Here is a 56,223-nt window from a genome sequence, read left to right as displayed (position 1 = left end):
CTGCGCTCGGGCGTCCGCTGCCGGGAGATCCTGCGGGAGCAGGGCGCGCAGGTGGCGGTCGGCATGGGCGGCTACCCGAGCGCGCCGGTGATCGTCGGCGCGCAGCTGGCCGGCCTGCCCAGCGTGGTGCACGAGTCCAACGCGGTGCCCGGGCGGGCCAACCGGTTCGCCGCCCGGCTCACCCCGCACATCGCGCTCGCCTTCGACCGCACCCGGGCCCACCTGCCGTCCGGCCGCTCGGCCGAGACCGTCGGCATGCCGCTGGTCGGCGCGGTGGCCCGGCTGGACCGGGCCGCGCTGCGGGCCGAGGCCCGCCGCCACTTCGGGGTGCCCGACCACGCCCGGCTGCTGGTCTTCAACGGCGGCAGCCTGGGCGCGGCCCGGCTCACCGCGGCCGCCCTGGAGCTGGCGGCGCGCTGGCGCCACCGGGCCGACCGGCTGCTGTTGGTGAAGACGGGCCCGGCCGCCTTCGAGGAGGTGCGGGAGCGGCTGGCCGGCAACCCGGTGGCGCGCGCCGTGCCGTACCTGGACCGGATGGACCTGGCCTACGCGGCCGCCGACCTGATGGTCTGCCGGGCCGGCTCGGCCACCGTCGCGGAGCTGTCCAGCCTGCGGATGCCCGCCGTGCTGGTGCCCTACCCGCACGCGCCGCACGACCACCAGACCCACAACGCCCGGGTGCTCGCCGACCCCGGTGCCGGCCTGCTGCTGCCGGACGGCGAGTGCACCGGCGAGCGGCTCGCCGCCCTCGTCGAGCCGCTGCTCGCCGATCCCGCCCGGCTGGCCGCGATGTCCCGCGCGGCCGAGCCCGGCACCCACGCCCGCGCGGCCGACCTGCTCGCCGCCAAGGTGCTCGACCTGGCGGCCGAGGCGCCGCTGACCAACCTGAACTCCTGGAGGACCGCATGACCACCGATCACCTGACCCCCGCTCAGAGCGACTGGACCGGCCGCACCGTGCTGGTGACCGGCGCCGAGGGCTTCATCGGCAGCACCCTGGTGGACCTGCTGGTCGCCCGGGGCGCCCGGGTGCGCGCCCTGGTGCACTACAAGCCCTACGCCGAGCGCGGCTACCTGGCCCGCTACCTGGCCGACCCGGACGGCCCGGTGGAGATGCTGGCCGGCGACGTGCGGGACGCCGGCCGGGTGCTGGACGCGGTGGCCGGCTGCGACACCGTCTTCCACCTGGCCGCGCTGATCGGCATCCCGTACAGCTACCTGGCGCCCGAGGCGTACGTGCAGACCAATGTGACGGGTACTCAGCACGTCGCGGCGGCCTGCCTGCGGCACGGGGCCCGGCTGGTGCACACCTCCACCAGCGAGGTGTACGGGACGGCGATCACCGCGCCGATCGACGAGCACCACCCGCTGCAGCCGCAGTCCCCGTACTCGGCCTCGAAGATCGGCGCGGACATGCTGGCGCTCTCCTACTGGCACGCCTTCGAGCTGCCGGTCTCGGTGGTGCGCCCGTTCAACACCTACGGGCCGCGCCAGTCGGCCCGCGCCGTGATCCCCACCGTGCTCGCCCAACTTCACTCCGGCGCACGGGAGATCAGGCTCGGCTCGACCTCCCCGACCCGCGACTTCACGTACGCGACCGACACCGCCGAGGGCTTCCTCGCGGTCGCCGCCGCCGACCGCACCCTCGGCGAGGTGGTCAACCTCGGCACCGGGACCGAGATCTCGATCGGCGACCTGGCCCGCGCCCTGATCGCCGCCTCCGGCCGGGAGGCGGAGGTGGTGGTCGACCCGAGCCGCCTGCGGCCCGGCGCCAGCGAGGTGGAGCGCCTGCTCTCCGACAACCGCAAGGCCCGCGAACTGGCGGGCTGGCAGCCCCGGGTGAGCCTGCTGGAGGGGCTGCGCCGCACCTCGGACTGGGTGGCCGAGAACCTGCACCTGCTCGCGCCGGACCGCTACCAGGTCTGATCCGGCGCAGATCACCACGGGTGCACCGATCAGCGCGGGGTGGCCGCCAACCCGGCGGCCGCACCCGGCTGGGCGGCCCGCTGCGGCGCCACCCGGCGGCGCCGGGCGGGCATGCCCATGGTCGGGTGGGTGACGCCCCAGACCGCGCTCTTGCAGACCAACTCCTTGTAGCGGGCGGCGAACCGGCCGGTCAGCGCGGCCCGCACGGAGCGGTCGTCGGCGGTGACGTACTGGATCAGGCCCGCCTTGCGGCCCAGCGAGACGCACTGGTTGAAGTAGCGGATCGGCACCTTCGGCAGCTTCCCGCCGGTCAGCCGGGCCGCGATCGCGTCGGCGGCCTGCCAGGCGGTCGGCACGCCCGAGGCGCAGGACATCCGCAGCGGCTTGCCACCGGGCCCGGCCGCCAGCGCCGCGTCGCCGACGGCGTACACGTCCGGGTGCGAGAGCGAGCGCATCGTCTCGTCGACCACGATCCGGCCGCCGTCGGCGAGTTCGAGGGTGGTGGCCGCCACGATCGGGTTCACGGCGAAGCCGGCGTTCCACACCGTGACCGCGGCCGGGATGCCGGCGCCGTCGGCGGTGGTCACGCGGTCGGCCTCGACGCCGGTCACGCTGGTGCGTTCGAGCGCGGTGATGCCGAGCCCGTCGACCACCTTGCGCAGGTACTGCTGGGCCTTGGGCCCGAGCCAGTCGCCGAGCTCGCCGCGCACGGCGAGGGTGACCCGCAGGTCCGGCCGCGCCTCGGCGATCTCGGTCGCGGCCTCCACCCCGGTCAGGCCGCCGCCGACCACGACCACCGACTCACCGGCCGCCAGCCGGGCCAGCCGCTCGCGCAGCCGCAGTGCACCGGGCCGGCTCGCGATCTCGTGGGCGTGCTCCTTGACGCCGGGCACGCCGTGGTCGTCCCAGCCGCTGCCGAGCGCGTACACCAGGGTGTCGTACGCGAGCTCCTCGACGCCGTCCGCCTCTCCACCCACTCCGACGGCGACGGTCCGGCGGTCCACGTCCACTGCGGTGACCCGGCCGAGCCGGAGCTCGACGCCGGTGCCCGCGAACATCTCGGCGAACGGCCGGGCCGGGAGCTCCTGGCCGACCGCCAGCTGGTGCAGCCGGACCCGCTCGACGAAGTCGGGCTCGGCGTTGACGAGGGTGATCGAGACGTCCTCGCCGTGCACCCGCTTGGCGAGCCGCCCGGCGGCGACCGCTCCGGCGTACCCGGCTCCGAGGACGATCACGCGGTGCTTGTTCATTTCCTGCTCCTGTCTGACGCGGCTTCGCCCTATGAACCGGACAGCCCACCGCTTCCTGACAGAACCCGAGTGTGAAGCAGGTCACACTCGCGTCAGGGGCCTCAGAGGGCCATGAACAGCGGCTCCCCGTGGTCCGACGCCGCCCACTGCACGCTCGCCCGCTCCAGCTTGGCCGGGTCCACCTGGTTGCGGAACGTGGCGATGCCCTCGCCCGTGACCTCCAGGCACATCACGCCGACCACCTGGCCGCCGACCACCGCGACGACGCCGGGCGCGCCGTTCACCTCGCTCACGAACAGCCCGACCGACCCGCCGGTCAGCGCGCGCTTGGCCGCCCCCGGGGTGAACAGGCCCCGCATGAACTTCGCCACCTCGACCGCCCCCTGCACCGCCCGGGCGCGGACCGGGATCTTCCCACCGCCGTCGCCGATCGCGGTGACGTCCGAGGTCAGCAGCTTCACCAGCGGCTCGGTCCGGCCACTGGTGGCGGCCGCGAGGAACTCCTCGACCACCCGCCGGGCGGCCTCCTCCTCGATCTCGGCCCGCACCCTGCCGTCCGTCACGTGCTTCTTCGCCCGGTGGTAGAGCTGCTGGCTGGCGCTCTCGGAGATGTCCAGGATCCCGGCGATCTCCCGGTGCGAGTAGTCGAACGCCTCGCGCAGCACGTACACCGCCCGCTCGTTGGGCGCCAGCCGCTCCAACAGCACCATCACCGCGAAGGACACCGACTCCCGCTGCTCGGCCGTCTCGCTCGGCCCCAGCATCGGGTCCCCCGCGAACAGCGGCTCGGGCAGCCACTCCCCCATCGGCATCTCGCGCCGCGCCCGCGCCGAACCGAGCTGGTTGAGGCACAGGTTGGTCACCACCTTGGTCAACCACGCCTCCGGCACCGCGATCAGCCCGACCTCGGCCGCCTGCCACCGCAGGAACGTCTCCTGCGCCGCGTCCTCCGCCTCGCTCGCGGACCCGAGCATCCGGTAGGCGATCGCCTCCAGGCGCGGCCGGAAGCCCTCGAACCGCTCAACGTCGTCCGCAGTCAGAAGCATGGCCCAGATCGTAGACGACACCCCCGACGGTCCGTCAGCCGCCACGGCCGGACCACGCCCCGGCGGCTGAACCGGATTCAGCTCCGCCGTCTGAACGTGCCGGGGGCCGTCCCGTGGGTGCGCTTGAACGCGGTGGCGAAGGCGAACTCGGAGGCGTAGCCCACCTGGGCGGCGACGGACTTCAACGGTGCGTCCGATGCCCGCAGCAGGCGCGCGGCCGTGGTCATCCGCCACCAGGTCAGGTAGCCGAGGGGTGGTTGGCCGATCAGTGCGGCGAAGCGCCTGGCGAACGGCGCCCGGGACAGCCCCGCTTCCGCGGCGAGCTTCGCCACCGTCCACGGCGCCGCCGGGGCCCGGTGGATGGCGTCGAGGGCGGCGGTGACCGCCGGGTCGTTGAGCGCGGCGGCCCAGCCGGTGGCGTTGCCCCGGGCGGGCTGCTCACTGAACCAGATGCGCAGGATGTACAGCAGCAGCGTGTCCAGCAGAGCGGGGACGGCCGCGTCCGTGCCCAGGCGCGGGTGCTCCAGTTCGGCGGCCAGCAGCCCCACGGCCGAGCGCAGTTCCGGGTACCGGTCCGGGTGCGCGGGGAGGTGGATCCGGTCGGGCAGGCCGCGCAGCAGCGGGTGGGTGCGGGACGGGTCGAGCTGGTAGGTCCCGCACAGCACGACGGTGACCGGACCGCCGGCTCCGGTCCGGTCGACGCTGTCCGACGCGTAGGGCTCGGAAAGTCTCGGGTCGTCGGGGCCGCAGGCAGGAGCCGCAGGCAGGGATCCGGGGCTGTCGGCCAGGGTGTGCCCACTGCCGTGGGGCAGGAACAGCACGTCACCCACGCCCAGCGGGACGGGCTCCCCGTCCGGCGGAAGCAGCCAGCAGGAGCCCCGCAGGACCACCTGGAAGCCCGCCGACCCCGGCACGGAGGCGAACTCCTGCCCCCACGGGGCGTGCCACCGCACGTGCGCCGACCGGGGCCGACCGGTCCGCATCACCGCGATGACGTCACTGAGCACATCCACGCGGTGAGACTACGCGGGCGAGACGCACGCGTATGAACCGGGCACTCTGCCGCATGGATCGTCTCCAAGTGCGGTCGTAGATTCGCGACATGACGATCAAGGCCGCACGAATCCACGACTACGGCGACGCATCCGTGATCCGCCACGACGACGTTCCGCGCCCTGAGCCCGCATCAGGCGAAGTGCTCGTCCGCGTCGCCGCGACCTCGTTCAACCCCACCGAGGCCGCGCTGCGGGGCGGACTGCTCCGCGCCTTCTTCCCCTTGGAGCTTCCGTACACGCTCGGCTGGGACGTCGCCGGCACCGTCACCGAGCTCGGCGCGGGCGCGCAGGGGTTCACCGTCGGCGACCGGGTCATCGGGCGGCTCGACAGCGCGGGCGCGGCCGCCGAGTACGTACGGGCGCCCGTGGCCACGCTGGTCGCGGCTCCCGCCACCATCCCGCTCGCGCACGCTGCGGCCCTCCCCGTGGCCGGTCTGACGGCGTGGCAGGCAGTGTTCGAGCACGGGAAGGTGGCGGCTGGGCAGCAGGTCCTGGTCAACGGTGCGGGCGGAGGCGTCGGCGGCTTCGTGACACAGCTCGCCAAGCACGCGGGGGCCCACGTGATCGCCACGGCCGGCGCCCGCAGCGCCGAGGCGGTCCGGCGGCAGGGCGCGGACCAAGTGATCGACTACACCGCCACCCCGCTGGTTGCCGCACTCGACGGCCCGGTGGACACCCTGCTCAACCTCGTCCAGCTGAGCCCGCCGGACGCCGCGGCCCTGGCGCCGCTGGTGCGGCCGGGCGGGCGGATCGTCTCGATCGCCACCCCCATCGAGCCACCCGAGGATGCCAGGGTCACCGCGATGCACATGGTCGCCCGCAATGACGTGGCGCAGCTGGCGGCGCTGGTGGAGCTCATCGACGCGGGCGTGGTCGCCGTCGACATCAGCGAGTCACGCCCACTCGCCGACCTCGGCGCCGTCCACCGCCTCAGCGAGGCCGGCCGGATCCGGGGCAAGGTCATCATCGTTCCCTGAGCCGCCGACTGCCGGACCCCGCCAGCGGCACCGGCCACAAGGCCCAGGCAGCATGATCCGCCACGGCGACAACGGCCGTCACCACAGGTGCAGGAAGCTCCGGACGTCGTCATGGCCGTCGACGGCCCGACCGTCCACGTCCGTCGGGTCGGCCTCGGCCCGCGCCGCCAACGACTGCACCAGCGCGAGGGCCTCATCGCCGAGGCGCCCGAAGCGTCGAGCAGTGTGTCCCAGGCACAGGCCGGCCAGCCCGAGCAGCGGACTGCCCGACACGGCCCGCGTCCCGACCCGCACGCACCAGTACTCGACGAACTCCGCGTCGTCGTCGTTCAACGCGGTCCCGACCAGCACTTCCGCAGCCTCGCCCGCCGCTGAACGGTCGCGCAGCGCCCGCTCCATCGTCTCGGCCACCACCTCGTGGGGCAGCGCAGGAGGGTTCTCGAAGCTCAGGTGAGAATGCACCCGGCGAGACTACGCCGACCCCGTCCAACAGCTACTGACCGTCAGAGGGCGATGCAGCAGGACTTCTGCCTGCCCTTCGCCCTCGCCATGCTGTATGCGGCAGACGACCCGATCGTTAAGTTCAGGGAGTTCGACGACTCGACCGCGTACGCCGATGCGCTCCGCGAGCGGGCGCCGATCGGGCTGCTGCGCTGGCCGGGCTCCACCACGCCGGACGGGCCGCTAACCTCGGACTGACGCCGAGCGAGAGGATCAGCCGTGCTCGAACCCGACGACGAAACCGTGACCGACTGGTACAGCGCCCGCGCCAACCGGGAACGGCCCCCGGGCGTCCGAGACGCACTGACCCTTGACCCGACCACCCGGCGAGGCGGTGCCCTGTTCCCCGACACACCACGCCTGGTGGTCGAGTGGGATGGGCAGTCGTGGCAGCCAGTTGGGGTGGCGGACACGTACGCCGATGCCTACCCCATGATCGTTCGACGGGGCGAGGACTTCGCCCCGCCGCAGGATGACACCCCTGTTGCCCTGCTCCGGAAGGGAAGCGGTCGGCACCGCAAGAGCTAGGCCGATAAGCTCCGGATACTTGCTTGGCATTGATTACGACCCTTTGCCCTGCACATCCGGGCCCCGTCCCGCTGTGCGGATCACCTGCGGGAGCGGGGCCTACCGCTCTCCGCGCTCGCTCGGATGGGTCACGAAGCTGCCCACGGTCTCTGGCTCCCCGAGTCGCCCCCACGTCGACCACGGCGCGTGGCTCGCCGAGTTGGACACCATGGAAGCCGAATACGCCGCCGAGCAGGAGCGGCAGAGGCAGCAGGAGCGGTGCGCGGCACTTCGGGCCGTCGCCAACGGCGAGCCCGACCCCGGTTACACCTACCCGGGTGCGCACTACCTTGACGCGGTGCTGGTCTGATGGCCCGCCAGTTCTTCAAGACGCTCCCTGACGGCACCCACCGGGGCAACACGCGGGGGCTGCGGCAGTGTGAGCGGGACGGGTGGCAGATCCTCGCTGGAGCCCGCTACGCGGTCCGCTACGCCCCCCGCAGGCCGAACGACTGCCGACCGTGGACCGACGGGGTTACCCGGTTCTGGTCGCGTGACTGCTGGGCGGTTCCGCACCACCGCGCGAACGTCCACCCCGCGAAGTAGAACCCCCTCGCCCCGTCCGGGACCGACCCGGGCGGGGCTCTCTCGGCTCTGCCGTAGAACCCCTAACAACACCTCTCCGGAGACCCGGCGGGCCATCCGTTCTGCCTCTGCGGCGTGCGGAGCTGACTGAACCGGCAGGGCCGACGGCAGCGCAAAGCCCCCTGGAAACCGCCCCGCCGGAACCGGGGGCTTCGTGCTGTCCGCACGAAGGATCAGACGGTGACGCCGTGCGCCCGCAGGCAGGCGAGCGGGTCGATGGGTGGAGCGTGCCGCGCACCTTGGCCGCGGCACGCGATGCTCACGTGGCGTTCCGGCTCCCCCTGGACACGTGCGCGCCGAATGCAGAGGTATCGAGATCCTTGAGGGACTCCAGCGCCAGAGTGGCAATCGCGAAGCGCGGATCGCAGCGATCAGCGGCCTCGGGGACGGCGACGACCGTCATCTGGGCCGACGCGCCGGCAAGGACGCCGTTGAACGAGTCCTCGATCACGATGCATTCGTCGGGTGACGCGCCGAGGGCGGCGGCTGCGCGGAGATAGGCGCCCGGGTGGGGCTTGCCGTGTTCGTCGTCTTCGGCGGAAAACACGGCGTCGAAGGATCGGTCAAGGCCGGTGCTCGCGAGCGCATGCCGGATCACCGACTCCGGCGAAGAGGACACGACGGCCATCGCCCTCGATGCACGCGCGCACGCCGCGACGGCGTGTTCGGCGCCGGGCTTCAGCGCCACTCCCGCCAGCCTGCGGCACACGGCGGCCACGATCTGCCGCTCCACGTCGTCGGGGTCGGCTTGAATGGTGGCCCGATCGAACCAGTAGGCCACCATGTCCCGTTGCCGCAGCCCGCGCGTCGCCGCCTGCATCTCCGTTGTGAGGTGCAGGCCGAGCGGACCGAACACTTCACGCTTTGCCGCGTCCCAGATCGGCTCGGAGTCGATCAGAAGGCCGTCCAGGTCGAACAGGACAATCGGTAGCATCGGTTGCTCTTTCGTTGGCGATCACGCGAGAACGAGACGATTCGCTGCCCCGCCGTGCATGACCAGATGGTGCTGTGGTCCAGTGCGTCCTTGGAAAGCGCGGGACGCCACGCAGGGACGATCGAGCCCCACCGCGCGGCCAACGCTCTTCCAGGAGACGGCTTCTAATAGGCGTGGTGCGAGTATTCGTCCGGGGTGACTGCGGCGGCGTTCGCGTAGGGGCCGGTGCTCGTCGGGGCGGCGATGGCCTGGTTCCCGGGCAGGACGTTGGTGACCGAGAGGTGGCTCTGGCTCTTCGCGACCGGCGCTGCGGCGTAGGCGTGGGCTGCGCCCAGGATCGGCGCAGCGGCGAGGACGGCGAGGACGGCGACAGTGAGGACCTTGACGGCCCCTCCGGTCAGCTCCGGCATGGTGTTCCCCCTGTGTAGGCGAAGGCGCGCTCCCACCGCACGCCCTTGTGGATCAAGCTATGGGCCCACCGGGGAAGGGGTCAACCGATCTGGTGCTCCGTCAAGGACTCACGCGCTCGGCGGACTCGGTTCACGGTCGATCCGCTCGGCGACACGCAGCAGATCGGGGTGCAGTCGGCGTCCGGCACTGAACAGCTCGATGCCTAGCAGTCGTCCGTCCGCGTCGTAGTCGAGTATCGCCGTGTTGTCCTGTGCGGGTACCTGCCGGACAGCCTCTCCAGGCCCGATCCTGCCGAGGAGGTAGATGTACGCCATGTCTGCCAAAGCGTCGTATTCGACCCGCACCGCTGGAGCCCCGGCCACTCGTACCTCGTTCGCTTCGTCATCCATCGGACGGAGCATCTCCGAGGCCGCGCCGTGCCGTCAGTCGTTTTTTCGGCACCGGTGTCAGTGCGGTCTGGTAGCACTGTTCTGGGGCTGACTCCACGTCAGGTCCAGAACTGGGGAGGACATGACAGCGGTGGTTCGACGCTCGATCGCTGCGGCTGCGGCCGTGGTGATCGCGGCCGTCACGGGGCTGGCCACGAATCTGGCGACCGACAGCTCGGGTTGGGGGTGGTGGACGGGGCTGGCCGTGCTGGTGCTGCTCGGTGCGGGGCTCCAGGTGTACCTGACCTGGTCGTCCTCCGACGCCGGAGGCAGCACGGTCACGGCCGCCGGGCCCGGCTCGATCGCGGTCGGCGGCTCCGCGCGCGGCGGCTTGCGGACCAAGGTGGCGGCGGGCGCCGCGTCGGCCGCGCACGCCGTGGCGCCCGCGCCGCAGGGCGGCGTCACCGCGGCCGGCCCCGGCGCCGTCGCGGTGGGCGGTGACGCGGACGGCCCGATCGACACCGAGATCACGGCGTGAGGCGGGACACTTCGGCCCGGGCCACAGGGGCGGCGGCGGTCGCGGTGAACGGCGACGCGCACAAGGCGATCCTGACCAACCCGGTGTTCAACTTCTATCCCGCGCAGGCCTCGGCACCGGCGGTTCCGCGGCTGCTGCCGCCCCGGCTGGCCGACTTCACCGGGCGGGCGGAGGAGGTCGCGCGGATCCTCCTGCCGTCCGACGGAGCCGGTGAACACTACGCGCCCGACCGGATCGTGGTGGTCTCCGGCACCCCGGGCGTCGGCAAGACCGCCCTCGCCACCCACGTCGCCCACCACCCGGACGGCGACTTCCCGCACGGCCGGCTCTACGCCGACCTGCGGGGCATGGGCGAGCGGCCCGCAGAGCCGGAAGAGGTCATGGCCCGGTTCCTGGTGGCCCTCGGCACCCCGCAGGCGGAGCTGCCGGGCGACCCGCACCTGCTGCTCGACGCCTACCGGCTGGCGCTCGCCGGCCGCCGCGTACTGGTGGTCCTCGACAACGCGAAGGGCGAGGAGCAGGTCCGCCCGCTGATCCCGGCGGGCGGCGGCAGCACCGTGCTGATCACCAGCCGCAGCCGTCTCGCCGGACTGGAGGGCGCCCAGCGGCTGGACCTCGACACCTTCTCGCCGGAGGTCGCGCTGGAGTTCCTGCGCGGGGTCTGCGGTGCCGAGCGGGTGGACCGCGGGCTCGCCGACGCGGAACAGGTGGTCGATTTCTGCGGCCGGCTCCCGCTGGCCCTGCGGATCAGCGCCAACCGCCTGAGCACCAACCGGTACCTGCGGATGGCCGACCTGGCCCGCGAACTGCGCCAGGAACGCGACCGCCTCGGGGCCCTGGAGGCCGGTGACCTGACCGTGCGGGCCGCCTTCTCGCTGTCGTACCGCAGGCTCAACAAGGCCGCGATCAAGGTGTTCCGGCGGCTGTCCCAGGTACCGGGCGACCATTTCGGGCCGGGGATCTGCGCGGCGCTCACCGGTTCGAGCGAGCGCGAGGCCGCCAGGGAGCTGCGCAAGCTCGCCGAGATGAGCCTGATCGAGCCCGCACCCGGCCCCGGGTGCTACCGCTTCCACGACCTGCTGCGGGTCTTCGCCAGGGAACAACTCACCGAGGAGGCGGCCGAGTCGGTCGCGGACAACGCCGCTCGGATGAACGACTGGCTGCTGCGGTCGGCGCTGCGGGCGCAGTTCGCGGTCACCGGTCTTCCGATGCCGTCGTTCCTCCAGGACGGGAACGTCGCGCGGGTCGACAGCGCGCAGGACGCCGCCCGCTGGACCGAGGAGAACCTGTCGAGCGCACTGCCGACGGCCCGTCAGCTGATCGGCGCCGGCGCGCCGGAGCGGGCGGCCGTGCTGGCGGGCGCCTTGACCACGGTGTGCGAGGCGACCGGAAACTGGCCCGCCTGGGAGGAGGCGTGCCGGGCCGGTCTGGAGGCCGCCGAGCTCGTCGGCGACCGCCAGATCGGCGCCGGGCTCATGCTCCAGCGCGCGAACCTGGCCCGGGCCCGTCGCGAGTTCGGCACGGCGATGGAGATCGCGGAGGAGGTCCGCGAGCTGACCGAGTCCCTGGGCGACCCGATGCTGACCGCCGACACGCTGAACCTGCTCGGCGGCCTGCACATGGACACCGGGGCGCTGGAACGGGCCCGCCCGCTGCTCGAACAGAGCCTGCACCTGTGGCAGGACCTGGCGAACCCGCGCGAGACCAGCAAGGTGCTGTTCAACCTGGGCACCGTCCACCGTGCGCTGGGCGAGTTCGAGACCGCGATCCGGTACTTCCGCTCCGACCTCGAAACCTGCGAGTCGCTGGGCGACGAGCCCGGTACCGCCGAGACGCTGAACACCCTGGCCCTCACCCTCCTGGATGTCGACGACCCGTCCACGGCAGAGCAGTACCAGCACAGGGCGCTGGAGATCTTCCGCCGGATCGGCAACCCGTACAAGGAGAGCATGGTCACCAACGACCTGGCGCTGACCCTGCGGCACCAGGGCCGGAACGAGGAGGCCCTGGCCGCGCAGCTGGCCGACGCCGAAGCCTGCCGCGCGCTCGGGTACCGGTCGGGCGAGGCGGTGGCCAGGTCGAACGCCTCGGTGACGCTTACCATGCTCGGACGCACCGACGAGGCGCTCGGCCTGAACGACGAGGCGGTCGCCGTGCTCACCGAGCTCGGCGACCGCCAGCGCCTGGCACAGGCGCTGAGCGGCCGGTCGCTCGTGTTGTTCGGCGCCGGACTGGATGACCAGGCCATCGCCACGGCCGACCGGGCGCTGGAGCTGATGGAGGGCGAGGGACAGCTCAAGGACCGCGCCGACCTCCACTTCGCGCTGGCCCTGGAGCACGAGGGCGCGGGCCGCCACCGGGAGGCGCTGCACCACGTCGAGGCGTTCCTCGCCGTCCGCGAACTGCCTCCCGGGTCACCGCGGATCCGTTCGGCGCTGGTGATCGCCCGTCAGGCCGCTCTCGAACTGGCGGATCACGCCAAGGCCCGGCACTACCAGGACCTGCTCACGCCGGCCGACTGAGCCCGGCCGCCCGCCCGGGTCACCGGCGCCGCGGACCCCACCCCCGTGGGGGCCCGCGGCGCCGGTCGGTCAGGAGGCGGCGATCTGCTCGGCCGGACCGCCGAGCTTCGCCCAGGAGGTCATGCCCGGCTTCCAGCCGACCACGGCGCTCTTGTTCGGGGTGAGCGCGACCACCCAGCCGTCGCCGGTCTCGGCGATCTGCGCGGCGGGTCCGCCGATCTTGGTCCACCCGCTGCCGGTGTAGCGCACCAGGTCGCCGCTGCCGGGGGCGGTGGCCACCAGGCCCGCCGTGCCGCCGGTGATGGAGGTGGCGGGGCCGCCGATCGTCTTCCAGCCGGTGCCGCCGGTCCACTCCGTCACGGCGGTGCGGGCGGGGTTGAGGCCGTAGACGTGGCCGGTGCTGTCCTCGGTGAACTCGGCGCCGGGCCCTCCGATCCAGGTCCACCCGCTGCCGGCGTAGCGCACCACGCCGCCGGTGCCCGGTGTGCTGACCAGCAGGCCCGCCGAGCCGCCGGTGATCGAGGTGGCCGGGCCGCCGATCTTGACCCACTTGGTGCCGCTCTGCCACTCCAGCACCGCGTCCCGGTTGGGGGTGAGCGCGAAGAGGTGTCCCTGCCCGTCCACGGCGAGCTGCGCGACCGGGCCGCCGACCGGAACCCACGTGTGCAGGCTCCCGGAGTAGTACGAGACCTCGCCGGTGTGCGGAGCGGCGTCGAACAGGATGCCGTCCTGGGCGAAGATCCCGGTGGCCGGGCCGCCGATCCGCATCCAGGACTGGTTCCCGGCCCACAGGTTGACGTTGTTGCCGCCCGGCGAGAGCTCGGCGAAGGTCGAGAACTTCGCCGCCGAGCCGTCCGCCGCCGAGGCCGCGATCGGCAGCGTCTGCGGCGTGGTCGCGGTGCTGTCCCCCGTGGGCAGGTCCGCCGCGGTGGCCGGGCCGGCCACCAGGACGCCGCCGATCACCAACGCCGCCGCGGTGAACAGTACCTGCCGGAACTTGTAGTGCAGCTTCATGTTTCCCTCGTCTGTCGACGCCCCACCCCGAGGGGGCAGGGCGTTCCTGATGCACGGTCAGCGCGATCCCACTCCGCCGTGGGTGATCGCTCCGTGCCCCCGTTGGCACCGATCCTGCGCTGCCCGGCCCGCCCGGCCAATGCCCACCGCCGCACCGGCGACGCCGTCCCCCGCTCCACCCGCCTGAGCTGCGTGTTGGGACACCGTCCCCAGCGAGTGGGGACACCGCGCGGGGACACTGGGTGCGTGCCGATGCCGATGAACCGTCAGCACCAGGGCCCCGAGTTCCTGCGCGATCCCTACCCCGCCTACGCCGCGCTGCGCGACGCGGCGCCCCTGCAGCGGCTCCCCGGTGAGCGGGGCGGCTTCCTGGTGACGGGGGACGCCGAGGCGCGGGAGGCGTTCACCGACCCCCGGCTGTCGAAGGACACCGGGCGGCCGGGCGGCCCGCCGTGATCGACGCCGCGTCACACGAGCTGGCCGGCTACCTGGGCGAGCTCGTCGCCGTCAAGCACCGCTCGCCCGACGACGGTCTGCTCACCGAGCTGGTCCGGGTCCGCCACGGCGAGCAGCCCCCGGGCGAGGAGCGGCTTACCGGGCACGAGCTCGTCTCGCTCGCGGCGCTCCTGCTCATCGCCGGCCATGAGACCACCACCAACCTGAACTCGGGCAGGCACAGCCACAACCACAAACGCAGATCGACAGACCGAGTGAAGCCCTCGACAGAGGCACCTGATATCAGTGGTGCCATGGACGCCTTCGATGACGAACCCCCTGCTAGGGACCTGGATGTCCTCCAGGCTGCTTTCCCAGTCGAATGGCGCGAACCGCCCCTGGGAGAGGAAGACGTTGCGGTCTGGGAGGACGAGCACGGCGTCCGGTTGCCGGAGCCCTATCGGAGCTTCATCACGCACATCACCAACGGCTCCTCCTACGGCCCGCCCGAGGACGGCGGTCTCCTTCCGCTCGGCTGGCTCCCTCCAGGCTGGCCCGACCAAGGGGACCGCGACCCCGCAACCGCCTTCCCGCTCGAACAGGCCTGGCCCTGGGAGGACGAGGAGGTCACCGCAACCGACTTCGACCAGCGCACAGTCGACGTCTACAACCACGGGTCCATCGTCCTGGGCACAGACGACGAGCTCTCCTACTGGCTCCTGGTGACCACCGGGCCGCAGCGCGGGAAGATCTGGCTTGTCTCGGAGGTCGGCGCCTACCCCTACCCAGGCCCCGAAGCCATCGGCTTCGTCGAATGGGTCCAGCGCTGGCAGGCCGGTAGCGGCTGGTGGGACTGAGCCCAGCCCGGCTCGGTGGTTCATCACGCCGGCGCGCACGAGCCGGGCACGAACTCCGCCACAGGCCGTGTCCCTGTCCATCGTGAACGTCGCAGACAACCTGCTGAAAGCGCTTCAGTTTTCGCGAACTCGCGGGGCTCAGGGGGTCTAACCACCGTGAGCCCAGAAGCCGCCACGAGATGATCTTGGTGGAGCGGCGGTCAGGCGACGCTGCTTGCCGAGGTGGCAGGTCGAGCCGGGAGTGTCCGGCAGGGTCAGACCGTGGTGGTGCAGGCGAAGCCGAGGCCGGTCAGTCCTTCGGCCTGGCAGAGCCGGTCGGAGACGCCGCCGGCGGTGGTCTGCAGGAGTTGGTGGTCGGCGCCGTTGGCGTAGCCCCAGTGCATGGCCGCGCGCCACAGCAGGCGTCCGAGGTCCAGGCCTCGGCACTCGGGCACGACGCCGAAGTACTGCGGCAGCAGGCGGGCCCTGCCGATCGGGTCGGGCATGGTCTCCACGGGTCCGACGGCGCCCACCACCCGGTCGTCACGCACTGCGGTCAGCACAGGGCCGACGCTGCCGATCCGGGACTGCAGGAACGCCAAGCCCTCGCCGGCCGGCTTTTCGGCGAAGACGCCGAAGGTGGGCGCGCACGGGCTGCATGCCTCGGGGCGCCGCTCGCGGGCGCCGTAGAGGTGGACGCGCAGGACGCCACGGCCGGTGAGGGTGGGTAGCAGGGTGGCCCAGCGGGCAGGGCTCAGGCCTCGGCGCGAGGTGCGCCGGGGCCTGGGCGGAAGTGCCTGGGTTGGGTCAGTGGTTTCGAGGACTCCTCGGCCGAACCGCCAGCGCGGGCTGCAGGCGCTGCCGGTGGTGCCCTGAGCCAGCTGGCCAGGGCACCACGTCAGACCAGGTCCAGCGCCGCGGCGACGATGGCGTCCGTGTCGATGCCGTGGTGGCGGTAGACCTCGTCCAGGCCGCCGGACTGGCCGAAGCGGGTGACGCCGAGGGCGGTGGTGGGGACGTTGTTGACGGTGGCCAGGAAGGCGAGGGTGTGCGGGTGGCCGTCCAGGACGGTGACCAGTGGGGCGGCGCGGTCGGCGGGGAAGGCCTGGGCGAGGATCCACTCGGGGTCGGTGGCGAGGCCGCGGCGGGCCTGGAGGGCGCGGAAGAGCAGGTCGGGGCTGGTGACGCAGACGACGTCGGCGCCGTGGCCGAGGGCGGCGAGCCGGTCGGCGGCGGCCAGGGCCTCGGTGACCATGGCGCCCATCGCCGCGAGCGTGACCACGGGCCGGTCGGCGCGCCGGAGCACGTAGGCGCCGGCGACCACCTGTCGGCGGCGGCGTTCGCGGGCGGCCGGGTCGGTCGGGACGGCCGCGAGGGTCTGGTCGACGGGGCGGGTCGACAGCCGCAGGTAGGCCGAACTGCCGTCCGGCTTGCCGAGGTTGCCGAGGGCGGCGAGCAGGCACCACTCGGTGTCCAGGGCGAAGGCGGGCTCGTAGCTGAGGCAGCCGGGCTGCTCGATGCCGAGCGAGGGCGTGGTGATCGACTGGTGCGCCCCGCCCTCCGGTGCCAGGGTGACGCCCGAGGGGGTGCCGACCAGGACGGACTGGCCGCCGGCGTAGATGCCGAACGACCACGGCTCCAACGCCCGGTTGACGAACGGGTCGTAGACCACGCCGATCGGCAGCAGCGGCTGGCCCCAGCGACTCCAGGTGGTGCCGAGCTCGCCGAGCAGGCCGACCAAGTTGGTTTCGGCGATGCCGAGTTCGAGGTGCTGGCCGGTGGGCCGCTCGCGCCAGTGCAGGATGGTCTCGGCGTCGTCGGCGAACCAGTCGGTCTGTTCCGCGGGCGACCACACGCCGACCTTGTTGAGCCAGCCGCCGAGGTTGGTGCTGGAGCTGACGTCGGGGCTGACGGTGACGATCCGGCCGGCCGCTTCGGGTGCCTGCCGGGTGAGGTCGAGCAGGGTCCGGCCCAGGGCCTGCTGGGTGGTGCCGGTGCCGCCGGGGGCGGGGCGGGCGAGGTCGGCGGGGACGGCCGGCGGGCGCTGCGGCTCGTGCCGGGGCCGGCGCAGGCGTTCGGCGGCCGCCGCGGTGAGGGCGCGCTCGGCGGTGCCCTCGCCGAAGCCGGCCCACGGGTGGTCGAGGTCGGCGCCCAGCTCGGCGGCCAGGTCCCGCATCTGACGCTCGGTCAGAAGCGAGGAGTGGTTCTGCGGGTGGCCCTCGGTGGGCAGGCCGTGGCCCTTGACGGTGTAGGCGAAGATGACGGTCGGGCGGGTGTCGTCGATCGCGTCGTAGGCGTCCAGCAGCACGCCGAGGTCGTGGCCGCCGAGGTTGCGCACGGCGGCGAGCAGCGTGGCGTCGTCGAGCCCCGCGATCAGGTCGGCGATCGGGCCGGCCGTGGAGCCCGTGCCGGGCAGGCGCTCGCGCAGCTGCTCGGCGGTGCAGCGCAGCAGGCGCTGGTACTCGGGGTTGCCCATGGCGTCGATGCGGGTGCGCAGGGCGGATCCGCCGGGCCGGGTGAACAGTTCCTCCAGCAGGCGCCCGTACTTGAGGGTGAGCACCTGCCAGCCGGCGGCCGCGAACATGCCCTGCAGGCGGTCGGCGGCGATGCCCGGCACCACCCGGTCCAGGGACTGCCGGTTCAGGTCGACGATCCAGACGAGCTCGCCGAGGCCCGGCACCATCGGATCCTGCACGGCCTCCCAGACCGCGCCCTCGTCGAGTTCCGCGTCGCCGATCAGCGAGTACTGGCGGCCGGTGCCGGCCCCGCCGAACCGGCCGTCCACGTAGCGCCGGGCGATCGCACCCCAGACGGGGGCGGTGGCACCGATGCCGACCGATCCGGTCGAGTAGTCGACCGGGTCGGGGTCCTTGGACCGGCTCGGGTAGCTCTGCAGGCCGCCGAAGGCGCGCAGGGTGGTCAGCTTGGCGGCGTCCAGCTCGCCCAGCAGGTGGTTGATGGCGTGCAGTACCGGCGAGGCGTGGGGCTTGACCGAGACCCGGTCCTCGGCGGAGAGGGTGTGGAACCACAGGGCCGTCATGATCGAGGCCATCGAGGCGCAGGAGGCCTGGTGCCCGCCGACCTTGAGGCCCGTGGGGTTCGGCCGCACCCGGTTGGCGTGGTCGATGATCGCGGTGGACAGCCACAGCACCCGCCGCTCGACGGCGGCGAGCGCGCCGGGCGGCGCGGGCACCGCCGGGCGGTCCGGCCACCCGGCCTCGGTACCGAGCGGTGCGGTGTGCGGAACCATCGAAGTCCACCTCCGTAGCTGACCCTGGATCAAGAGCTTGAGCCAGTGACAATGTGACATAGCACCAGCTCGGAGCACAACATCATCCAGCTGATCACCGGTGGCGGGGGCGGGCAAGGGGGCCTCCGGGTGCGGGCCGGGCCACGGCTGCTCGGCGTCAGCAGCCGTGGCCCGTCCTGATTCGCACTCAGTTCCCGCCCAGGCTCGACTCGCGCTCAGTTCCCGCAGGCCCGACTCGCGCTCAGTTCCCGCGCAGGCCCGCTTCGAGCTGCTCCGCCGGGACCAGGCCCGCCACCGCGGGCGGCTCAGCCGGCTCCAGCAGGCGGCTCGCCGCGCCGTCCACGCCGACCGGCAGGTCGCCGTCCAGGGTGATCCGGCGCACCAGGCGCGGCTGGTCGCCGTAGTCGTTGACCGCGTAGTGCTGGGTGGCCCGGTTGTCCCAGATCGCCACGTCGCCGACCTGCCAGTCCCAGCGCACGGTGTTCTCCAGGCGCTCGACGTAGCGCTGGAACAGGCCGATCAGCGTCCTGCTGTCGGCGCCCGACAGACCGACGATCCGCTGCGCGAACGCGCCGAGCAGCAGGCTCCGTTCGCCGGTCACCGGGTGGACCCGCACCACCGGGTGCTCGGTCTTGAACGCGGTCGACACGAACACCTGCCGGAACAGCTCGGCGACCTCCTGGTTCTCCGCCAGCTCCGGGGTCAGCGCCAGGCTCGCCGCGTAGTCGTAGTCGTTGGTGTGCACCGCCCGCAGGCTGTCGGCCAGCACCTTCAGCGGCGCCGGCAGGTCCTGGTAGGCGGCGGCCGTGTTGGCCCACACCGTGGAGCCGCCGGCCGGCGGCAGCTCCAGCGCGCGCAGGATCGACGCCTTCGGGTAGGAGGGCACAAAGGTCACGTCGGTGTGCCAGTTGTTGGCCCGCACGCCCTTGGTGGCGTCGAGCTCGAAGACGTAGCGGCCGTCGGCGCTGGGCACGGTCGGGTGGCCCACCGGGTGGCCGAGCAGGCGGGCGAAGGCCTCGTGCCCGGCGTCGTCCAGGTGCTGCTGGCCGCGGAAGAAGAGCACCTTGTGCCGGTGCAGGGCGTCCTCGATCGCGGTCACGGTGCCGGCCGGCAGGTCGCCGCCGAGGCGCACCTCGTCGACGATCGCGCCGATCCGGCCGGCGACCGGGGTGAGCCGCAGCTCGGTGAGGGCGGTGGTCATGATGGTCTCCTTGAACTGGTAACGGGTAGGGGCGGGCTGGTTCAGGCAGCGGCCGCGACGGCGGGGCGACCGGCCGGGCGCGGCAGGCCGTAGTGCTCGCGCAGCGTGCTGCCGGTGTACTCGGTGCGGAACAGGCCGCGCTCGCGCAGGATCGGGACCACCTGCTGGGCGAACACCTCCAGGCCGGAGGGCAGGACGGCCGGCATGATGTTGAACCCGTCGGCCGCGCCGTGGTGGAACCACTCCTCGATCGTGTCGGCCACCTGTTCGGCGGTCCCGGCGAAGGTGCGGTGGCCGCGCCCGCCGCCGAGCCGGGCGATCAGCTGACGGACCGTCAACCGCTCGCGCCGGGCCAGCTCGACGATCAGCGTGTAGCGGCTCTTGGCGCCCTCGATCACGTCCTCGTCCGGCAGGTCGGCCGGCAGCTGCTCGTCCAGCGGCAGCCGCTCCGGCTCCAGGCCGAGCAGGCCGGCGAGCTGTCGCTGGGCGAACTCGGGACGGATCAGCCGGTCCAGCTCGGCCTCCAACTCCCGTGCCTCGGCCTCGGTCTCGCCGATCACCGGGACGATCCCGGGCAGGACCTTGACCAGCTCCGGATCGCGGCCGAAGCCGGCCGCGCGCCGCTTCACGTCGGCGTAGAAGGCCTGCCCCTCGGCCAGCGTGGGCTGTGCGGTGAAGACCGCCTCCGCCCAGCGGGCGGCGAAGTCCTTGCCGTCCTCGCTGGAGCCCGCCTGCACCAGCAGCGGGTGGCCCTGCGGCGAGCGCGGCACGTTCAGCGCGCCCTCGACCCGGAAGAAGCGGCCGGCGTGGCCGATCGGGTGCACCCGCTCGTTCAGCGCGTGCACGCCGCTCTCCTTGTCGGCCACCACGGCGTCGTCCTGCCAGCTGTCCCAGAGCAGGGTCGACACCTCCAGGAACTCGGCGGCGCGCTCGTACCGTTCGGCGTGCGCGGGCTGGGTGTCCAGGCCGAAGTTGCGGGCGGCGACGTCACCGGCGGTGGTGACGATGTTCCAACCGGCGCGCCCGCCCGAGACGTGGTCCAGCGAGTTGAACCGGCGGGCCAGGTTGTACGGGTCGTTGTAGCTGGTGGAGGCGGTGGCGATCAGGCCGATCCGGCTGGTCGCGCCGGCCAGCGCCGCCAGCAGCAGGGTCGGCTCCAGCCGGCCGCTCGGCCGCTGGCCCACGTCGCCCCACAGCGCCGGGGCGTCGGCCAGGAAGACGGAGTCGAAGGTGGCCTCCTCGGCGATCCGGGCGAGGTTGCGGTGGTAGTCGAGGTCGATGTGGGCCAGCGGGTCGGACTGCGGCAGCCGCCAGGACGCCTCGTGGTGGCCGGTGTCGAGGATGAACAGGTTGAGGTGGAGTTGGCGCTCGGCGGTGGTCATGGTGCGTGTTCCGTTCGTTCACAGGGTTGTTCGGGGGTGGGAGGGGGTGGGAGGGGGCGGGAGGGGGTGGACCGGGGCCCGGTCAGCCGGGCTCGCCCGGCTCCGCCGGTTCCTCGCGCACTCCGAGCTCGGCCAGCAGGGCGCTCCGCAGCCGGGCGAACTCCGGGTGGCTGCGCGGTCGTTCCTTCGGCACCCGGGCCTCGTGGGCCGTGCCCAGCCGGCCCTCGGTCAGGACCACGATCCGGTCGGCGAGCAGCACCGCCTCGTCCACGTCGTGGGTGACCAGCAGCACGGCCGGCCGGTGCCGCCGGCACAGCTCGCGCAGCAGGCCGTGCATCCGGACCCGGGTGAGCGCGTCGAGTGCGCCGAACGGCTCGTCCAGCAGCAGGAGTTCGGGCTCCCGGACCAGGGCGCGGGCGAGCGCCGCGCGCTGCGCCTCGCCGCCCGAGAGGGTGACCGGCCAGGCCTTGGCGTGCTGCTCCAGGCCAACCTCGGTCAGGGCCGCCAGGCCGCGGGCCCGGTTCTCGGCGCGCGGGCCGGGCAGGCCCAGCACCACGTTGTCCAGCACGCGCTTCCAGGGTTGCAGGCGCGGGTCCTGGAAGACCACCGAGCGCCGCCGCGGCACCAGCAACTGCCCCTGGAAGTCCGAGTCGAGGCCGGCGATGGCGCGCAGCAGGGTGCTCTTGCCGGAGCCGCTGCGGCCGAGCATCGCCACGAACTCGCCGCGCCCCAGCCGCAGATCGAGGCCTGCCAGCACCTCGCGGCCCTCGAAGGAGCGGCGCACGCCGCGGGCGAGCACCGCGGTCTCCGGCGTGGGATCCGTACCCACGATGTCCTGCACCGGCTGGGCGTCAGCGGTGTCGACCGGTCCGGTCGTGGTAGCCGTCGTCATGGTCCAACTCCTCTCAGTTTCCGTCGAATCCGCGCCGCCAGCGGAGCAGTCGGCGCTCCAGCAGGCGGACCACGGCGTCGGCGCCCAGGCCCAGCAGCCCGTAGATCAGTAGGCCGAGCACGATGATGTCGGTGCGGTACCAGGCCTGGGCCTGGTTCATCAGGTAGCCGATGCCGCTGGTGGCGTTGAGCTGTTCCGCGATGATGATCACCAGCCAGGAGCTGGTGAGCGCGAAGCGCAGGCCGACCAGGAACCCGGGGACGGCGCCGGGCAGCACCACGTGGCGGATCAGGGCCAGCCGGCCGAGCCCCAACACCTTGGCCGACTCGACCAGTCGGCCGTCGACCCCGCGGATCCCGGCGTAGGTGTTCAGGTACACCGGGAAGACGGTGGCGAACACCACCAGCGCGACCTTGGGTTCCTCGCCGACGCCGAACCAGATGATGACCAGCGGCAGCAGCCCGAGGACCGGCAGCGAGCGCAGCACCTGCATGGTGGAGTCGACTAGGTCCTCGCCCAGCCGGAACAGGCCGGCGGCCACCGCCAGCACCACCCCGAGGGTCACCCCGATCGCCAGGCCCTGCGCGACCCGCACCAGCGAGGCGAGCAGGTTGCTCGCGAGCTCCCCGGTGCGGGCCAGGTCCCAGGCGGCGGCGAGCACCTGGCCCGGGGTGGCGAGCACCCGCGGGTCGATCTCGCCGAGGCTGCCCAGCAGCTGCCACAGGGCCACCAGGAGCAGCGGTCCGGCGAGGCGGCGCAGGGGCCGCGGCACCGGCAGCCGGGCACGGCGGGGCCGGCTCAGTCCGGCGGCGTCGACCAGTGGGGCGGGCGGCTGCGCGAGTGCGGCGGTGGTCGCCATGGTTCGTCCTCCTCTCTGCGGGCGGGTCCGGCTCAGGCCGCGCCGACGGCGCCGGCCACGCGGTCGGCGGTGAACGGCCGCCCGTGCACCAGCTCGGACTCCCGCCCGTCCGGGCCCACCGGCACCTCGCCGATCAGGGTCACCCGGTGCAGGGTGCGGGCCACGTCCAGGTGCTCCAGGTCGCGCGGCGCCAGGTGGGCGGTGGCCCGGTTGTCCCAGAAGGCCACGTGCCCGGGCTCCCAGCGGAACCGCACGGTGTACTCAGGGCGGGTGAGTTCGGCGTAGAGCAGGTCGAGCAGGCGCCGGCTCTCGGCGGCCGAGACGCCCACCAGGTGGCTGGTGAAGCCGGGGTTGACGAACAGCGCCCGCTCCCCCGTCTCCGGGTGCACCCGCACCACCGGGTGCACGGCGACCAGCAGGTTGCTGTCGATCCGCTTGGCGTACTCGCTGCCCGCGGCGAACTCCCGTGCCCCGCCGTAGCGGTGCTCGGCCCGCAGGGTGTCGACGAAGGCGCGCAGCGGCGCGGACAGGCCCTGGTAGGCGGCCACCAGGTTGGTCCACTGGGTGTCGCCGCCGACCTCGGGCGCCACTTCGGCGCGCAGGATCGAGGCGGCCGGCGGGTTGACCGCGGCGGTGACGTCGGTGTGCCAGCCGTCGAAGTAGCTGTACTGGCGGCGGCGGTACTCATCGCGGAACCCGGCCCCGTAGCGCTCCTCGAAGCGGCGCGGGTCGATGGTGAAGATCTGCGGGTGGTCGACCGGCGGCGCGTCGTCGTGCGGGTGCGCGTAGGTCAACTCGCCGAACTGGCGGGCGAAGGCGATCTGGTCGGCGTGGTCGAGCCGCTGGCCGCGGAAGAACAGCACCTTGTGGCGGTGCAGCGCCTGCTTGATCTGCCGCACCGACTCGGGCGGCAGCGGCTGCGAGAGGTCGACGCCGTCGACGTCGGCACCGATGTGGCCGGCGACCTGGCGCACCGAAAGGTCACTCATGGGGGGCTCCTCTACAGGGATGTGACGGCCGGGATGTGACGGTCCGTCAGTTCTGGCCGGCCGCGACGGCCGGGTTGAAGTCGCGCTGGACGTCGGCGGGGAACTCGCCGGAGACGTCCACCTTCTTGGGCAGCTGGCCGTTGGCCAGGAAGAGGTCGGCCTGGCGCTGCTGGGCGGCCACCACCTGGCCGTCGAGCGGGACGAACTTCGTCTCTCCCGACGCCTGCCAGACGAGCTTGCCGACCTGCGGGGTCTGCTTGTTGACCTTGACGTAGTAGGCGTCGATCCAGGGGTCCGGGTTGCTCCGGGTCCAGCTGTTCGCCTTGACGATCCGGCCCAGCAGGTCGACCAGTGCCTTGCGGCGGGCCGGGTCGCCGAGCGCCTTCTGCGAGGCCAGCCAGAAGGTGTAGCCGGAGGACACCTGCTGACCGTTGATCAGCGAGACCGCGTCGGAGTGCGCCCGGTCGTAGGTGATCAGGTCCTGCGGCGCGGCCGTGGCGGCGTCGACCGTGCCGGATTCCAGCACCCCGCCGACGTTCTGCAGCGGCACGTCCACGGCCGTGACGTCCTGCTGCTTGAGGCCGACCGTGTTCAGTGCCTGGATCAGGAAGCCCTGGTTGGCGGTGCCCTTGGAGTAGGCGACCTTGTGGCCCTTGAGGTCGGCCAGGGTGTGGATGCCGCTGCCGGCCCGCGCCACCAGGGTGTAGCCGGGGCCGACCGTGTGGCTGACCCCGACGACGTCGACCGGCACGCCCGCGGCGGCGGCGTAGATGGCGGGGGTGTCGCCCATCACGCCGAGGTCGATCGCACCGGCGGCGAACGCCTGGTTGACCAGCGGGCCACTGTTGAACTGGTCGAAGACGACCCGGTAGCCGAGCCCCTGGGACTGGCCGGAGGTGTCGAGCAGGGTCTGCAGGTACTTGCCCTGGTCGCCGATGTGCAGGGTCAGCTGCCCGGACCCGCCGCCGGTGGCGCTGTCGGCGCTCGCGCTGGTGCCGCAGGCGGCGACCAGCGACAGCAGCGCGACCAGCGCGAGCGGGCGGGCACGGCGGACGGCACGGGGGGTCATGGTGCTCCTAGGGAGGTGGGCGCGACGCGGCGGGGCGCGCGTCGGCACGGGGGGACGCGTCAGCGAAGGGTGGAAGAGGTGAAGAGGTGAAGGGGTGCCAGATGACGGTGCGAAGGCGTGACGGTGCGAAGGCGTGACGGATGAGCGTGTCGACCGGGTCTCCCGGAAGATTCACGGGAGGACGGCGACGGCGATCGCGCCTGGCTGGCCTGGCTGAACGGCCTGCCTGAACGGCCTAGCGGCTCAACAGCCCAGACCGGCGAAGTGGTGCAGGCGGAAGGCGTTCACGGGCTGCCGGTCGGCGGCTGCCCTGATCGTCGCCCTGCGCTGTGCGTCCATGAGTGAAGTCTCCCGGCTGGTCCCCGCGCCGACAAGGTTTTCTGACGGCGTGGAAGTAATGGTGCTCACCTCGCGCTCCGCGCGGTGCGCAGCCCGAGCGGGTCCTGGTGGACGGCCGCCAGCACGGGCGCGGCCGCCGCCACGGCCAGCGTGTCGGTGCCGAAGGAGCCCACGCGGACCACGTCCTCCCCCGCCCGGGTGCCGCGGGCCGCGACGGCGGCGTGCAGCTCCGGCAGCAGTTCGGGCAGGTAGACGGTCACGGCCTCGGTGAGCACCAGGGCCTGCGGGTTGATCAGGTCGAGCAGCAGGCTCACCGCGCCCGCCAGCAGACGCAGGCGGGTCCGGCAGAGGTCCAGCGCGCGGGCGTCGCCGTCCCGGGCCGCGGCGAGCAGGAGCAGGACGTCGGGCCGGTCGATCACCCCGTCCGCCACCGCCCGCGCGGCCACGGCCCGGTCGGAGACGGTGGCCTGCAGGCAGCCGACCGCGCCGCACGGGCAGCGCTCGGTCGACCCCGGCACGGGCAGGTGGGCGATCCCGCCGGCCCCGTTGCGCCGGCCGCGCAGCGGGGTGGCTCCGGCCACGATGGCGGCGTCCACCACGTTGCCGACGAACAGGTGCACCAGGTCGGTGCCGCGCGCCGCGCCGAACAGGCACTCCGCCTGCGCGAGCGCGTGCGCGTGCCCCTCCACGTGCACGGGCAGCCAGGTGGTCCGCTCCAGTTCCTGACGCAGCGCCACCCCGCGCCAGCCGATCGCCGCGTTCTCCACGACGGTCCCGAGCACCGGGTCCACCCAGCCCCCGGTGACCGCGCCGACCCCGAGCACCGAGCGCCCGCCGGCGTGGCGGCGCAGGAAGCCGGGCAGTCGGGCGGCCACCCACGGCGCGTCGGCGCCCGCCGGTTTGGCGATCCGCTCGTGGGCCACCACCCGGCCGCACAGGTCGGTGAGCGCGAAGGTCAGCCACGGGCCGGCGATGTGCACCCCGGCGGCCAGGTGCCGCGCGGTGTCGATCTCCAGCGGGATGCGCGGGCGCCCCGGCCGGGCGGGTTCCCGGTCGGCGGCGGCTTCGCGCACCAGACCCAGCGTCACCAGGTCGGCGCTGTAGCGGGAGACGGCCGCCGGGCTGAGCCCGGTGCGGCGGCTGAGTTCGCCGCGCCCGACCGGCCCGTGGTCGAGCACGGTGCGCAGCACGGCGGTGGCGCCCTCCGGCCGGTCGGCCACGGGCGGCGGGGTGGGATCGGCGACGAGTGCGAGCGGCATGGCGAGCGGCATGGTGGGTCCTCGGTCCGGTCGAGGCTCGGCAACGGCCTGCGCGGTGGCCACCGGGGGTGGCTACCGGGGAGGGCAACAGCTCGCGAAGGTCATGCCCCGATGGTGGCAAGCCCGTTCCAGCAGGTCAATGGACATCCGTTACAGGCGGATTGCCATCGTGCGAACCCGCGAGCCGTCGGCGCCGGGCCCGCTGGCGGCAGGTGGCGCCGCAGTAGCGCACCGGCCGGCCGGTGGGGCGGAGCGTGAGCCGGGCACCGCACTCCTCGCAGCCCGCGGCGCCCCCGCTTCCGGCACCGGTGTCACGGAACGGCCGGTGTTCCGTGACGGCACCGGACGTTCGCAGCCCGTCCAGGGTTAGCCGGACGAGCCGTCGGCCGGCCCGCCGGTCGTGGTGGGCGTCGAGCATCGCGGCGCAGCCGACCGTGAGCGCGAGCACGTCGCCGAGGCCGAGGTCGGGGCGCACGCCGCCGGCCCGCTGGGCCGCGTGCAGCAGCGCGGTCAGCACCCGGCGGAACCGCAGGGAGGCGGCCGCGAGCAGCGGGCGCGGCCAACTCGCGTCCGCCGCCAGCACATCGCAGAGGTGACCGCGCAGGTGGGACTTCTCGATCACCTCCAGCAGCAGCCCGAAGAACGCATCGGCGGGCGGCACGGTCCCGGCCATCCGCCGCTCCCCGGAGGCGGCCAGGCCGCTCAGGTGACCGACGAACACCGCCTCCAACAGCGCCTGTTTGCTGGGGAAGTGCCGGTACACGGTGCCGGCGCCCACCCCCGCCCGGCGGGCGATCTCACTGAGCGGCACGTCGAGCCCCCGCTCCGCGAACGCCTCCCCGGCGGCCGACAGCACGGTGGCCCGGTTGCGCCGGGCAGCGGCCCGGTCCCCGCCGCCGGTGGCAGTCGTCATGTCACGAAACCCCTTGTCCGACCGGCCAATCGGGTTGGAGTCTTCCAGATGTCCCGGACCGTCGCACCCCCGCACCTCCGCACCCATCCCGTCCGGGACCAGGGAGGACGACATGACCACCACACGCACTGCCCTTGTGGCCGTCACCGGTGCCACCGGCAAGCAGGGCGGCGCGACGGCGCGGCGCCTGCTGGCCGCCGGACATCCGGTCCGGGCACTGGTCCGCAACCCGGCCGCACCTGCCGCACTTGAACTCGACTCCTTGGGAGCAGAATTGGCGGTCGCCGACTTTGACGATCCGTCAACTCTGCTGCCCGCCCTGGCCGGCGCGAGCGCACTCTTCGTCGTCCCGCCGACGACCTACCGCCCGGACGGCGGCGGCCCGGACCTGGAGCTCGCCCGTGGCCGGGCCCTGGCCGACGCGGCAGCGGCCGCCGGGGTACGCCAGGCGGTGTTCACCGGCGTCGCCTCGACCGGCGGTGAGGCCTTCGCGGCGCCGGGCAAGCGGCGCGTCGAGCAGTACCTGCGCGAGCGGATCGAGCTGGTGACGGTGCTGCGCCCGGTGCGGTTCATGACGAACTACCTCGGGCTCCCGGGCCTCGGCCTCGACGGCTTCGACCAGGGCGTCCACCGGCACATCTTCCCGCCCGACGAGCCGCTCCAGATCATCGCCCCGGCGGACATCGCCGAGTTCGCCGCCCTGGCCTTCGAACACCCCGACCGCTTCGCCGGCCGCACCCTGGAGCTCGCCGGCGACGCCCCGACCCCGGCCGAAGCCGTCGCCGCGATCGTCGCCGCCACCGGAACCCCCCTGCACTACCACCAGTTGACGCACACCGAAGCCACCGCCCTGAGCCCCCAGATCGCCGCCACCCGCCAACACTGGCTGGCCGGCCACCGCTGGCACGCCGACATCGAGGCCCTGCGCGTCATCCACCCCGGCCTGCGCACCTTGTCGGACTGGCTCGCCGAGGGCGGCGCCGCCGCCCTGCGTACTCGGTTGCTCGATCAGCCGGTGCCGCGGCCCAGTTGACTGGTGATCGTCGGGTCGGTGATCTCGCTGTCCCTGGCAAGCATCAGGGCCTTGCTCAGCACGATCGCGAGCATCCCGTCGCCCTCGTAGGGCAGCGCCAGTCCGGGGTCGGCCGCGCTGCGGGGGACGATGCACAGGTACTGGTCGCCCGGCGACATCAGGATGTTCCCCGACCCCAGGTGGATCCGGTACTCGCGCAGGTCGCCGCGGACGTGCAGGAACCGGCCCTCGACCCGGCAGCGATCGCCCACCGCCAACCGGGGCAGCAGACGGGCCAGCAGCTCACCGCGCCCCCGCGCCGACTCGGAGAGCTCGCCGAAGCCGTACGAGGCCCAGTACTCGCGGAACCGGCCCTGCGGTCCGCCGTCGCTCCAGGTCGGGTCGTTGCCGACGCTGGCCACTCCGACGAACAGGTCGATGTCGCGCAGCACCTCGCTGAGCACCAGCGCGGGGACCTCCGCAAGCGGGAGCGGGTCCACGGCGCCACCGCGCGCCACCCGCTGCCGGTAGCCCTGGTTGCTGATCGCGTGCGTGGAGTTGGCCGGCGCATCGATCGGGTAGAACCGCACCTGGTCGGTCAGCAGGTAGAGGTAGCTGCCGGCGGTGCTCTGGTCCTCGTGGCCGGAGCCGCCCACCCAGTACTCGGCCCGCAGCCCCCAGGCGGGCAGCTCGCGGACGGCCGGCGGGTACTCGGCGTCCACCACCAGCCGCAACTGGTTGCGCCAGCCGCGCTGCGCGGCCAGGGCGTTGAACTGGTGCTGGCGCAGCACGTGGGCGGCGAACCGGTTGGAGTAGAGCCGGGTCGCCTCCTCGGCGGCCGTGAGCAGGTAGACCTCGCGGTGGGCCTGCTTGAACGGCTGCACCACACCGTGCCGCTCCAGGCGGTCCCGCCAGGCGAGCACCTGTGCGGGGTCGGCACCGACCGGGTGCCACGGCTCGACGGTGCCGGGCCCGGCCGTGCTGACCGGCGTGCCGTCGAGGTCGCGCAGCGCGCCGTCCAGCCAGCAGCACGCCGTGCCGTCCACGGTCCAGATCAGTCGGCGGGCCAGGGTGGCGACCAGCGGATGGTCCAGGAACTGCTCGCGCCAGGCGGGCAGGTCCCAGCTCCGGCGGGCGAGGAACTGCCGGTCCAGCCGGTCGGACTGGGCGGCCACCATCTTCTCGATGTCCTTCGCGGTGGCCTTGAGCCCCTTCAGCCGATCGGCGTGCGCACTCCGTACCGCCTGGGGGGCCGACTTCACCACCCGTCCGGCCCCGGTGCGCCAGCTCCAGCGCACGGCGGTGCCTTCGACGGTCAGCTCGGCCTGCGCGTCGGTGCCGAACTGCTCGACCAGGCTGCCGACTTCGGTCAGCCCGTAGCTCGGGACGGCCAACTCCTCGACCTGCTCGCGGCTCTGTCCCAGTACGGTGGCCCGGGCCTCCAGCGCCGCGGCGATCTGCTTCATGGTCCCCTTGGCGGTCACCTTCGCGGACAGCCGGGCGAGTTGGGCCAAGCCGTCCGTCCCGGACACCTGCGCCAGCGCGTACACGGCCGCGTTGGCGACCCGGGGGCTGCGCGGACCGACACCGGGCAGTTTGCGCAGCGCCGTCTCCACCACTGCGGCCAGGGTGCGGGCGCTGTCGGCGTCGGCGGGCAGCAGCGAGAGCAGCCAACACAGGCCGCGCAGGGCATCGACGTTGTACGGGTCCCATTGCAGCGGGTCGGTGGCACCACCGTAGCTGTGTCGCAGCGGCACCGGGCGCGGCAGCCGGGCCAGCTCCAGCCACTCCACGATCGCCGCCCGAACCGCCAACGGCTCCATCGCGTCGATGAGTTGACTTCCAGTCTGCAGCCACTTGCGGCTCGGCTTGGTTGCCACGGCGGTGGCCGCGTGCGCGCACAGGGCGCGCCAGGCCGGGGTGGCCGCCGCGAGGTGGGCCAGGGCGCGGTCGGCCCAGGGCTCGCCCGGGTTGAACGCGGGCTCGGGGTGCGCGGCCCGCAGGTCGGCCAACTCGGCCGGATCGCTCCAGCCCTCCAGGTAACTGCGCCGGATCGTGGCGATCACCGCCGGACTCAGGGGTCGCCCCGAGGCGATCTCCAGCCTGGCGAAGGTGCCCAACTGCTCGGTCTCGGCGGCAGTGTGGCTCTGCTCGAACTCGGTCAGCCGTGGTTCGCGCCACCGGGCCAGTTCTTCGGTCGGCAGGTCGCGCGTGGCCAGGGCGGCCAGCGGGATCACCGTCTCGCGCACGTCCCGGCTGCGCCAGCCCATCATGTCCAGGCGGCCCAGCAGGACCTCCACGATCAGGCTGCGCTCGGACCCGGTCAGTGCCCGGACGAACTCCACCACCTCCGGCGCCCGTCCGTGCCAGTCGCCTTCGCACAGCTCGGCGATCCCCAGCAGCTGCGTCGCAGCCCCCGACCGGTCCTTGTCCGCCCAGCGGGAGCGCAGGGCGGCGACCCGCCCGCGGTAGTCGCCGTCGGTCACAGCGCGCGCTCCTGCGCCGCGTCGTGACGCTCGGTGGCCACGGCCGGCTCCCAGGGCGTGCCACGACCGCCCGCTGTCATCCCGTCAAGGACGATCATGTTCTCCATGCCGTGCATGCTAGGGCGCTGCCCCGACACTCCGGCCCGGACGCTGCAGCTCAGCCGTGCACCCGAGCACCGTGGACGCCCCAGCTCCTCCCGCAACCGCGACCGGTTAGGGTGGTCCTCCGGCCGATCGCCGTGAGCTGCTGGAGGTACCGCACCGTGTCCATCGTCGTCCGAAGCGCCGACCTCGCCACCGAGGCCGATGAGATCGCGAAGCTGCTGGTCGATTACCTGACGGCGGCCCTCGAAGAGCTGCGGGTGACCTTCGGCATCGAGGACTCCCCCACCGACGTCTCGGCGACGCGCGCCTCGCTGCGCACGTACGAGGATCCGTCGACCGTGCTGCTGGTGGCCGAGGACGAGGCGCACGGGTTGGTGGGGGTGGCCGGGCTGCGGACCATCGCGCCCGGCGTCGTCGAGGTGAAGCGGATGTACGTGGTGCCGGACTTCCGCGGGCTGCGGGTCGGGGCACAGCTGCTCGACCGGCTGCTCGACGAGGCCGAGTGGCTGGGGGCGTCGACGGTCCGGCTGGACACCGCCCGGTTCATGGCGGATGCCCAGGGCCTGTACCGCTCGCGCGGCTTCGCCGAGCGGGCGGCCTACCCGGGGTCGGAGATCCCGCCGCACCTCCAGCAGTACTGGATCTTCTTCGAGCGCAGCATCGAGCCCACCCCGTGACGGTCAATCCCGGCTGCTGCGACCGGCGTTGAGCAGCAGGTAGAGGAGCAGTGCCGAGGCCAGGCCGACCGCCCAGCCGTAGTCGGCGAGCGGCTTGAGGAACGGGATCAGGCCGTGGGCGGGGAACGGGCCGCCGTAGGAGCCGCCGACGGCGAGGAGGCCGCCCACCAGCAGGGCGGTGACGGCGCGCCAGTTCCAGCCGGCCGCGTACCAGTAGTCGCCGTCCTGCCGGTAGAGGCCGGCCAGGCGCAGGCTGGTGCGGCGCAGCAGCCAGTAGTCGGCGATCAGGATGCCCGCGACGGTGCCGAGCAGGCCGCCGACCACGCCGAGCCAGGTGTAGATGTACAGGTGCGGGTTGGAGATCAGCTTCCAGGGGAAGATCACGATCCCGAGCACGCCGGTGATCAGCGCCCCGCGGCGGAAGTTGATCCGGCGCGGCCACAGGTGCGCCAGGTCGTAGGCGGGCGAGACGACGTTGGCGGCGATGTTCACCGAGACCGTCGCCACCAGGACCGTCAGCAGCGCGATCAGGGTCCCGGCCGTGCTGCCGATCTTGGCGGCCAGCTGGATCGGGTCCCAGATCGGCGCGCCGTAGACGGCCTGGGAGCCGGAGGTGACCAGCACCGAGAGCAGCGCGAACAGGGTCATGGTGGTCGGCAGTCCGAGCGCCTGGCCCCGGACCTGGGCCCGCTGGCTGCCGCCGAACCTCGTGAAGTCGGGGATGTTGAGCGAGAGCGTGGACCAGAACCCGATCATCCCCATCAGCGAGGGGAAGAAGACCTTCCAGAACTGGTGGCCCCAGCCCAGTTTGGACGGCTGGTCGAGCAGCGGCCCGAACCCGCCCGCCTTGTTGGTGATCCACCCCAGCAGTGCGAAGGCCCCCAGCAGCACCGCGGGCGCCGCCCACCCCTCGAACCGCCGCAGGGTCTCCATGCCCCGCACGATGATCAGCAGTTGCAGCACCCAGAACGCCAGGAACGAGGCCCACTGCGTCCACGGGTACCCGCCCACCGAGGCCGCGTCCTGCCAGCCGTGCCCGATCACCTTGCCGGCCAGCAGGAAGATCGCCTCCCCGCCCAGCCAGGTCTGGATCCCGAACCACGCGCAGGCCACCGCCGCCCGCACCAGGGCCGGCAGGTTGGCGCCGCGCAGGCCGAAGGCGGAGCGGGCGACCACCGGGAACGGGATGCCGTACTTGGTGCCAGCGTGGCCGATCAGCAGCATCGGCACCAGCACGATCAGGTTGCCGAGCGCGATGGTGAGGACGGCCTGCTTCCAGTCCATGCCGAGCGCGACCAGCCCCGAGGCGAGCGTCCAGGACGGGATGTTGTGGGCCATCCCGACCCACAGGCTCAGGTAGTTGTAGACGCCCCAGGTGCGCCGCTCCAGCGGCACGGGCGCGAGGTCGGGATTGGCGAACCGGGGATCGGTGAGCCGGACCCCGGCGGCGAGCGCGACCCGCCCGTCGGGCTGGACCACCTGCTCCCCGGCCGGACCGGATCCTGACGGTGCGTCGGAGGACAACGGGAACCACCTCACCTCGGGGGCGGACAACCTGTTCCCGCTGTTGTACGCGCCGCGCCCGCCGCCGTCCACCATGCTCACACGTTCGCGTCGGGCGGCGGGGCGGGATTGACGGCCCGTCGGTCGCGGCCGGCATCGAACTCGTGCACACACAGGGGCTGACCACCGGCGTCGTCGGCTTCGCCGACGAGCTGCGGGCGGCCGGGCACACCGTGCACACGCCCGACCTGTTCGACGGGCGCACGTTCGGCTTCTCGCTCGGGGTGCTCCCCGCCCAACAGCTCGCTGCCGTCGCACGACCCGGTGGTCTCCGCGCTCCTGACGCGCCGTGTGACCGGGTTCCTGGACGCGCGCTGAGGGCTCGCGGGAACTACGGGCCCACTGAACTACTGGTCGGCCTGGAGCACGAAGAACAGGAAGCACAGGAAGCGCGGCCCCGCCGCGACGGCTTCCGGGAACAGCTCGCGGACGGCCGGATCGGGTGCCGGCTCGTCGATGACCGTGATCCGGAAGCCCGCGGCGGTGAAGGCCTCGACCATCGCGTGCAGCGGCCGGTGCCAGAAGCTCATCCGGGCGGTCCGGCCGCCCATGGCCCACTCCGCGGTCCAGTTGGTGGTGGCGAAGTAGTTGTACTCGGCCGCACGGTCGGCCTGGCGGTGCATCAGGTTGACGGCGAAGGGGTGGTCGACCGAGGCGATCAGTCGGCCGCCGGGCTTGAGCACCCGGCGCAGCTCGGCCAGTGCGGGCCCCCAGTCCTCCAGGTAGTGCAGCACCAGGGACGCGACCACGTCGTCGAACGCGCCGTCAGGGTAAGGCAGCGGGCCACCGAGCTCGGCCACCGTCAGGTCCGCGCCCTCGCCGAGCCGCCGCCGGGCCAGCTCCAGCATCCCGGCACTCGCGTCGAACCCGCTCAGGACGGCACCGCGCTCGCGCAGCGCCGCGGAGAGCGGCCCGGAGCCGCACCCGGCGTCGAGGATCCGCCGCCCGGCCACCTCCCCGGCCAGGGCCAGCATCGCGGGGCGTTCGTAGTGGGCGTTGATCAGGTTGGTCTCGTTCTCGCCCGTGTACGCCTCGGCGAAGCTGTCGTAGTCGTTCACCTTCGACTGATCGTCAGAAGTCATGGTGCGGAGGACGTGGGCCGGGGCCGGTGCGGTTCCTGACCACGAACCCCTCAGCGCGGTCTGAGGCCGTCCATGAGCAGGTCGAGCAGGCGCCGGGCCTGAGCAGGCTCTCCGGACTTGGCGGCGACGGCGAGCATGCCGAGGCTGCCGGCGGCGACGTCGTCGGCGCGGGCGTCGGCGCGGATGTCCCCGGCGGTGGCGCCGGCGTCGAGGATCGTGGTGATGGCCGACAGGAGCTCCTGCCGGGTGTGGGCGAGGGAGATCTCGCCGGAATCGATCATGGCGAGCAGGGTGTCGGTCATGCCGTGCTTGGTGGCCTGCCAGTCCGCGAACAGGTCCATCCACAGCCGTAGCGCCTGCGCGGGCGGGTGACCGGCGAGCAACTCGCGTGCCCCGGCCGTCAGTCGGACGACCTGGTCCTGGTAGACGGCGTCGACGAGCGCTTCCCGGGTCGGGAAGTGGCGGAAGAGGGTGGCGACGCCGACGCCCGCCTGTCGAGCGATCTCGCGCATCGACGGCTCGGTGTCGGAGGCGGCGAAGGCGCGGGTGGCCGCCGCGAGCACGGTCTCGCGGTTGCGCGCGGCGTCGGCGCGCAGCGGCTGCTGGGCTGCCGGGGACGGTTCGGTGGCCATGTCTAAGCGGATCGCGTTCCATTTGAGTCGGTCATCGGGTTAGTCTAGGCCCAACGCCAAACGGAACGCGTTCCGATTAGCTTGGAGGAGACCTCATGGCCGAACCCACTTCCGCGCCGGGCACCATGCGCACGGTGCGCTTCCACGAGAACGGCGAGCCCGTCGACGTCCTGCGCCTGGAGACCGTTCCCGTGCCCGAGCCGGGCCCCGGCCGCATCCGTGTCGCCGTGCACGCGTGCGGACTGGCCCCGGCCGACTGGGCGCTGTGCCGCGGGCTCTTCCCCGGGAGCCTGCCGCGCGGCATCGGCTGCGACGTCTCGGGCATCGTCGAGGCCGTCGGCGCGGGCGTCACGGACGTGGCCGTCGGCGACCGCGTGTTCGGCACCGCCGACTTCGGCGGCCAGCCGAGCGCCGGCGCGGCGGACCGCGCCGTGCTGGACCACTGGTTCCCCGTGCCCGAGGGCCTGGACCTCACCCGGGCCGCCGCGCTCCCGATGGCACTGAGCACCGCGTCCTGGCACCTCGCGCGACTCGGCCTGGCCGCGGACCTCACGATCCTGGTCAACGGCGCCGGAACCACCGTCGGCTACGCGGCCGTTCAGATCGCCCTCGTCCGCGGGGCGCGGGTGATCGCGACCGCCGGTCGGACCTACGCCGAGCAGTTGCGCGACCTCGGGGCCACGGTGGTCGGCTACGGCGAGGGCCTGGCCGAGCGGCTCAAGGCCCTCGGCGTTGGCCAGGTCGACCTCGTCTTCGACACCGCGCCGCCCAGCGGCGCCCTGCCCGAACTCGTCGAGGTCGTCGGTGGCGATCCCCACCGCGTGCTGACCTGCTCCGACCTGGCCGCGGCGCCGGAGATCGGGGTGCGCGACACCTTCCACGAAGACCCGGCGAAGCGGACCGACGACGAACTCTTCGGCGTCTTCCCCGAGTTCGCCCAGCTGGCCGCCGAAGGAAGGTTCACCGTGCCGGTCGCCGGAACCTTCCCCCTCGCGGACTGGCGCACCGCCCTGGAGATCAGCCTGACCGGGCACGCCCGCGGGAAGCTCCTGCTCCTGCCCGCCGTCGGCGCCGATCAACCACAACCGCGGACGGGAGACCGGTGACCGCTACTACGCGGCTCTCCTGGAAACAGCCGCCAGCAGGCGGGTCAGGGCGAGCCGGCCCCGCTCGATGAGCACGGTGTCGTTCTTGACCAGGCCGGTGTTCAGGTAGGAGACGGCGAGGCGGGTCGTCAGCAGGTGCAGGAGGCGGTCCTCGCCGTCCGACAGCGAGCGGCCGTACCCGTCGAAGAACGCCCTCCCGAGGTCAGGGCGCAGCACCCACACCGCGCCGTACAGCCAGGTGTACTCCTCGGCGGCGAGCCCGTGGGCGGCCGTCTCGAAGTCGATCAGCCCGAGGACACCGCTCGGGCCGTCCCACAGCCAGTTGCGGGTGGCGAAGTCGCCGTGCCGGTAGACCACGGGCAGCTGGCGGGCCAGCTGCGGCAGTTCCTCGGCCGCGCACCGCACCAGCGCGCGCTGGGCGGCATCGATCTGGTCGCCGATGCTGTCCAGGCACCCGGCGGCCTCGTCGGCCTGCTGCGCCATGGACGCTGCGATGGCTTCCCGGTCCTGGTCGGTGGCCGGGGCGGAGGCGTCGTGCCAGCGGCGCAACGCGCGGCCGGCGAGCTCGTACACCCGCTGCTCGTCCTGAGGGGCCAGGGGCAGGTCGCGGACGACGCGCCCGGGCTGCGGCGAGCTCATGACGGCCCGTAGACCGGGGTCGGCGGCCAGCAGGCGGGGCGCACCGTCGGGGTCCAAGGCGCGTTCGGCGTGCCGGTAGCCGGCGATCTCGCGCTGGTGGTGCAGGGTGCTCGGGCTGATCTTCACGTACGCGGCCCGGTCGCCGGCGCTCACGCGCCACACCTGGGACTGCGCCTTGGGCCAGGACACGTCCACGACCTGGTCCACGCCCGGCAGGTTGGCGGTGACCCATCGCCACAGGTCGGCGGGGACGGGGGTGTTCTGGGCCATGTGGGGTGCTCCGATCCTGATGGCACATCAACGACTGCGAGCGGGACGCGGACACGCTCGGGGGGGGGCGAAACCTGGTGGATCGTCAGCCGTGCGAGTCGCTGGCGTTGCCCGCCGTGACCACCCGACGCGCCGATGACCGCGACCGTGACGGTCGAATGGCGTCACGGCGTCGGCGACGTGGTCACCGCCCTGGCCGCCGCCGGACTGCGGGTGGAGTTCCTGCACGAGCACGACCGGGGACACTTCCGCCTGCCCGCCGGGCCGCGCGTGCCGGTGGTCTACTCGCTGCGGGCCGCGAAGGCCGGGTGAGGCAGGTCGCGTCGTTGGTCACCCTGGAATCTCAGTAGGCGGCGGAACCCGATCTCAGCAGCTCCACGTACTGTCGAACACGCAGCACGTCGTCGGGGAAGCAACTGTCCCAGCCCTGGTCCAGCCGGGTCCAGGCCGCAGGCTGCCCGTCCTCCGCGATCAGCGGGTGTGCCGGGTCGCCGATCGCGGCGTAGGAGAGGGACAGCGTCTGCGGCAGACCCGGGCCGAACGACCGCACCGCCACCGCGGCGGGCCGCTCCAACAACCGTGGCCGCAGCCCGGTTTCCTCGGCGAGTTCCCGGGCCGCGCCGTCACGCGGACACTCTCCGGGCTCGACCTTGCCGCCTGGCGGGACCAGCCCGCGCCACGGATGGCGGACCAGCACGATCTGCTCCAGGGCCGCGTCCAGGACCCACACCTCGGCGCCCAGCGGCTCCACGGCGCCGACCAGCGCAGAGCGCAGCCAGGCCCTGGCCCGGTCGAACTCCAGCGTCGCACTCCCTGCGTCAGCAACGGCGGCGTCAAGCGGACGCTGGTCGAACACGCTACGGATCATTGCGACAGGCTACGACCCGCCACCGACACCACCGGGCTGCATCGGCGGACCGGAACGACGCACCCGACGACCGATCCGGTCGGCCCGGATCCGCCACAGGCAGGTCGCCACCACCGCCAGCAGCAACAGCAGTTGCGACCACGGCACCAGCCGGTACGCGATCTGCAGCACCAGCGAGTAGAGCCAGGCCGGGTGGAGCAGGTGGGCCAGGCCGGGGTCGTACACCAGGGTGAGCAGGGTGGTGTGGGCGATCAGCACCCAGTCGGCCCAGGAGCGGGCCAGCAGGGCGACCAGGACCCAGGCGATCGCGTCGTACCAGGGGCGCACGTAGGCGGTGCCGAGCAGGTAGGCGAGGACGACGGCGAGCGCGGGGCGGGCGATGAGGCGGGGCAGGTCCTGTTCCTCGGGGACGGGGAGCGCGGCGAGCAGCAGCACGGCGAGCAGGGCGACCGCGAGGAGTTGCAGCACCGTCATGGCGGACTGGGCGCCGGAGGTGCCGAGGACGGGCACCAGCAGGGTGCGTTCGAGCAGTTGCCAGGCGGTGCCGTCGGCGGCGGCGCCGCTGCTGACGTCGCGGGCGTTGCCGATCGCCTTCGGGGTGAGTCCGTAGCCGAGTGCCAGGGACACCGCGCCGGCGGCGACGGCTGCGGCGAGCCGGCGCCGGTGGTGGCGCAGGCCCCAGGCGAACGGGAGCGCGAAGATCCCCATGGTGAGTTTGACGGCGGTGGCCGCCGCGACGGCCAGCCCGGCGCCGAGGCCCGAGCGACGCACCGCCCAGAACGCGGCGACCAGCAGGAACGCGCCGATGGTGTCCACGTGCGGCCCGGCGACCAGGTTCCACAGCAGCACCGGGTTGAGCGTCCAGAGCAGTTGGGAGCGCACCCGGCGGGCCGGGTCGGGGCCGGCCAGCCGGAGCAGCAGGGCGCCGGTGGCGAGGAAGGCGGCGCCACTGAGCACGGAGAGCACCCAGACGGTGCGCAGCATCGAGGTGCCGCCGAGCAGCGAGGCGAACCACTGGGTGGCGGTGGCCACCGGGCCGTAGACGGAGGGGGTGTGCAGCCAGGGTTCGGCGAGCGCGAGGCGGCCGATCGGGTCGCCGTGCTGGGCCAGGTCGGCGGGGGTCTGCACGTACGGGTTCAGGCCGAGGGCGGCGGCGCGGCCGTAGGCGGCGTAGTTGAGCGGGTCGGTGGTGCCGAGCGGCGGCACGCAGAGCAGGCCGCCGACCGCCGCCGCGCCGGCCAGCAGCAGGCGCCCGGGTCGCGGCGCCCAGCCGCGCCGCAGGGCGGCCAGGCCGGCTGCCACGGCGGCCGTGCCGAGCAGCAGCACCACGGCGACCGCGGCCCACACCAGCAGGTCCGACGGGTGGCCGGCGACGAACCACGGCGGCAGCGTGGCGGTGGGCCCGAAGTCCGGTTCCACGGCGGAGGGTCCGAGCAGGCCGAGCAGCACCATCAGCGCCGCGCAGGCGCCGACGGCCAGCAGTGCCCCGGTGCCGAGCGCGCGTCCGCCGCGCGTCGCACCGCGCCGGTGCTTGCCCCGCCCCGCCGGGGCGGGCGCAGGAGCGGCCGCCCAGGCCGGCGCGGACCGTCCGGAGCGTCCGGAGCGCCTGGACAGCGATCCTGCGGACACGTGTAACCCCCGTTGCTCGTGTGTGTGACCGACCGTCAACCGACGAAAAGGTCAGCGCAGATGATCACACAAGTCCACCGGGCCGGTCACGCCGGGGTCACCGGTGAGCACGTGAGGGAGGAAGTCGGAGAGGTCGACTTCCTGCTTCCGGTCCCGCAGGGTCCGGCCGCGATGGGCGCGGGTTCGTCCGGTCGGAGGCGGGTTCTTCCGGTGGTCCGTCCCGTGCTATTTCCTGGTACCCCGACCGGTTCGGTGATCTGCTGTGTGCCGGCGGAACCGGCCGAACCCGCCTCGCCGTCTACCGGGGCCAACCGGTGCGCCGCACCGAGGGCTTCCGCAGATCGGTGATCCGGGAGCTGGACCCGGCACCGCCGGAGGAGCGCCCATCGGCGAGGACGGAGCAAGGGCCGGGCGGGCACCCGCCCGGCCCTACCGGTGCCTGCCAGGGCGCCGGCCAACGACGGGTCCGCCGGCCGGGCGTACCCGGACATCGACGAAGGAGTCCTTGTGCCAGTTCCTCGAATGACTCGACCGACTCGAACGACTCGAACGAGCAGAGTCCTCGGCGCACTCGTCGCCGCGGCCCTGACCCTGACCACCGGAGCCCTCGCAACCACCGCCTCGGCCCAGCCGCCCAGTTACACGCCTCCGTCCGGAACCCACACCCTGGTCACCGGCGGGCTGGCCCTCGACGTCCCCGGCAGCAGCTCCAACGACGGCACCCAGCTCGACACCGCAACCGTGAACGGTGGCACCAGTCAGAACTGGCAGTTCGACCAGCAGCCCGACGGCTCCTACCACCTCGTCAACGGCTCCTCGGGCCGGTGCGCCGAGGTCAACGGCGGGTCGCTCAACGCGGGCGCCGTGGTGGACCAGTGGAAGTGCGACTCCACCAGCACCAACGAGTTCTGGACCCTCACATCGCTGTCGAACGGCTCCTACGTCGTCTCGTCGGTGCGCAGCGGGCTGGTGCTGACCGCTGCTTCGAGCGCCGACGGCGCCACGCTCACCCAGCAGGTGAACACCAATTCGCCGCAGCAGCAGTGGACGATCGGCTCGACCCTGCCCCTCCTGAGCGGAACCCACAGCCTGGTCACCGGCGGCCAGGCCCTCTTGAACGACGGACAGCCCATCACGCGCTCTGTGAACGACCCGCTGCCGCCTGACAGCGGTGCCGTCGAAAGCTGGCAGTTCGTCAGGACGGCCGCCTACACCTACAAAATCGTCAGCGTCCCCACCGATTCTTGCGTCATCCTCGACAGTACCCATGAGATTGTGGAACAAGGTGACTGTGCCGGCCCCGGCTCCGCCTGGGCCATCACGACGCTGTCGAACGGCTCCTTCACCATCGCCTCGGAGCCCACCGGTCAGCTGCTCACCTCGAACGGTGAAGGCGCCCTGGTGACGCTCCAGCCGAACAGCAACTCGCCGCAGCAGCAGTGGACGATCGGCCCGGACACCCCCGTCCCGAGCGGAGTCCACACCCTGGTCACCGGCGGGCTGGCCCTCGATGTCCCCGGCGGCAGCTCCAACGACGGCACCCAGCTCGACACCGCAACCGTGAACGGTGGCACCAGTCAGAACTGGCAGTTCGACCAGCAGCCCGACGGCTCCTACCACCTCGTCAACAGCTCCTCGGGCCGGTGCGCCGAGGTCAACGGCGGGTCGCTCAACGCGGGCGCCGTGGTGGACCAGTGGAAGTGCGACTCCACCAGCACCAACGAGTTCTGGACCCTCACACCGCTGTCGAACGGCTCCTACCTCGTCTCCTCGGTGCGCAGCGGACTGGTGCTGACCGCTGCTTCGACCGCCGACGGCGCCACGCTCACCCAGCAGGTGAACACCAACTCGCCGCAGCAGCAGTGGACGATCAGCTGATCCGCATCCGCACGCGGGTGTGGACCTGACCGGGCCACGCCCGCAGTGCACCCAAGCCAAAGAGCTGATGTTCAAATGTCTGATGTTTGGCTATGGTGTCTCCATGAAACCGATCAGCGCACCGCGGCGGACGGCCAGCCTGTCCGCCCAGCTCGTGGCCAGCCTCCGCTCGCACATCGAGACGGGGGGCTGGCCGGTCGGGACGCGGATCCCGCCGGAGCAGGCCCTCATCGAGGAGCTCGGGGTCGGGCGCAGCACGCTGCGGGAGGCGATCGGGGCACTGGTGCACCTCGGCCTGCTGGAAGCCAGGGCCGGTGACGGCACGTACGTCCGCTCCTCCAGCGAGCTCCAGTCGGTCATGGTGCGCCGGGCAGGGTCCGCGAAGCGGGACGACGTGCTGGAGCTGCGGACCGTCCTGGAGGAGTACGCCTCGGGCGCCGCGGCGCTGCGCCGCAGTGACGAGCAGGTGCGCCGGCTGCGGGAGTTGCTGGCCGACGCCGACGCCGCCATCGCCGGGGAGGACGCCTCCGCGGCGACCGGCGTCGACGCGCTCTTCCACCGGTCCGTCGTCCGGGCGAGCGGGAACGACCTGCTGATCGAGGTGTACGACCACCTCGGCACGGCGCTCTCCTCGCACCTGGGGGGCCTGTCCTGGGACGCCGCCCACGCCGAGGAGCACGCCGGCCTGCACCGGCGGCTCGTCGACGCGATCGAGGCCCAGGACGCGGGCGGCGCCCGCGGCGCCGCGGCCGCGATCGTCCGGCTCACCCACGACCACGGAACCGCCGACGCGCCCGAGGCCGAGGACCTGTGAACCGAACGACAGCACCGCGCGCCTGAACAGGCTTTCCCGGCCGCAAAGGAGATCGCCCGTGTCCCGCTCCCACCTCCCCGCCGACGAGCTCGACGCACGCACCGACCGACGAAGCACCCACCTGTACGCGACCGACGCCCAGTTCCGCGACGCCGCGCCCCTGGACACCATCGCCGAGGCGATCCGGCGCCCCGGCCTCCCACTCGCCGAGCTGGTGGCCACCGTGATGGAGGCGTACGCCGACCGCCCCGCCCTGGGCGAGCGCGCCACCGAGCAGGTCACCGACCCGCAGACGGGCCGCACCACGCTGCGCCTGCTGCGGCGGTTAGACACCCTCACCTACGGCGAAGTCTGGGAGCGGGTCGGCGCGGTGGCCGCCGAGTGGCGGCACCACCCCGAACAGGCGCTGGGCCCGGGCGACTTCGTCGCCCTGCTCGGGCCCACGAGCGCCGAGTACACCGTGGCGGACCTGGCGTGCGTCCGCTCCGGCGCGGTGTCCGTCCCCCTGCAGTCGGGTGCTCCGGCGGCGCAGCTCGCCCCCATCGTGAAGCAGACCGGACCGCGCCTGCTCGTGGTGGACGTCGACCAGCTGGACGTCGCGCTCACCGTGGCGGCGAACGCCCCCTCGCTGGGCCGGATCGTCGTCATCGGCCACCGGGCCGAGGCCACCGCCCACCAGGAGAAGCTGGAGTCCGCGCGCGCCCGGCTCGCGGCGCAGGGCCGGCCGGTGGCCCTGGACACGCTGGCGGCGGTCGTCGAGCGGGGAGGGGCGCTGCCGCCGCTCCCCCGGGTGCCCGACGGGTCGTCAGCCGACGCGCTGAGCGCGCTGATCTACACCTCGGGTAGTACCGGCACCCCCAAGGGGGCGATGTACACCGAGCGGGTGGTCCGGCAGTTCTGGGTCGACTTCGTGCCCGGCCAGCCGGTGCGGCCCGCCATCACGCTCAACTACCTGCCGTTGAGTCACATGATGGGCAGGGGCGTGCTGTTCGGGACGCTCGCCAAGGGGGGCCTCGCCTGTTTCGCGGCGTCCGGCGACCTGTCGACGCTCTTCGAGGACCTCTCCCTGGTCCGTCCCACCGAACTCGTCATGGTCCCCCGCATCTGCGACATGCTCTTCCATCACTACCGGGCGGTCTTGTCCAGCCGGGCCGGATCCGGCGGCGACGCGGCCGAGCAGCTGATGGCGGAGCTGCGGGAGGAGCTCATGGGCGGGCGCCTCCTGTGGGCCGTCAGCGCCTCGGCCCCGCCGAGCGCCGAGACGACGGCGTTCGTCGAGGACTGCTTCCACGTCAGGCTGCTCGACGGCTACGGGTCGACGGAGGGCGGGGTCGTCTCCCTCGACGGCCGGATGCTGCGCCCGCCGGTGACCGACCACAAGCTGGCCGACGTGCCCGAGTTGGGATACCTCGCCACCGACTCGCCGTACCCCAGGGGCGAGTTGCTGCTCAGGTCCGACCGGCTCGTCCCCGGGTACTTCCTGCGCCCGGACGCCACCCGCGAGGTCTTCGACGAGGAAGGCTTCTACCGCACGGGCGACATCATGGCGCGCGTCGGCCCCGACGAACTGAGGTACGTCGACCGCCGCTCCAACGTCCTCAAGCTGTCGCAGGGCGAGTTCGTCGCCCTCTCCCGCCTGGAGGCGCTCTTCAACGACAGCCCGGTCGTCCGGCAGATCTTCCTGTACGGCAGCAGCACCCGCGCCCACCTGCTCGCGGTGGTCGTGCCGACGCAGGACGCCCTCGACCGCGTCGACGGGGATGCCCGACGCCTGCGGCCGCTCCTGCGGGAGTCGCTGCGGGAGCTCGCCGCCGAGGCGGGGCTGAGCTCGTACGAGGTCCCACGGGACCTGCTCGTCGAGACCGAGCCGTTCACCCAGGAGAACGGGCTGCTCTCCGGGGTGCGCAAGCCGTTGCGGCCGGCCCTGACGAAGCGTTACGGCGAGCGGCTCGAAGCGCTGTACACCGAGTTGTCCGACCGGGAGGCCGAGGAACTCCGGACGCTGCGTCAGAGCGGCACCGGCCGGCCGGTGGCGGCGACCGTGCTGCGGGCCGCGCAGGCGCTGCTGGGGTTGGAGGAGGGTGCCGTGGACCTCGGCACGCGCTTCCTCGCACTCGGCGGCGACAGCCTCACGGCGCTGTCGTTCTCCCGGCTGATGAAGGAGACCTTGCACGTCGACGTCCCGGTCGATGTGATCATCAACCCGGTCAACTCGCTGCGGCAGGTGGCCGATCACATCGAGCGGGCGCTCGCGGCGGAACACCGCCGCCCCACCGCCGACAGCGTCCACGGCCCGGACGCGAAGCGGCTCGACGCGGCCCAGCTGCGGCTGGACGCGTTCCTCGACCCGAGAACCATCGAGCGAGCCGTCGAGCAGGTCGAGAGGCCGGCCGGTCCGCTGCCCGAGGCCCGGACCGTCCTGCTGACCGGCGCCAACGGCTACCTGGGCCGCTTCCTGTGCCTTGAGTGGCTGGAGCGCGCGGCGCAGCGCGGCGGCACGCTGGTGTGCGTGGTCCGCGGCTCCTCCGTCGAGGACGCCCGGGCACGGCTCGACGCGGCCTTCGACAGCGGCGACCCGGAACTCGTGGAGCGCTACCGCAAGTCCGCGGCCCGGCACCTCCGGGTGGTCGCCGGCGACATCGGGGAACCGCGTCTGGGGCTCGACGAGGAGACCTGGCAGCGGCTGGCCGACACCGTGGACCTGATCGTCCACCCGGCGGCCCTGGTCAACCACGTGCTGCCCTACGGCCAGCTGTTCGGCCCCAACGTGCTGGGGACGGCCGAACTGATCAGGCTCGCGCTCACCTCCCGGCCCAAGCAGTTCAGCTACCTGTCGACGGTCGCCGTCGTCTTCGGGAACCCGGCGGCCGCCGACGAGTCGGCGGACATCCGCACCGCCTGCGGGGCGCGCGACCTCGACGGTGACTACGCCGACGGTTACGCGGCCAGCAAGTGGGCGGGCGAGGTGCTGCTGCGCGAGGCGCACGAGGCGTTCGGCCTGCCGGTCGCCGTCTTCCGCTCGAACATGATCCTCGCGCACCCGCGCTACCGCGGTCAGCTCAACGTCCCGGACGTCTTCACCCGCCTGGTGCTGAGCCTGCTGGCGACGGGCCTCGCACCCGGCAGCTTCTACGCCCGGGACGGCGGCGAGGGCCGCGGGCACTTCGACGCGCTCCCGGTGGACTTCACCGCGCGGGCCATCACCGCGCTCGGTGACGAGGCACGAGAGGGCTACCGGACCTACAACGTGGTCAACCCGCACGACGACGGCATCTCGCTCGACACCGTCGTCGACTGGCTGCTCGCAGCAGGACACCCCCTGACGCGCGTTCAGGACCACGCCGAGTGGATCGACCGCTTCGAGACGGCCCTGCGCGGCCTGCCCGACCGCCGGCGGCAGCACTCGGTGCTCCCGCTGCTGCACGCCTTCTCCGAGCCGGACCAGGCACTCGCCGGATCCGCCCTGCCGGCGGACCGGTTCCGCGCGGCGGTACGGGCCGCGGCCCTCGACGAGGACCACGACATCCCCCACCTGTCGCCGGACCTGATCACCAAGTACGTGGCCGACCTCCGGGCGCACCGCCTGATCTGACCCGACGACATGCGACCGCCGAGGGGTACTGGTACCCCTCGGCGGTCGGGCGTCCGGGGCTCAGCCGGTGACGCGACCGACGTGGTCGGCGCCCGTGCCCGGGACGTAGCGGGGGACGGATTCCGGGTGGAGCCGCCCGTCCGCCGTGAAGACGCTCTCCTCGTACGCCCGGAGCCCCGCCAGCTCCTCGGGGGTGAGCCCGCCCTTCGCCAACCCCGGCACCAGGTGCCGGAACTGGTAGTCGGTGTGGTCGTGGCCGGGGACCAGGACCAGTTCGGGCATGCGCCGGCGCAGTTCGGCGATCCGGCGGATCGAGGCGTTCTGGTTGGGCACCCAGTCGCCCGCGCCGAAGGCCTGGACGTCGTCGTTGGCCAGGTGGCGCAGGGTGTAGAGGGTGTCGCCGGTGATCAGCAGCTGGTAGTCGCCGAGCTGGACCAGCACGCACAGGTGGCCCGGGGTGTGGCCGGGGGTCGGCAGCAGCTTGACCGTGCCGTCGGCGGTGAGGTCGTGGCTGGCGTCGAAGTTCTGGAAGGCGCCGGAGCCGTAGTCGATGGTGGTGATCTTCCGGGCCGCCGTCAGGGAGGGCTGGTAGATCACGGGGAGGATGCCGAAGAGCTTCCAGTCGCGGTTGTCGTACTCGGCCTTGCTGATCACCAGTTCCGCGTTGGGGAGGTAGGAGAGGCCGCCGATGTGGTCCTCGTGCAGGTGGGTCGCCACGACCTTGCGGACGTCCTCGGCGCGGTAGCCGAGCCTCGCCAGCGCGGCGGGGAGTTCCTCGTCGCGGGTGAGCTGGTACTCGTCCTCGTCGAACAGGTAGTGGGCGATGCCCCGGTAGTAGTCGCCGTGCTCGTGCGTCTGACGCCAGTTGATGCCGGCGTCGACCAGGATCAGCCCTTCGTCGGGGTGATCGATCAGGTAGGCGTGGATGGGCACGATGATGAAGTGCTTCTTGTCGGTCGCGAACCGGACGATCGCCCGCGCCCCGCGCCAACCGTCCAGACCACCGTAGAACTGCCCGAACGGGACTTTCGTGGACCCCAGCCTCAGTGAGAACACCTTGATCATGCGATCAGCTTTCCGTCACCAGGGGCGCCCCACAAGTGGGGAGTTGGAAAAATGACGGAGCGTCAGGCGATCGGGCGGGTCGGCGGGGGTCCGGGCCGCCTCAGTCGACGCAGGGCACCCCGTCCGTCGCCTTCACCCCGCCCGCCGACGGTGCACCCGCCGATGGTGACGCCGCCCCGGCCCCGGCCGACGGCGACCCGGCCGACGCCGATGCCGCCGATGCCGACGCCGCGTCGGACAGCTCCGCCTGCGCGACCTGACGCACCTTCGCCGGATCCATCGTCCACACGCTCGCGGACATCCCCCCGTTGTGGTCCACGGCGGGACCGACGATCGGCGCGGTGATGATCTCGGCTCGCCCGTCGGTCAGCCCGGGGGCCTGCCGCAGCAGGTCCAGCGGGTTGAAGGTCGAATCCACCACCAGGTCGCTGCCGACCAACCGGAAGAGCTGCTCCGCCTTGCTCAGATCACTGAGCACGCCCTGCTGCTTCAGCGTGTGCAGCGCGGAGGCGATGAAGGCCTGCTGCCGGCGGATCCGGCCGAGGTCGTCCACGGGCGCGCCGTGCCGCTGGCGGACGAAGGCGAGCGCCTGCTCGGCGTCGACCGTGTTGATCCCGGCCTTCAGGTCGGCGCCCGAGTAGCGGTCCTGCACCGCCTCATTGAGGCAGACCTGGATCGGGCCGATCGCCTTGGCGACGTCGTAGAAGGTCGCCAGGTCGAACTCGGCGAGGTGGTCGATCGGTACACCGAGCAGCTGCTGGACGGTCGCGACGACGGCCGCCCGGCCGGCGTCCCGACTGCGGGCCCGCACGTCGGCGGCGGACTGGCCGCTGCCCTTCAGCTTCGCGGCGGCGGCCGCCGCCGCCTCCGCGTAGATCGCGTTCATCTTCTCCATCCGGCCGCCCGGCCCCGCGCTCTGCACCAAGGCGTCGCGCGGCACCGAGACGCCGGTGGCCGGCCCGCCGTTCGCGGGCAGGTGCAGCACCACCACGGTGTCCGTGACGTCGTAGCCCGCCGTGCTGCCGTCACCGGCGTGCAGCTGGTCGCGGACGAAGTCGGCGGGCAGGCTGCCGTCGGGCCCGGTCACGTCGTCCATGCCGAGCAGCAGGATGTTCACGCCCTTGTCCAGGTGCGGGGGCGGGGGCGAGGTGCGGTCCGCCTCGTCGATCGCGTGCGAGGTGCTGACGGGGACGGGGTCGGCGAGGCGGCTCACCAGGAACCCGCCGGTGGTCACCGCGCCGAGCACCACGCAGCTCGCCGTCACGGCCGCGATCCGGCGGCGCCGGCGGCGGGTCCGACCGCGGGTCAGGCCGCCGGTGACCAGCGGGTCGTTGGTCACCGGGACCTCGTCGGCGACCCGGTCGAAGGCCCGGGTGAGTCCGGCCTCGAACTCCTCGTCGGGCTGGGGATCGGCTGGCATGGGTTTCACCTTTCGAAATGCCGTAGTGCCGGAATGGGTGGGACGGTCAGCGGGCCGCGAGCTCGGCCAGCGAGTCGCCGAGCAGCGCGCGCAGCTTGACCAGCGCCCGGGAACTGCGGGCGCGCACCGCGCCGGCGTTGGCCCGCATCATGGTGGCGGTCTCCTCGACGCTGCGGTCCTCCCAGTACCGCAGCACCAGCACCGCCCGGTCCTTGGCGCCCAGCTGGGCAAGCGCATCCGTCAACGCGATCCGCAGGCTCGGATCGGCGTCCGGCGCCGTCCGGTCCGGCAGCTGGGCCGAGGGCCGCTCCTTGTTGCTGCGCCGCCGCTGGTGCGAGAGGAACTGACGGACCAGCACCGTCTGTGCGTACGCGGCCGGGTCGGCGATCCGCCCGGGCCGGCCGGGGCGGTCGACCTTCCCCCAGAGCGCGTACATCCGTCCGAGCGTCTCCTGCACCAGGTCCTCCGCCAGGTGGGTGTCCCCACCGGTGAGGAAATACGCGGACCGGTACAACTGCCCGGAACGCGCACCCGCGAATTCGAGGAACTCCTCCTCCATCGCCTCGCGCGCACTGCCGTTGCTCTTGGTCATCACCACTCCCGTCCAGACCGTCCGCCCTATGACGAGGTGGGGAGTCCGATGCGTTACATCTGCCGAAACATCTTTTCGATGCATCTTTCGGTCAGACTTTTTCATGACGGGGTGTGCGAACGGGAATCCCCCCGGCTCACGTCAGCTCGCGTCAGCTCGCGCCGGCTCACGGGCCCGGGGAGCGACCCCCACCCGGCCTGACCAGGCCCGAGTCGTACGCCAGCACCGCCGCCTGGAGCCGGTCGCGCACCCCGAGCTTGGCCAGCACGCCCTGCACGTGGCTCTTCACCGTGGTCTGGGCAAGGTACAGCCGGGCCGCGATCTCGGCGTTCGACAGCCCCCGGGCGACCAGCAGCAGCACCTCCACCTCGCGGGCCGAGAGCAGGCCCCTGATCCGCTCCCCGCCGTCCGCGAGCCCGGCCGACTGCTGCGCCATCCGCTCCAGCAGCCGCCGGGTGACGGTGGGCGCGAGCATCGCCTCGCCGGCGGCGACCACCCGGACCGCCTCCACCAGCTGGTCGCCGGTGGCGTCCTTCAGCAGGTAGCCGGAGGCCCCGGCCTGCAACGCGTCGGTGACGTACTCGTCCAGGTGGAAGGTGGTCAGGATGAGGATCCGGGTCGGCGGCGGCGCGGCGGCGCGCAGCAGCGCCCGGGTGGCGGCGACCCCGTCGAGGCGGGGCATCCGGACGTCCATCAGCGCCACGTCCGGGCGCAGCCGCCGCACCGCTTCGACCGCCTCGGCGCCGTCGGCCGCCTCGCCGACCACGGTGAGGCCCGGCTCGGAGTCGATGATCGCGCGCAGGCCCTGGCGCACCAGGGCCTGGTCGTCGGCGACCAGCACACTGATCGTCGCCGCGTCTCCTCGGCCGGTCGCCGGCTCTCCTCGGGTCGTCACCGGGCCTCCTCCGGCAGTGGGATGACGGCCTCGACCTCGAAGCCGCCGCCGGGTCGGGCGCCGGTGCGCAGGGTGCCGCCGTAGGCGGCCACCCGCTCGCGCATCCCGAGCAGGCCGTGCGCACCGGAGCCCGCCGCCCGGCCCGGCGGTCCCGCGCCGTCGTCGAGCACCGACACCCGCACCGCATCGCCGCTGCGCGCGACGGTGACCCCGGCTCCGGCGGCGGGGCCGGCGTGCTTGAGCACGTTGGTGAGCGCCTCCTGCACGATCCGGTACACCGTCAGGCCCAGCCCCGGCGGCACGTCCAGCGGCTCCAGGTCGAGCCGGGTGCGCAGCCCGCCGGCCGTCAGCCGCTCCGCCAGCCCGGCAAGTTCGGCGAGGCCGGGCTGCGGGCTCAGCCCGTCCCCGGCGTCCGGCCCCGCGCCCGGCTCCGCGTCCGCCTGCGGATCCGCCTCGGGGCGGAGCACGGCCAGCACGTGCCGCATCTCGGCGAGCGCCTGCCGGCTGGCCGTCGAGATCCGGGCCAGGTACTCGGGCACGACCTGCGGGTCGGTGCGCGCCGAGCGGGCCGCGGCCTCGGCCTGAATGCCGATCAGGCTGATCGAGTGGCCGATCACGTCGTGCAGCTCCCGGGCGATCCGCAGCCGCTCCTCGGCCACCGCGCGCGCCGCCCGGGCGCCCTGCTCGGCCTCCAGGCGGGCCGCCCGCTCCTCCAGCCCGGCGATGTAGGCTCGCCGGGTGCGCACGGCGTAGCCGAGCACCCAGCAGGCGCCGATCAGCACGGCCACGGTGAGCCGGCTCCAGAATCCGGCCAGCGGGCGGGCGTCCGGCGCCAGCGCGGCGAGGGTGAGCGCCAGCGCCGCGGCCGGCACCGCCGCCGCCCGCCGGACCAGCTCTCCCGGCTCGTGCGGGTCGCCGCCCGGCCGGTGGGCGGCGAAGGCGTAGGCCGCGCAGCAGGTCGCGACGCAGGCCGCACCGGCCGGGTAGCCGGCGGCGGTCAGGAGTACCCCGACCACCGTGGTCACGGCGAGCACGGCCGTCGGGGCCCGCCGCCGCCCGAGCAGCGCGAGCCCCTGCACGGCGGCGAGCGGGACGACCGCCCCGTTCGGCAGCCAGGCCGCCATCCGGTCCGTCGAGCCGGCGGCCGAGACGGCTCCCGCGAGCAGGCACACGCTCCAGTCGACGGCCCGGGCCCGGCGCCCGCTCGGCCACACTCCCATGCCCGGCATCCTTCCCCTGCCCAAACCCTGACGGTCCATCAGATCACGGGCTGGTCAGGCGTCCCGGCTGCGCAGCGCCAGCGCCGCCAGCGCGCCGAGCAGCAGCGGGTAGAGCGGGAGCACCAGCGCCGCGGTGGACTGGCTCACCAGGCCGCCGGTGTGCGAGTGCCAGAGCGCGTTGCCCAGGTTCGACGGCAGGTACGGCACGGTGTGCCGCCAGACCGCGTTGCGCGGCAGGTTGTTGACCATGGTCGGCAGCACCAGCAGGAGGCCGAACACCCCGGACATCGCCACCCCCGTGCTGCGCGCCAGCACCCCGATGAACAGCCCGATCAGGCCGGCCGCCGTCAAGTACCCGACGGCGCCCACGAGGTGCCCGAGCACTCCCGGCTCGCCGAGGGTGGTGGACGGGGTGTAGCCGAAGAGCTCGCCCTGACCTACCAGGAAGGCGGTCAGGCAGATCACCGTGGCGGTGACCAGCGCGATCGCGGTGAGCAGCACGGTCTTCGCGGCCAACACCAGGCCGCGCTGCGGGGTGGCCGCGAAGGTGGTGCGGATCAGCCCGTTGCCGTACTCGCTGGTCACCACCAGTGCGCCCAGCACCCCGAAGAACAGGATCCCGATCTGCACGAACCCGAGGTTGACGTCGAGCGGCTGGAAGGCGGCCTTGCGCGCGGCGTCCAGGTGCGGCCAGTTCACCACGTAGCTGTCGCAGACCAGCCCGGCCAGGCCGACGCAGCACAGCAGGGCGAGCAGGGGCGTGGCGACCATGGAGCGCAGCGAGCGCAGCTTGATCCACTCCGCGGCCAGCGCGGCCCGCGCGCGGGGTGCGGCGGTGGGGCGTGCGGGTACGGGGTGTGTGAGGTGGCTCATCAGGCGTCCTTCCTGCGGATCAGCACGATCGCGGCCGCGGCCACGGCCGCCACGCACCCGGCCAGCACGGCGAAGCCCGGCCAGGCGCCGAGCGCGTAGGGCCCGTCGTGGTTCAGCATCCAGATCTCCTCACCCGCGTTGCTCGGCAGGTACTCGCCGATCCGGTCACCGAGGCTGCCCGGGAGCATCGAGGCGGCGACCGGCAGGATCAGCAGCACCCCGAAGAGCGCGGCCAACGCGGCCGAGGTGCGCCGCAGCAGGACGCCGAGGAAGAGGCCGAGCAGTCCGGTGGCGGCCAGGTACAGGCCCGCACCGAAGACGGCCGTCGGCACGCCCGCGTCGCCGAGCGCGGCGTGCGTCGCCGGTGCCGACAGCCGCCCCTGCCCGAGGAAGAAGGCGGCGAAGGCCAGCACCGTGCTCCAACTCCACACCACCGCGCCGAAGACCAGCGCCTTCAGGGCCACCACCTGGACCCGCTGCGGCGTCGCGGCGAAGGTGGTGCGGATCTGCCCGCTGGTGTACTCCCCCGTCACGGTCAGCACGCCGAGCGCCCCGGTGAACAGCTGGGCCAGCTCGATGCCGCGCAGGCTCGCGTACACGGGGTCGAAGGAGGCCCGGTCGGCCGCCGACATGCCCGCCCAGCCGCTGCGGTAGCCGGCGCAGACCAGCCAGGCGCCGAGCAGCAGGGTCGCGCCGGTGGCCAGCAGCACGGCCGGTGCGGAGCGCACCGAGCGGAACTTGATCCACTCGCTCTGCGCGGTGGCGCCCAGCCGCATCCCCCACGGGATTCCGGCGCGCGGGGCCGTGCGTCGGGCCTCCGCCCGCGCGCTCACGCCGCCACCGCCGCGGGCGCCCGGTACTCCACGCTCTCCCCGGTCAGCCGGAAGTACGCCTCCTCCAACGAGGCGCTCACGTCGTGCAGTTGGTGCAGCACGTGGCCGTGCTCGGCGGCCAGCTCGCCGATCCGCCGCGACCGCAGGCCGAGCACCACCAGCGTGCCGTCCGGCTCCAGGGTGACCTGGGCCCGGGCGGCCCGCAGGTCCCCCGCCATCCGCTGCGGCTCAGCTGCCCGGACCTCGACCCGGCCGGCCGAGAAGCGCTCGATCAGGTCGGGCAGCGCGGTGTCCGCGAGCAGCCGGCCCCGGCCGATCACCAGCAGGTGATCCGCCGTCAGCGCCATCTCGCTCATCAGGTGACTGGACACCAGCACCGTGCGCCCCTCGGCGGCCAGCGAGCGCATCAGGCTCCTGATCCAGTGGATGCCGTCCGGGTCCAGCCCGTTCACCGGCTCGTCGAACAGCAGCGTGCCCGGGTCCCCGAGCAGCGCGCCCGCGATGCCGAGCCGCTGCGACATGCCCAGCGAGAAGCCGCCGGCCCGCCGGCGCGCCACCGACGCCAGGCCGACCTCCTCCAGCACCTCGTCGACCCGCCGGCGCCCGATCCCGTTGGCCGCCGCCAGGCTGTGCAGGTGGTCGTAGGCGGACCGGCCCGGGTGCACGGCCCGTGCGTCCAGCAGCGCGCCGACCTCGTGCAGCGGCCACACCTTGCCCTGGTAGCGGCGCCCGTCGACGGTGACCGTCCCGGAGGTCGGCAGGTCGAGCCCGAGGATCATCCGCATCGTGGTGGACTTGCCCGCGCCGTTCGGCCCGAGGAACCCGGTGACCTGCCCGGGCCGGACCTGGAAGTCGATGCCGTTGACGGCGGCGAAGGTGCCGTACGTCTTGGTGAGTTCCCTTGCCTCGATCATGAGTTGCCCTCTCTCCCCATACCGACGACGCTACGAGCGGTGGGGCCCCCGGCTCCTCGGTCGAGGGGAGGAACGGCGGTGCCCGGGGGCGGGAAACCTCCTCCTCAAGGAGGAACGGGCACTCTCGCGCGGTAGTCGGGAGAGCGGCGCTCAGGAAAGCGGCGCTCAGGAAAGCGGCGCTCAGGAAAGCGGCGCTCAGGAGAGCGGCTGCCCGCCGCGCCCGGTGCGCCGCACGCCCCGGGGCGAGAAGGTGATCGGCCCGATCCACCCCGTGCGGACCAGGGCGACCTGGGAGGGCAGCGGCACCACCGGGTCCAGGGCCCGCCCGAGCGCCCAGTTCCGGAACAGGCCCTCGGTGGTCTCGACGGCCGTCACCACCATGGTCACCGCCCGGCGGTCCTCGTCCCAGGTGTTCCACAACGCCCAGCCCTGCGGCCGGGCCTCGACGCCGATCCGCGCGCACGCCTCCTCGTAGCTCTCGTCCACGCCGGCCGGCATCACCCCGGGCTTGAACAGGCCGGCCCCCGCCAGCCTGACCAGCGGGCGCTCCTCCTCCAGGCAGCCGTCGCCCTCGAAGTGGTAGTGCCGGGTCGCCCGCGCCAGCGCGTTGACGCTGCGCTGCAGCGCGGTGGCGTCCGCCGGATCGGGGGCGAAGGAGAGCCAGCCCTCGTTGGAGGCCTCCACCCCGATCCGGTAGGCGAGGCGCTCGATCTCCCGCAGGTAGTCCAGTTCACTGAGCTCGGGTTCGGTTGTCGTCACGGCGCGGAGTGTCGCACTGTCAGCCGCGCGCGGACACGCGGTTTTCCGTGCTTGCTTGCGCTCCCCGCCCCGACAGCGGCATCATCGTGGGCGAAGGCGTGGCCTACGCCGAACCTCCCACGACCGTCCCCGGCACGGTCTCCCGGTGGAGGCAAAGGGACCAGGGTCTCAGGTCGCTGTCGCAGCCCGATCGCCTCGGGCGGGGTTGCCGGGGAGCCATCGCCCAGGGGCGTGGAAGGCAGCCATGACAGCCCATCGCAACTTCAAGCGCCAGGTGCGCGCCCGCGCCGCCAAGACCGGCGAGTCCTACACCGCCGCCCTGCGGCACTTCCGCCCGACGCCCTCCCCCGCGGCCGGCGCCGGCCGCCCCGCGGCGCTGCGGCTCGCCGTCGCGCAGACCCCCGTGACCGAGGACCCCCGCGACGTCGACGCGCTGCGGGCGAGCGGCCGTCAGGTCCGCGCCCTGATGCGGGAGGCGAGCGAGCGGGGCGCGCGGCTCGTGCAGTTCCCGGAGGGCGCGATCTGCTTCCCCGGCAAGCACGTCATGTCCGCCACCGGCCCCGAGACGATCGGCGCGGCCGACTGGGACCGCTACCAGTGGACCGCCGCCCGCGCCGAGTTGGCCGCCATCGCCGACCTGGCCCGCGAGCTGCGCCTGTGGACCGTCATCCCCTCCGTCCACCGCCTGACCGGGCCGAGCCGCCCGCACAACAGCATGTACGTGGTCTCCGACGAGGGCGCGGTGGCCACCCGCTACGACGAGCGCCGACTGTCGAAGACGAAGGCCTCGTTCCTGTACTCCCCGGGCCGGTCGCCGGTGGTCTTCGAGGTCGACGGCGTCCGGTTCGGCTGCCTGCTCGGCATGGAGATCCACTACCCGGAACTGTTCGCCGAGTACGAGACCCTGGGCGTGGACTGCGTGCTGCTCTCCACCACCGGCGTCTCCCCCGGCAACCCCGCCGCCCAGACCCTGGGCCACGCCGCCAACAACAGCCTCTGGGTCAGCCTCTCGGTCCCCGCCGAGCACAGCCCCACCGCACCGTCGGGCGTCGCCGCCCCGGGCGGCGACTGGCTCGACCGCTGCCCCGCCGACGGCTCCCCGGCCGTCACGGTGGTCGACCTCGACGACGCCTGCGAGGCCGCCGCCATCGCCGTCACCCTCGCCCGCCCGTGGCGCCGCGAGTCGCGCTCCACCGTCCCCGACGGGCCCGGGCCCGCCGACCCGCGCAGCGAGGACCGCACGGCGGGCTTCTGACACACGGGTGGTTGACGGCCCGTCGGCGAAAGCCGGCGGGCTGTCAATGCCCACGGGCATCGCCCGCCAGGTGAACCCGCCTGTGACCGGGTACCGCACCGCTTCAGCGACAGGTTTGTGCGCGGTGGCCTACCATCACGCCCAGTCCTCCGGTTCCCAGGCGTAGAGCTGGTCGAGCAGCTCCGGATCCCCGTCGAGTTGCAGGGAGTCCAGCGAAATGCGGTCGTACCGCCAGAGGACCAGATCACTGGCCGTGCCGCGAATGGAGAAGCCCGCCGCTTCCGGGGCTTCCCCGGTGGCGGGCAGCCGGGTGGTCCGTGCACCGTCGCCGTCCACCGTGAGGCGCCAGGATCGGCCCTCGGTGGCGTGAAGGTCGAAGGCGGTGGGCTTGTGCGGCCAGGCACTCCTCGTGAAGCTGGCGATGAACAGGCTGTCCTCGACACCGTCGAGCGCCAGCTCGACAGGCAGTGCGACCGACTCGCCCACGGCGCGTTGGGCATCATAGGTGTGCACCGCGATCTCCTGGACCTGGTGCCGGGCGACGCCACCGGCAGTGTGCGGCGTCTGCGTGACACCCCAGCCGGTGAAGCAGCCCTGGTCCGGACCGGCCTCCCGCAAGGCCGCCAGCATGAGCTCGGTCGAGCCGGCCAGCCAGGCCAACACGCCCTCGCGCTCCCGCGGCGCGACCGCGTCACCCTGGGCCGGGGTCCTGGACGTGGCGTCCGGCCCGGCAGCGACGGTGGCGGCCCAGCGACGGCGGCCCTCGCCGATGTGCTGCACCAGGTCGAACAGCGTCCACTCGGGGCAGGTCGGCACGGGCAGGTCGAGGCTGGGCGCGACAGCGATCGCAGCACGGAAGGCGGTTGAACGGTCGTCGATCAGCCGCAGCAGATCGGGAAACTCCAGGGTCTTGTGCACGGCGGTACT

At 73.1% G+C, this 56,223-nt stretch carries 52 protein-coding genes and 2 pseudogenes (1 of these 54 cut by a window edge); 19 read left to right on the top strand and 35 right to left on the bottom strand.

The annotated features are described in order from the left end of the window. Positions 1–909, top strand: the 3' portion of a protein-coding gene (locus FHX73_RS30565) for a UDP-N-acetylglucosamine--N-acetylmuramyl-(pentapeptide) pyrophosphoryl-undecaprenol N-acetylglucosamine transferase (protein ID WP_145909118.1). It extends 291 nt beyond the left edge of the window; the window shows 909 of its 1,200 coding nt (coding positions 292–1,200); the start codon falls outside the window, past its left edge; its stop codon occupies positions 907–909. Then, the gene (locus FHX73_RS30560) at positions 906–1,925 is read left to right on the top strand and encodes an SDR family NAD(P)-dependent oxidoreductase (protein ID WP_145909117.1); all 1,020 of its coding nucleotides are present in this window, start codon (positions 906–908) and stop codon (positions 1,923–1,925) included. Before FHX73_RS30565 ends, FHX73_RS30560 begins: the two co-directional genes overlap by 4 nt. A 29-nt stretch (positions 1,926–1,954) precedes the next feature. On the opposite strand, the gene FHX73_RS30555 is transcribed toward FHX73_RS30560, so the two are convergent. From FHX73_RS30555 to FHX73_RS30545, 3 genes are all read right to left on the bottom strand, one after another. Beyond that, positions 1,955–3,175, bottom strand: a complete 1,221-nt coding sequence (locus FHX73_RS30555; protein ID WP_145909116.1) for an NAD(P)/FAD-dependent oxidoreductase — start codon at positions 3,173–3,175, stop codon at positions 1,955–1,957. Positions 3,176–3,276: 101 nt separating this feature from the next. Then, entirely contained in the window at positions 3,277–4,221 is a 945-nt protein-coding gene (sigJ, locus tag FHX73_RS30550; RefSeq protein WP_145909115.1) for an RNA polymerase sigma factor SigJ, read from the bottom strand. A 77-nt stretch (positions 4,222–4,298) separates the two neighbouring features. After that, a complete protein-coding gene (locus FHX73_RS30545) occupies positions 4,299–5,234 on the bottom strand; it encodes an AraC family transcriptional regulator (RefSeq protein WP_145909114.1) in 936 nt (311 codons plus the stop codon). 89 nt (positions 5,235–5,323) lie between these two features. Here FHX73_RS30545 and FHX73_RS30540 point away from each other — a divergent pair, with 89 nt between their 5' ends. Continuing rightward, the gene (locus tag FHX73_RS30540; protein ID WP_211786375.1) at positions 5,324–6,253 is read left to right on the top strand and encodes an NADP-dependent oxidoreductase; all 930 of its coding nucleotides are present in this window, start codon (positions 5,324–5,326) and stop codon (positions 6,251–6,253) included. Positions 6,254–6,331: 78 nt separating this feature from the next. Here FHX73_RS30540 and FHX73_RS30535 read toward each other — a convergent pair whose 3' ends face one another. Then, the gene (locus FHX73_RS30535) at positions 6,332–6,715 is read right to left on the bottom strand and encodes a hypothetical protein (RefSeq protein ID WP_246213962.1); all 384 of its coding nucleotides are present in this window, start codon (positions 6,713–6,715) and stop codon (positions 6,332–6,334) included. Positions 6,716–6,766: 51 nt separating this feature from the next. Between FHX73_RS30535 and FHX73_RS30530 the strand changes: the two genes are divergently transcribed. The 3 genes from FHX73_RS30530 (at position 6,767) to FHX73_RS45055 (ending at position 7,631) form a co-directional block, all read left to right on the top strand. Then, positions 6,767–6,952 (top strand): hypothetical protein, encoded by a 186-nt coding sequence (locus FHX73_RS30530; RefSeq protein WP_145909113.1) that lies wholly within the window; start codon positions 6,767–6,769, stop codon positions 6,950–6,952. 21 nt (positions 6,953–6,973) lie between these two features. Then, positions 6,974–7,282, top strand: coding sequence for a DUF6087 family protein (locus FHX73_RS30525; protein WP_145909112.1), 309 nt, complete (start codon positions 6,974–6,976; stop codon positions 7,280–7,282). Between the two features lie 208 nt (positions 7,283–7,490). Next, the gene (locus FHX73_RS45055) at positions 7,491–7,631 is read left to right on the top strand and encodes a hypothetical protein (RefSeq protein WP_170305146.1); all 141 of its coding nucleotides are present in this window, start codon (positions 7,491–7,493) and stop codon (positions 7,629–7,631) included. 534 nt (positions 7,632–8,165) lie between these two features. Here the strand turns inward: FHX73_RS45055 and FHX73_RS30520 are convergent. From FHX73_RS30520 to FHX73_RS30510, 3 genes are all read right to left on the bottom strand, one after another. After that, the gene (locus tag FHX73_RS30520) at positions 8,166–8,840 is read right to left on the bottom strand and encodes an HAD family hydrolase (RefSeq protein ID WP_145909111.1); all 675 of its coding nucleotides are present in this window, start codon (positions 8,838–8,840) and stop codon (positions 8,166–8,168) included. Between the two features lie 164 nt (positions 8,841–9,004). Further along, on the bottom strand, positions 9,005–9,250 hold the full coding sequence (locus tag FHX73_RS30515) for a hypothetical protein (protein ID WP_145909110.1): 246 nt from the start codon (positions 9,248–9,250) through the stop codon (positions 9,005–9,007). A gap of 108 nt (positions 9,251–9,358) precedes the next feature. Continuing rightward, complete coding sequence (locus FHX73_RS30510) at positions 9,359–9,640, bottom strand: DUF2283 domain-containing protein (RefSeq protein ID WP_246213961.1); 282 nt, start codon at positions 9,638–9,640, stop codon at positions 9,359–9,361. A gap of 121 nt (positions 9,641–9,761) precedes the next feature. Between FHX73_RS30510 and FHX73_RS30505 the strand changes: the two genes are divergently transcribed. Continuing rightward, positions 9,762–10,157 carry a hypothetical protein gene (locus FHX73_RS30505; protein WP_145909109.1) on the top strand — a complete coding sequence of 132 codons (396 nt, stop codon included), beginning with the start codon at positions 9,762–9,764 and terminating at the stop codon, positions 10,155–10,157. Then, positions 10,154–12,679: an ATP-binding protein gene (locus FHX73_RS30500; protein ID WP_145909108.1), complete on the top strand. Its 2,526-nt coding sequence runs from the start codon at positions 10,154–10,156 to the stop codon at positions 12,677–12,679. The genes FHX73_RS30505 and FHX73_RS30500 overlap by 4 nt, the downstream gene beginning before the upstream one ends. Before the next feature lie 69 nt (positions 12,680–12,748). Here FHX73_RS30500 and FHX73_RS30495 read toward each other — a convergent pair whose 3' ends face one another. Beyond that, positions 12,749–13,693, bottom strand: a complete 945-nt coding sequence (locus FHX73_RS30495) for a hypothetical protein (protein ID WP_145909107.1) — start codon at positions 13,691–13,693, stop codon at positions 12,749–12,751. Between the two features lie 246 nt (positions 13,694–13,939). Here FHX73_RS30495 and FHX73_RS47550 point away from each other — a divergent pair, with 246 nt between their 5' ends. Next, positions 13,940–14,149 carry a hypothetical protein gene (locus tag FHX73_RS47550; protein WP_211786374.1) on the top strand — a complete coding sequence of 70 codons (210 nt, stop codon included), beginning with the start codon at positions 13,940–13,942 and terminating at the stop codon, positions 14,147–14,149. Beyond that, positions 14,146–14,985, top strand: a complete 840-nt coding sequence (locus tag FHX73_RS47545) for an SMI1/KNR4 family protein (protein ID WP_145909106.1) — start codon at positions 14,146–14,148, stop codon at positions 14,983–14,985. The genes FHX73_RS47550 and FHX73_RS47545 overlap by 4 nt, the downstream gene beginning before the upstream one ends. Positions 14,986–15,239: 254 nt before the next feature. Here the strand turns inward: FHX73_RS47545 and FHX73_RS47540 are convergent, their stop codons facing one another. The 10 genes from FHX73_RS47540 to FHX73_RS30435 form a co-directional block, all read right to left on the bottom strand. Next, positions 15,240–15,527, bottom strand: a complete 288-nt coding sequence (locus FHX73_RS47540; protein WP_145909105.1) for a GNAT family protein — start codon at positions 15,525–15,527, stop codon at positions 15,240–15,242. 335 nt (positions 15,528–15,862) lie between these two features. Next, entirely contained in the window at positions 15,863–18,214 is a 2,352-nt protein-coding gene (locus FHX73_RS30475; protein WP_145909104.1) for a transketolase-like TK C-terminal-containing protein, read from the bottom strand. A gap of 241 nt (positions 18,215–18,455) precedes the next feature. Beyond that, complete coding sequence (locus FHX73_RS30470; RefSeq protein ID WP_145909103.1) at positions 18,456–19,415, bottom strand: TauD/TfdA dioxygenase family protein; 960 nt, start codon at positions 19,413–19,415, stop codon at positions 18,456–18,458. Between the two features lie 41 nt (positions 19,416–19,456). Beyond that, positions 19,457–20,797, bottom strand: coding sequence for an LLM class flavin-dependent oxidoreductase (locus FHX73_RS30465; protein ID WP_145909102.1), 1,341 nt, complete (start codon positions 20,795–20,797; stop codon positions 19,457–19,459). 82 nt (positions 20,798–20,879) lie between these two features. Beyond that, positions 20,880–21,689, bottom strand: a complete 810-nt coding sequence (locus FHX73_RS30460) for an ABC transporter ATP-binding protein (protein WP_145909101.1) — start codon at positions 21,687–21,689, stop codon at positions 20,880–20,882. A gap of 13 nt (positions 21,690–21,702) precedes the next feature. Then, complete coding sequence (locus FHX73_RS30455) at positions 21,703–22,548, bottom strand: ABC transporter permease (protein ID WP_145909100.1); 846 nt, start codon at positions 22,546–22,548, stop codon at positions 21,703–21,705. A gap of 32 nt (positions 22,549–22,580) precedes the next feature. Further along, on the bottom strand, positions 22,581–23,537 hold the full coding sequence (locus FHX73_RS30450; RefSeq protein ID WP_145909099.1) for a TauD/TfdA dioxygenase family protein: 957 nt from the start codon (positions 23,535–23,537) through the stop codon (positions 22,581–22,583). A gap of 46 nt (positions 23,538–23,583) precedes the next feature. After that, entirely contained in the window at positions 23,584–24,606 is a 1,023-nt protein-coding gene (locus FHX73_RS30445; RefSeq protein ID WP_145909098.1) for an ABC transporter substrate-binding protein, read from the bottom strand. Positions 24,607–25,010: 404 nt separating this feature from the next. Beyond that, positions 25,011–26,216 (bottom strand): ROK family transcriptional regulator, encoded by a 1,206-nt coding sequence (locus tag FHX73_RS30440; protein WP_145909097.1) that lies wholly within the window; start codon positions 26,214–26,216, stop codon positions 25,011–25,013. Between the two features lie 124 nt (positions 26,217–26,340). Beyond that, positions 26,341–27,117 carry a TetR/AcrR family transcriptional regulator gene (locus FHX73_RS30435; protein WP_145909096.1) on the bottom strand — a complete coding sequence of 259 codons (777 nt, stop codon included), beginning with the start codon at positions 27,115–27,117 and terminating at the stop codon, positions 26,341–26,343. A 112-nt stretch (positions 27,118–27,229) separates the two neighbouring features. Between FHX73_RS30435 and FHX73_RS30430 the strand changes: the two genes are divergently transcribed. Continuing rightward, on the top strand, positions 27,230–28,150 hold the full coding sequence (locus FHX73_RS30430; RefSeq protein ID WP_145909095.1) for an NmrA family NAD(P)-binding protein: 921 nt from the start codon (positions 27,230–27,232) through the stop codon (positions 28,148–28,150). Here FHX73_RS30430 and FHX73_RS30425 read toward each other — a convergent pair. Further along, positions 28,126–30,615 (bottom strand): DUF4132 domain-containing protein, encoded by a 2,490-nt coding sequence (locus FHX73_RS30425; RefSeq protein ID WP_246213960.1) that lies wholly within the window; start codon positions 30,613–30,615, stop codon positions 28,126–28,128. The genes FHX73_RS30430 and FHX73_RS30425 overlap by 25 nt on opposite strands. Positions 30,616–30,878: 263 nt before the next feature. Between FHX73_RS30425 and FHX73_RS45050 the strand changes: the two genes are divergently transcribed. After that, positions 30,879–31,397 (top strand): GNAT family N-acetyltransferase, encoded by a 519-nt coding sequence (locus tag FHX73_RS45050; protein ID WP_170305145.1) that lies wholly within the window; start codon positions 30,879–30,881, stop codon positions 31,395–31,397. 3 nt (positions 31,398–31,400) lie between these two features. Here the strand turns inward: FHX73_RS45050 and FHX73_RS30415 are convergent, their stop codons facing one another. Further along, on the bottom strand, positions 31,401–32,921 hold the full coding sequence (locus FHX73_RS30415) for an NCS1 family nucleobase:cation symporter-1 (protein WP_246213959.1): 1,521 nt from the start codon (positions 32,919–32,921) through the stop codon (positions 31,401–31,403). A 134-nt stretch (positions 32,922–33,055) separates the two neighbouring features. Here FHX73_RS30415 and FHX73_RS47700 point away from each other — a divergent pair. Next, positions 33,056–33,208 (top strand): annotated as a pseudogene (locus tag FHX73_RS47700) (dienelactone hydrolase family protein); the annotation flags it as partial. Positions 33,209–33,307: 99 nt separating this feature from the next. Here the strand turns inward: FHX73_RS47700 and FHX73_RS30405 are convergent. Next, positions 33,308–34,042, bottom strand: coding sequence for a class I SAM-dependent methyltransferase (locus FHX73_RS30405; protein ID WP_145909092.1), 735 nt, complete (start codon positions 34,040–34,042; stop codon positions 33,308–33,310). Positions 34,043–34,092: 50 nt separating this feature from the next. Continuing rightward, positions 34,093–34,674: a TetR/AcrR family transcriptional regulator gene (locus tag FHX73_RS30400; protein ID WP_145909091.1), complete on the bottom strand. Its 582-nt coding sequence runs from the start codon at positions 34,672–34,674 to the stop codon at positions 34,093–34,095. Positions 34,675–34,799: 125 nt separating this feature from the next. Between FHX73_RS30400 and FHX73_RS30395 the strand changes: the two genes are divergently transcribed. Then, on the top strand, positions 34,800–35,780 hold the full coding sequence (locus FHX73_RS30395; protein WP_145909208.1) for an NADP-dependent oxidoreductase: 981 nt from the start codon (positions 34,800–34,802) through the stop codon (positions 35,778–35,780). A 6-nt stretch (positions 35,781–35,786) separates the two neighbouring features. Here the strand turns inward: FHX73_RS30395 and FHX73_RS30390 are convergent, their stop codons facing one another. Next, positions 35,787–36,689: an aminoglycoside phosphotransferase family protein gene (locus tag FHX73_RS30390; protein ID WP_145909090.1), complete on the bottom strand. Its 903-nt coding sequence runs from the start codon at positions 36,687–36,689 to the stop codon at positions 35,787–35,789. 129 nt (positions 36,690–36,818) lie between these two features. Here FHX73_RS30390 and FHX73_RS30385 point away from each other — a divergent pair. Further along, positions 36,819–37,001, top strand: a pseudogene (locus tag FHX73_RS30385) (SAM-dependent methyltransferase); the annotation flags it as partial. A 31-nt stretch (positions 37,002–37,032) separates the two neighbouring features. Here FHX73_RS30385 and FHX73_RS30380 read toward each other — a convergent pair. Continuing rightward, positions 37,033–37,557 carry an NUDIX hydrolase gene (locus tag FHX73_RS30380; protein ID WP_145909089.1) on the bottom strand — a complete coding sequence of 175 codons (525 nt, stop codon included), beginning with the start codon at positions 37,555–37,557 and terminating at the stop codon, positions 37,033–37,035. Between the two features lie 9 nt (positions 37,558–37,566). Further along, entirely contained in the window at positions 37,567–39,186 is a 1,620-nt protein-coding gene (locus tag FHX73_RS30375) for an MptA/MptB family glycosyltransferase (RefSeq protein ID WP_145909088.1), read from the bottom strand. Between the two features lie 522 nt (positions 39,187–39,708). Here FHX73_RS30375 and FHX73_RS30370 point away from each other — a divergent pair. From FHX73_RS30370 to car, 3 genes are all read left to right on the top strand, one after another. After that, on the top strand, positions 39,709–41,064 hold the full coding sequence (locus FHX73_RS30370; protein ID WP_145909087.1) for an RICIN domain-containing protein: 1,356 nt from the start codon (positions 39,709–39,711) through the stop codon (positions 41,062–41,064). Positions 41,065–41,167: 103 nt separating this feature from the next. Further along, the gene (locus tag FHX73_RS30365) at positions 41,168–41,878 is read left to right on the top strand and encodes a FadR/GntR family transcriptional regulator (protein ID WP_145909086.1); all 711 of its coding nucleotides are present in this window, start codon (positions 41,168–41,170) and stop codon (positions 41,876–41,878) included. Between the two features lie 58 nt (positions 41,879–41,936). After that, positions 41,937–45,470, top strand: a complete 3,534-nt coding sequence (gene car, locus FHX73_RS30360; protein WP_246213958.1) for a carboxylic acid reductase — start codon at positions 41,937–41,939, stop codon at positions 45,468–45,470. A gap of 60 nt (positions 45,471–45,530) precedes the next feature. Here car and FHX73_RS30355 read toward each other — a convergent pair whose 3' ends face one another. The 9 genes from FHX73_RS30355 to FHX73_RS30315 form a co-directional block, all read right to left on the bottom strand. Next, on the bottom strand, positions 45,531–46,535 hold the full coding sequence (locus FHX73_RS30355) for an N-acyl homoserine lactonase family protein (protein WP_145909085.1): 1,005 nt from the start codon (positions 46,533–46,535) through the stop codon (positions 45,531–45,533). Positions 46,536–46,635: 100 nt separating this feature from the next. Then, a complete protein-coding gene (locus tag FHX73_RS30350) occupies positions 46,636–47,955 on the bottom strand; it encodes an LCP family protein (protein ID WP_145909084.1) in 1,320 nt (439 codons plus the stop codon). Positions 47,956–48,001: 46 nt separating this feature from the next. Continuing rightward, positions 48,002–48,547 (bottom strand): SigE family RNA polymerase sigma factor, encoded by a 546-nt coding sequence (locus FHX73_RS30345; RefSeq protein ID WP_246213957.1) that lies wholly within the window; start codon positions 48,545–48,547, stop codon positions 48,002–48,004. Positions 48,548–48,713: 166 nt separating this feature from the next. After that, entirely contained in the window at positions 48,714–49,442 is a 729-nt protein-coding gene (locus FHX73_RS30340; protein ID WP_170305144.1) for a response regulator transcription factor, read from the bottom strand. After that, positions 49,439–50,662, bottom strand: a complete 1,224-nt coding sequence (locus FHX73_RS30335; protein WP_170305143.1) for a sensor histidine kinase — start codon at positions 50,660–50,662, stop codon at positions 49,439–49,441. Before FHX73_RS30335 ends, FHX73_RS30340 begins: the two co-directional genes overlap by 4 nt. Positions 50,663–50,716: 54 nt before the next feature. Continuing rightward, positions 50,717–51,535, bottom strand: coding sequence for an ABC-2 transporter permease (locus FHX73_RS30330; RefSeq protein WP_145909082.1), 819 nt, complete (start codon positions 51,533–51,535; stop codon positions 50,717–50,719). After that, a complete protein-coding gene (locus tag FHX73_RS30325; RefSeq protein ID WP_145909081.1) occupies positions 51,535–52,368 on the bottom strand; it encodes an ABC transporter permease in 834 nt (277 codons plus the stop codon). Before FHX73_RS30325 ends, FHX73_RS30330 begins: the two co-directional genes overlap by 1 nt. Continuing rightward, positions 52,365–53,282 carry an ATP-binding cassette domain-containing protein gene (locus FHX73_RS30320; protein ID WP_145909080.1) on the bottom strand — a complete coding sequence of 306 codons (918 nt, stop codon included), beginning with the start codon at positions 53,280–53,282 and terminating at the stop codon, positions 52,365–52,367. The genes FHX73_RS30325 and FHX73_RS30320 overlap by 4 nt, the downstream gene beginning before the upstream one ends. A gap of 195 nt (positions 53,283–53,477) precedes the next feature. Further along, entirely contained in the window at positions 53,478–54,041 is a 564-nt protein-coding gene (locus tag FHX73_RS30315) for a hypothetical protein (RefSeq protein WP_145909079.1), read from the bottom strand. 244 nt (positions 54,042–54,285) lie between these two features. Here FHX73_RS30315 and FHX73_RS30310 point away from each other — a divergent pair, with 244 nt between their 5' ends. Next, positions 54,286–55,296 carry a carbon-nitrogen hydrolase family protein gene (locus FHX73_RS30310; RefSeq protein ID WP_145909078.1) on the top strand — a complete coding sequence of 337 codons (1,011 nt, stop codon included), beginning with the start codon at positions 54,286–54,288 and terminating at the stop codon, positions 55,294–55,296. Between the two features lie 135 nt (positions 55,297–55,431). On the opposite strand, the gene FHX73_RS30305 is transcribed toward FHX73_RS30310, so the two are convergent. Then, entirely contained in the window at positions 55,432–56,214 is a 783-nt protein-coding gene (locus tag FHX73_RS30305; RefSeq protein WP_170305142.1) for a maleylpyruvate isomerase family mycothiol-dependent enzyme, read from the bottom strand. Positions 56,215–56,223 lie beyond the last annotated feature (9 nt).

This window comes from Kitasatospora viridis, assembly GCF_007829815.1.
Taxonomy (GTDB): domain Bacteria; phylum Actinomycetota; class Actinomycetes; order Streptomycetales; family Streptomycetaceae; genus Kitasatospora; species Kitasatospora viridis.
This window is presented reverse-complemented; position numbering and strand designations above follow the sequence as displayed.

Excerpts from the sequence above, each read along its gene's own strand:
- FHX73_RS30470 (WP_145909103.1), bottom strand. The coding sequence starts at position 19,415 with ATGACCACCGCCCTCACCGAGCTGCGGCTCACCCCGGTCGCCGGCCGG.
- FHX73_RS30355 (WP_145909085.1), bottom strand. The coding sequence starts at position 46,535 with ATGATCAAGGTGTTCTCACTGAGGCTGGGGTCCACGAAAGTCCCGTTC.
- sigJ (WP_145909115.1), bottom strand. The coding sequence starts at position 4,221 with ATGCTTCTGACTGCGGACGACGTTGAGCGGTTCGAGGGCTTCCGGCCG.
- FHX73_RS30450 (WP_145909099.1), bottom strand. The coding sequence starts at position 23,537 with ATGAGTGACCTTTCGGTGCGCCAGGTCGCCGGCCACATCGGTGCCGAC.
- FHX73_RS30430 (WP_145909095.1), top strand. The coding sequence starts at position 27,230 with ATGACCACCACACGCACTGCCCTTGTGGCCGTCACCGGTGCCACCGGC.
- FHX73_RS30455 (WP_145909100.1), bottom strand. The coding sequence starts at position 22,548 with ATGGCGACCACCGCCGCACTCGCGCAGCCGCCCGCCCCACTGGTCGAC.
- FHX73_RS30495 (WP_145909107.1), bottom strand. The coding sequence starts at position 13,693 with ATGAAGCTGCACTACAAGTTCCGGCAGGTACTGTTCACCGCGGCGGCG.
- FHX73_RS30405 (WP_145909092.1), bottom strand. The coding sequence starts at position 34,042 with ATGACTTCTGACGATCAGTCGAAGGTGAACGACTACGACAGCTTCGCC.
- FHX73_RS30370 (WP_145909087.1), top strand. The coding sequence starts at position 39,709 with ATGACTCGACCGACTCGAACGACTCGAACGAGCAGAGTCCTCGGCGCA.
- FHX73_RS30520 (WP_145909111.1), bottom strand. The coding sequence starts at position 8,840 with ATGCTACCGATTGTCCTGTTCGACCTGGACGGCCTTCTGATCGACTCC.
- FHX73_RS30365 (WP_145909086.1), top strand. The coding sequence starts at position 41,168 with ATGAAACCGATCAGCGCACCGCGGCGGACGGCCAGCCTGTCCGCCCAG.
- FHX73_RS30460 (WP_145909101.1), bottom strand. The coding sequence starts at position 21,689 with ATGACGACGGCTACCACGACCGGACCGGTCGACACCGCTGACGCCCAG.
- FHX73_RS30505 (WP_145909109.1), top strand. The coding sequence starts at position 9,762 with ATGACAGCGGTGGTTCGACGCTCGATCGCTGCGGCTGCGGCCGTGGTG.
- FHX73_RS30510 (WP_246213961.1), bottom strand. The coding sequence starts at position 9,640 with ATGGATGACGAAGCGAACGAGGTACGAGTGGCCGGGGCTCCAGCGGTG.
- FHX73_RS30320 (WP_145909080.1), bottom strand. The coding sequence starts at position 53,282 with ATGATCGAGGCAAGGGAACTCACCAAGACGTACGGCACCTTCGCCGCC.
- FHX73_RS30465 (WP_145909102.1), bottom strand. The coding sequence starts at position 20,797 with ATGACCACCGCCGAGCGCCAACTCCACCTCAACCTGTTCATCCTCGAC.
- FHX73_RS30390 (WP_145909090.1), bottom strand. The coding sequence starts at position 36,689 with ATGGCCCAGAACACCCCCGTCCCCGCCGACCTGTGGCGATGGGTCACC.
- FHX73_RS30435 (WP_145909096.1), bottom strand. The coding sequence starts at position 27,117 with ATGACGACTGCCACCGGCGGCGGGGACCGGGCCGCTGCCCGGCGCAAC.
- FHX73_RS30560 (WP_145909117.1), top strand. The coding sequence starts at position 906 with ATGACCACCGATCACCTGACCCCCGCTCAGAGCGACTGGACCGGCCGC.
- FHX73_RS30530 (WP_145909113.1), top strand. The coding sequence starts at position 6,767 with ATGCAGCAGGACTTCTGCCTGCCCTTCGCCCTCGCCATGCTGTATGCG.
- FHX73_RS45055 (WP_170305146.1), top strand. The coding sequence starts at position 7,491 with ATGGAAGCCGAATACGCCGCCGAGCAGGAGCGGCAGAGGCAGCAGGAG.
- FHX73_RS30440 (WP_145909097.1), bottom strand. The coding sequence starts at position 26,216 with ATGCCGCTCGCCATGCCGCTCGCACTCGTCGCCGATCCCACCCCGCCG.
- FHX73_RS30380 (WP_145909089.1), bottom strand. The coding sequence starts at position 37,557 with ATGATCCGTAGCGTGTTCGACCAGCGTCCGCTTGACGCCGCCGTTGCT.
- FHX73_RS30445 (WP_145909098.1), bottom strand. The coding sequence starts at position 24,606 with ATGACCCCCCGTGCCGTCCGCCGTGCCCGCCCGCTCGCGCTGGTCGCG.
- FHX73_RS30515 (WP_145909110.1), bottom strand. The coding sequence starts at position 9,250 with ATGCCGGAGCTGACCGGAGGGGCCGTCAAGGTCCTCACTGTCGCCGTC.
- FHX73_RS30350 (WP_145909084.1), bottom strand. The coding sequence starts at position 47,955 with ATGCCAGCCGATCCCCAGCCCGACGAGGAGTTCGAGGCCGGACTCACC.
- FHX73_RS30400 (WP_145909091.1), bottom strand. The coding sequence starts at position 34,674 with ATGGCCACCGAACCGTCCCCGGCAGCCCAGCAGCCGCTGCGCGCCGAC.
- FHX73_RS30540 (WP_211786375.1), top strand. The coding sequence starts at position 5,324 with ATGACGATCAAGGCCGCACGAATCCACGACTACGGCGACGCATCCGTG.
- FHX73_RS30475 (WP_145909104.1), bottom strand. The coding sequence starts at position 18,214 with ATGGTTCCGCACACCGCACCGCTCGGTACCGAGGCCGGGTGGCCGGAC.
- FHX73_RS30335 (WP_170305143.1), bottom strand. The coding sequence starts at position 50,662 with ATGGGAGTGTGGCCGAGCGGGCGCCGGGCCCGGGCCGTCGACTGGAGC.
- FHX73_RS30345 (WP_246213957.1), bottom strand. The coding sequence starts at position 48,547 with ATGACCAAGAGCAACGGCAGTGCGCGCGAGGCGATGGAGGAGGAGTTC.
- FHX73_RS30330 (WP_145909082.1), bottom strand. The coding sequence starts at position 51,535 with ATGAGCCACCTCACACACCCCGTACCCGCACGCCCCACCGCCGCACCC.
- FHX73_RS30395 (WP_145909208.1), top strand. The coding sequence starts at position 34,800 with ATGCGCACGGTGCGCTTCCACGAGAACGGCGAGCCCGTCGACGTCCTG.
- FHX73_RS30310 (WP_145909078.1), top strand. The coding sequence starts at position 54,286 with ATGACAGCCCATCGCAACTTCAAGCGCCAGGTGCGCGCCCGCGCCGCC.
- FHX73_RS30555 (WP_145909116.1), bottom strand. The coding sequence starts at position 3,175 with ATGAACAAGCACCGCGTGATCGTCCTCGGAGCCGGGTACGCCGGAGCG.